This window comes from Ruegeria sp. AD6 (assembly GCF_056542325.1).
In genome coordinates this window covers 54,972-110,535 of the sequence record NZ_JBQFZQ010000003.1, presented here as the reverse complement: position 1 = coordinate 110,535, position 55,564 = coordinate 54,972, and the positions used below count along the sequence as shown (strand labels likewise).

The window sequence follows — 55,564 nt, the reverse complement described above, 5'->3', positions numbered from 1 at the left end:
AATGGGCGGCCGAGAAGTTCTTTGTCACCACCGAAGAAGAGCCCCTGTTCGATGCCGCCGACGTGCTGCGTTTTGGTCGCGATCTGGTGGTCCAGCATGGGTTTACCACCAACCTCAAGGGGATCGAGTGGCTGCGCCGTCACTTCCCCGACCACCGCGTCCACACAGTGAACTTCCCCGGTGACCCCTATCCGATCCATATCGACGCGACGTTTACGCCGCTGCGCCCGGGCCTGATCCTGAACAACCCGCAGCGCCGCCTGCCCGAAGACCAACGCGGCATGTTCGAGAAAAACGGCTGGGAGATCGTGGACGCCGCCCAACCCGCCCACAACACGCCGCCGCCGCTGTGCTATTCCTCGACCTGGCTGTCGATGAACGTGCTGGTACTGGACCCGAAAACCGTCTGTGTCGAAAAGTCCGAGGTCTATCAGGCCGAACAGATGGACAAGCTGGGCATGGAAGTGGTCGAAGTCGAACTCCGCGACGCCTACGCCTTTGGCGGCGGTCTGCATTGCTGCACGGCAGACGTCTACCGCGACGGCGAATGCGAGGATTACTTCCCGAATATGTAAGGTGTTCGGATTGAAGACAGGGTGCCCGGGTTATGCTCGGGCATCTGTGTCCTGCGCCGGAAGACGGTGCTGCTTTGGTGTTGTGGGAATGGAAGCAATGAGCCCAAAGCCCACTATTCAGTGCGCAGCTTAGAGAGCATTGGACACGAGACATTCCCGCTGTCACAGTTGGCTGTAAGCTCGACTAACGCCGCTTCCAAGCGCCTCAGCTCGTCTACCCTTGCACGCACGTTGAAGATATGGAGTTCGGCCAGCTGCTTGACGGATTGACAATCCTCGGCATCGCCTTCGGACAGGTTAAGTAGCGTCTTTGCGTCTGCGAGCGAGAAGCCCAAATCGCGGCATTTCTTTAGGAAACGAAGCCTTCCAATATCATCTGCAGAGTACATCCGCCGGTTATTCGGTGCCCGTGCTGGCTTTGGCACAATCCCTTCGCGCTCGTAGTAGCGGATCGTTTCAATGCCGACGCCGCTTTGACGGGATGCTTCCCCAATCGCAAACACGTGAGATTCCCCAGCTTGATCCTGTAGCGACTACAGAAGTTATACGGAAGAATGTCACTTAGACAACTCCGCGCGAAAAGGGCCGTCAGAAAAAATGCAGAAGTACCTTAGCCTCAGTTACCTGGGATCGCTGTCCGCGCTTGGCGTCGCAACTTGCTGCGTATTGCCCATGACGATGATGCTGCTGGGATTGGGCGGCAGTTGGATGGCAATCTTCGGGAAGATCGCGGCGGCAAGCTACTATGTGCTGGCGATTTCGACCGTACTTGTCGCGGTAACTTGGCGAGTGTCTCATCAGCGCGGATTAATACCAAAGTTGAAGTGGTGGCTTTGGGGAACGACCGCGATAACCGGTCTAGCTTGGGTTGTCGTATTCTACGAGGCCCGGATCAACGATTTCCTGATTATGCAGATGTGAGACAATGACGGACCAAACTCTGGTGCTTGAAAGCACACTGACGTGCCCAAACTGTGGACACAGCGAAACCGAAGAAATGCCGACAGATGCCTGCCAGTGGTTCTATGAGTGCAAGTCGTGCGAAGCAGTTTTGAAACCCATGGAAGGCGATTGTTGTGTATACTGCTCTTACGCCACTGTTCCATGCCCACCAATCCAATTGGGCGGTAGCTGTTGCGGGTAAAGCGAAGGTCGGCTTCGTCCCGCAAATCTGACAAATGACCACAACCTGCCACCAACCCGCAACTACAACCAATCCCGCAGGATCGGAATCAACGGCACATCCGCCGCAGGCACCGGGTAGTTCCGCAGGTCATTCGCCCGCACCCATTTCAGCGCCTGCCCTTCTTTCGACTGCGGGATGCCCTCCCATTTGCGGCAGGCGAACAGCGGCATCAGCAGGTGGAAATCGTCATAGCTGTGGCTGGCGAAGGTCAGCGGCGCGAGGCAGGAGGCCCAGGTGTCGATGCCCAGTTCCTCGTGCAATTCGCGGATCAGTGCGGCCTCGGGGGTTTCGCCGGGTTCGATCTTGCCGCCTGGGAACTCCCACAGACCGGCCATCGATTTGCCCTCGGGGCGTTGGGCCAGCAGAACCCGGCCCTCGATGTCGATCAGGGCGACGGCAGACACTAATACAGTTTTCATGGTCGCAATCCCGGACGCAAAACCGGGCTCCACTTTTGCTGGAATTGCTCCGGTTTCACGAGCGATAATCCGCGTTGATCTCGATATAGCCGTGGGTCAGATCGCAGGTCCAGACGGTGGATTTGCCCGCGCCCAGCCCCAGATCGACGGCAATCACCAGATCCCGACCTTTCATATAGGCGGCGGCGTCATCCTCGCGGTAATCGGGACTGACCCAACCCTTTTCGGCGACCAGAATGTCTCCGAAGGAAATGCTCAGCAGATCACGATCCGCTGCTGCACCGGACTTGCCGATGGCCATGACAATGCGGCCCCAGTTCGGGTCCTCGCCCGCGATGGCGGTTTTCACCAGCGGAGAGTTGGCAATCGCCAGACCGTGTACCTTGGCGTCTGCGTCCGAGGCGGCCCCGGCCACACGAATTTCCACGAATTTCGTGGCCCCCTCACCGTCACGCACCACTTGCTGCGCCAGATCCAGCATCACGCGTTCCAGCGCTTCGGCAAATGCCGCGTTGGTGGTGGCATCGACACCCGACGCCCCGGTAGCACACAGCAGCAGGCTGTCCGAGGTCGACGTATCGCTGTCAACGGTGATGCAGTTGAACGTCCGATCCGTCTGCGCGCCCAGCATCGCCTGCAGGGCCGATTGGTCCACCTGTGCGTCGGTGAAGACGTAGACCAGCATCGTCGCCATATCCGGCGCAATCATGCCGGAACCCTTCGCAATCCCCGCAATAGAGACTGTTTTGCCATCAATCTCGACCTCCGCCGACGCCCCTTTCGGGAAGGTATCCGTGGTCATGATGGCCTTCGCGGCGTCTTCGATGGCGTGCCGGCTGAGGCCCGCCTTCAGCGTCTCAAGCTGGGTCACGATACGCTCATGCGGCAGGGGTTCCCCGATCACGCCGGTGGACGAGGTAAAGACGCGGTTGACCGGGACGCCGGTGGCATCCGCAACGGCCTGCGTCACCTCGGAAACCGAGGTCTGGCCGTAATGCCCGGTGAAGGCGTTGGCGTTGCCCGAGTTCACAAGGATAGCCGCCGGGCCGTCACTTGGCCCGCCGATCTTGTCCTGACAATCCAGCACCGGAGCGGCGCGGGTGGCGGATTTGGTGAATACGCCTGCCACAGATGTTCCGGGGTCCAGCACGGCCAGCATGACATCCGTGCGACCCTGATACCGCACACCTGCCGCGACGGTGGCAAAGCGCACACCGTCAATCGCAGGCAGATCGGGGAAACTGGCCGGGGCCAGCGGCGAAACCTTGGTGATCGTGGCCACGGCAGATTACTCCTGCAGCAGTTCGATCTGGCGCAGCGTTTCGGGGCCTGCCCCTTCCAGCGCCGGACGCTCGATCTGAGCCTGCTGGGTCAGTTCATCGATGCGGGCCTGGATCGCCTCTTGCTGGATGGTCTGAGCCAGTTGATCGCGGATCGTGTCCAGCTCGGGCGCTTCGGATTTGCGGGTATCGTTCAGAATGATGACATGCCAGCCGAACTGGGTTTGAACCGGATCCGACACCTGACCTTTTTCCAAGCCAATCACGGCCTCTTCAAATGCAGGCACCATCTGGCCCTTGCCAAACCAGCCCAGCGCACCGCCATTGGGGCCCGAGGGGCCTGTGGACCGTTCACGCGCAAGCTCGGCAAAATCGGCACCATCGTCCAGTTGCGATTTGATGACCTTGGCCTCTTCCTCGGTATCTACCAGGATATGGCTGGCGTCGAACTCATCCTCGCCCGCAAAATCGGCAAACTGGGCGTCGTAAGCGGCCCGAATGGCCTCATCCGTGACGGCGGCATCGGTCAGGGCCTCGACCGCCTGCACCGCTTTCAACGAGCGACGCTCATTTTCAAGCGCGATTTCGTTCAGTTTGGACAGGTCGCCCTGTTCCTGGCTCAGCAATTGCTGCTGGATCAGCTGTTCCAGGATGAAGTCGAACAGCACGTCATCTTCAGCCTGCTGATACTGCGCCGGAAGGTTCGTGGCCATGGCGATAACGTGACCCAATGTGATCTCATCCCCGTTCACACGGGCGACGACGGTGCCTGCATCAGGCTTGGTTTCGGCGGCCAGCGGCAGGGCCATCACGGCAGCAAGCGCCAGAGATGGCAGAAAAGTGAGGCCTTTGGGCATGGATCAATCCTATTTCTTTGCCGCGACAGGGCGCAGCGTTGACACTTCAGAACCTGCCGCTTACATCGCTTTGAAGCCTTGGACAGGGCCGCCTTTCACCCCCCGTATCTATGGGTTGCGCGCAAGGTGGGCAAGCCTGTCGCAACCAAGACAAGAACAGATCCGCTGGAGTGAACATGCTGGGACTCGGAACGCTCGCCAAAAAGGTGTTCGGAACACCGAACGACCGCAAGATCAAGGCGACCCGCCCCCTGATCGAAAAGATCAACGCGCTGGAGCCCGAGTTCGAGAACCTGTCCGACGAAGGGCTGATCGAAAAGACCGCCGAGCTGCGCAAACGCGCGCTGGATGGCGAAAGCCTGGATGACCTGCTGCCCGAAGCCTTTGCCAATGTGCGCGAAGGGGCCAAGCGCGCGCTGGGTCTGCGCGCCTTTGACGTGCAGCTAATGGGCGGTGCGTTTCTGCATCAGGGCAACATCTCGGAAATGAAAACGGGTGAGGGCAAAACACTGGTCGCCACCTTCCCCGCCTATCTGAACGCGCTGACCGGCAAGGGTGTGCACGTCGTCACCGTCAACGAATACCTCGCCAAGCGGGATGCCGAGTGGATGGGCAAGGTGTTCGCCGCCGTGGGTATGACCACCGGCGTGATCTGGTCCGGCCAACCGGATGCCGAGAAAAAGGCCGCTTATGCCTGTGACGTGACCTATGCCACCAATAATGAGCTGGGTTTCGACTATCTGCGCGACAATATGAAGGCCGATCTGGCCGAGATTTACCAGAAGCACCACAATTTCGCGATTGTGGACGAGGTCGACTCGATCCTGATCGATGAGGCGCGGACACCGCTGATCATCTCGGGCCCGTCGCAGGACCGCTCGGATCTTTACACCGCGATTGATGCGCTGATCCCGTCGCTGAGTGACGATCATTTCTCGCTGGATGAAAAGTCCCGCAACGTGACCTTCACCGATGAGGGCAACGAATTCCTTGAACAGCAATTGCTGGACGCGGGACTGATCCCCGAAGGCCATTCCCTGTATGATCCGGAAAGCACCACGGTGGTGCATCACGTCAACCAGGGTCTGCGCGCGCATAAACTGTTCCAGCGCGACAAGGATTACATTGTCCGTGACGGCAATGTGGTGTTGATCGACGAATTCACCGGCCGAATGATGCCGGGCCGCCGCCTGTCCGAAGGTCTGCATCAGGCGATTGAGGCCAAGGAAAACGTCCAGATCCAGCCCGAAAACGTGACGCTGGCCAGTGTGACCTTCCAGAACTACTTCCGCCTTTATGACAAGCTGGGCGGCATGACCGGCACGGCGCTGACCGAGGCCGAAGAATTTGCTGAAATCTACGGCCTGGGCGTCGTCGAAGTGCCGACCAATAAACCGATTGCCCGTCTGGACGAGGACGATCAGGTCTATCGCACCGCGATGGAGAAATACGGCGCGATCATCCAGGAGGCGAAAGAGGCCAGCGCCAAGGGTCAGCCGGTGCTGATCGGCACCACCTCGATCGAGAAATCCGAAGTGCTCAGCCAGATGCTGACCAAAGAAGGCATCGAGCATAACGTCCTGAACGCCCGCCAGCATGAACAAGAGGCCCAGATCGTTGCCGATGCTGGCCGCTATGGCGCGGTGACCATCGCCACCAACATGGCCGGTCGGGGCACCGATATTCAGCTGGGCGGCAACGTGGAAATGAAGGTTCTGCAGGCACTGGCCGAAAACCCCGAGGCCGATCCCGTCGAACTGCGCGCTGCGGAAGAGGCGCGTCATGCTGAAGAAAAACAGAAGGTGCTGGAGGCCGGTGGCCTTTACGTCATGGCCTCGGAACGGCACGAAAGCCGCCGTATCGACAACCAGCTTCGCGGCCGCTCGGGCCGTCAGGGCGACCCGGGCCGCACTGTGTTCTACCTGAGCCTCGAAGACGACCTGATGCGCATCTTCGGCTCGGAACGGCTGGACAAGGTGCTGACCACGCTGGGCATGAAGGAAGGCGAGGCCATCGTCCACCCCTGGGTGAACAAGTCGCTGGAACGGGCGCAATCCAAGGTCGAAGGCCGTAACTTTGACATGCGCAAGAACGTGTTGAAGTTCGACGATGTGATGAACGATCAGCGGAAAGTGGTCTTTAGCCAACGGCGCGAGATCATGTCCGCAGACGACCTGTCCGAGATCGTGTCGGACATGCGCGAGCAGGTGATCGACGATCTGATCGACGAATACATGCCGCCGAAATCCTATGCCGATCAGTGGGATACCGATGGTCTGCACGAGGCGATCAAGGACAAGCTGACCATTGACGCGCCGGTTCAGGACTGGGCCGCCGAGGAAGGCGTGGATGACGAACAGGTCCGCGAGCGTCTGATCAAGGCCGCCGATGAGATGATGGCGCAGAAGGCCGTGGCCTTTGGCCCCGAGAACATGCGCAACATCGAAAAACAGGTCCTGCTGCAAACCATCGACAGCAAATGGCGCGAGCATCTGCTGACGCTGGAGCATCTGCGTTCAGTCGTGGGTTTCCGCGGGTATGCCCAGCGCGATCCGCTGAACGAATACAAGACCGAAAGCTTCCAACTGTTCGAAGGCATGCTGGACTCCTTACGCGAAACCGTATCGCAGCAACTGTCTCGCGTACGCCCGCTGACCGAGGAAGAGCAAAAGGAAATGCTGGCCCAGATGGCCGCGCAACAGGCGCAGGCGCAGCAGGCGGTCGATCAGGCCGCAGGTCAGGCCGAGGCAAAGGCAGAAGCCGCCGCCTCGGGCGATGCGTTGCCGGGCTTTGACGAAAACGATCCCGCGACCTGGGGCAATCCAAAGCGCAATGATCCCTGCCCGTGCGGGTCTGGCAAGAAATTCAAACATTGCCATGGCAGACTGACCTAACGTCAACGTTAACCAATCACAATGAGTCCGTCTCGCGGCCACAAATTGGCCTCGATTCGGGGCGAATGTCCGACTCGCTCCTTCAACTGGGGAGGGTGTCTTGTTTGTAGTACGGAATTACGTGACCATGTGCGGCACAGTAGCCTGTGCCCTGGCGATTGGTTACCTGATGCAAAATGGAAGTGCTGCGCAGCCGAACGGGGCGCAGGATACTGCCTCTTTGACCAATCAGAATTCGGTTCTGGCAGGGCTGGACAGCATCGTCCTGACATCTGCCTCCCCCAATGACGCCGACAGCGGCCAAAAGACCGTCACAGTTGAACCCACGCGCGCTGAACCGCAGGCCAGAGAACCGCATCAAAACTGCAACCTGACCGCGCGGGCCATTGCCGTACCCGGTGCGCAGGCCCGGCTAAGCATCAAATCCCCCTGCCAAAGCAACGCACGGGTGAATATTCATCACAGCGGCCTGACCGTGACTCAGATCACCGACGAAAACGGTGCGCTGAACGTGACCATCCCGGCGCTTTCGGAATACGCGATCTTCCTGATCTCGTTCCCGGATCAATCCGGTACCGTCGCCACAACCCATGTGCCTGACATCAACCAATTCGACCGCGTCGCGCTGCAATGGCAAGGCGATACGGCCCTGCAGATCCACGCATTGGAATTTGGTGCAAGCTATGGCGGTGACGGCCATGTCTGGGCGGACAGCACAACAGCAGGGGCGGGCAGCGTCGTAAGCCTGGGCCACACCGGTCTTGTCGACGCCAATAATATCGAGATCTACTCTTTCCCGGCGGGCCAATCGCAACAATCCGGAACCATCGATCTGACGGTCGAGGCCGAGGTCACAGAAACCAACTGCGGTCGCGACCTGAACGTGCAATCCATCGAATTGCGGGCAGACAACCGCCTGCGGTCCCGCGACCTGAGCCTCGCCGTGCCGGACTGCACGCAAACCGGTGAGTTTCTGGTGTTGAATAATCTGCTCTCAGACCTGACAATTGCGGCAAAGTAATCCGCAGGCAGGCTCGGCTCTCTTATGACATTTTTCCGTGTGGCGGTGGCCGCGCTGATTTCCGCAATCCTTGGAACCGGTGCGGCAGCACAGGACATCACGCTCACCTCGCATGACGGCAAAGTCGAAATCACTGGCAACCTGCTGGGTTTCGACGGCGAATTCTACCGCGTGGACACTCAGTTCGGCGAGCTGACGGTCGACGGCTCGGGCGTCACCTGCGACGGCCCCGCTTGCCCGAACCTGATCGATTTCGTGGCCGAGGTCCGGTTTTCCGGCTCGTCCGTGATGGCCGAAACAGTTCTGCCCGCGCTGATCATCGGCTTTGCCCGGCAAGAGGGGCTGACTGCCACGCCAAAGCGCGTGGATGAACGCACCTTTGCATACGAACTGTTTCAGGCCGACCGGCAGGCCCCGCTGGCCCGTCTGTTCTTCCGCGTAGGCAATACGGATCAGGGATTTGCCGACCTGACCCAAAACACCGCCGACATCGTCATGGCCCTGCGCGAAATCCGCGAGGGCGAAGTTGATGCGGCCCAACAGGCCGGGCTGGGCGATCTGACCCACGCGCGCCAGTCCCGCGTCATTGCACTGGATGCCATCGTGCCGGTGGTGGCCAAAGACAATATCGCGGCGCAGATTTCTCCGGCTGATCTGGCCCGCGTACTGGCGGGTGAGGTCACCAACTGGTCCGATCTGGGCGGGCCCGACGCGCCGATCGCGTTGCATATGCCCGATGCCGGGTCTGGTCTGGCGCAGGCGGTTGAGGACCAGATTTTGGCACCCGTGGGCACAGACCTGACATCCGGCGTAATACGCCACGCACGCAACAGCGATCTGGTGCAGGCGGTGGCAAAGGACTCATTCGCCATTGGGATCACCAGCCATGCCTCGGCTGATGCCGCCCGTGCCCTGCCCCTGACGGGCGGATGCGGCCACGGGCTGGCCGCAACGCGCCACGCCATCAAGACCGAAGATTACCCGCTGACCCTGCCCATGTTCCTCTATCTGCCGGAACGCCGCCTGCCCCGGATCGCGCGGCAGTTTCTGGCCTATAGCCAAAGCGCTGACGCCCAGATGGCGATCCGGCAAGCCGGGTATGTGGATCAGGCGCCTGAAACCACGCGGATCGGGTTGCAAGGGGATCGCCTGTCCAACGCCATCGTCTCGGGCGGGGCCGAGGTCGGGCTGGAGGAAATCCAGCGCATGATCCAAGCCCTGCGCCCCATGGCCCGCCTGTCCCTGTCGGTTCGGTTCGAGCCCGGATCGTCCCGTCCCGACGCGCAATCGCGGTCGAACATCCTGTATCTGGCACAGGCGCTGGAGACCGGCACCCTGAACGCGCGCAAGCTGGCCTTTGTTGGCTTCAGCGATGGGGACGGGGCCGCCGCCACCAATGCCCGCATTGCCCTGCGCCGCGCTCAAACCGTTCGCAACGCTGTCCTGGCTGCGGTTGAAACCGAAATCCCCGACAGTATCGACATCTCGGTCGAAGGCTTTGGCGAGGCCATGCCCATGGCCTGCGATGACACTGAATGGGGCCGCAAGGTCAACCGGCGTGTCGAAATCTGGATCGAGTAACTCCCGCATCTTCTTCTCGTAAAAAATACGGTGGGGGTGAATTGACCCGCAGGATCAAAAGGGGGCAACGCCCCCTACAAATACCCCTCGGACCGAAAACTCAGCTCGGTCGATTTTCCGATTATCAGATGATCATGCAACGTCAGACCCAGCGCCGTGCAGGCATCGTGAATCCGGTTGGTCATGTCGATATCCGACTGAGACGGAGTCGGGTCGCCGGACGGGTGATTATGCACCAGTATCAGGGCCGAGGCATTCAGCTCCAACGCCCGTTTCGCGACCTCGCGCGGATAGACAGGTACATGATCCACCGTCCCCTTGGCCTGCTCCTCATCCGCGATCAGCACGTTCTTGCGGTCCAGATAGAACACCCGGAACTGTTCGATCTCGCGATGGGCCATGGTGGTGTGGCAGTAGTCCAGCAGGGCATCCCATCCGGAAATCACATGCCGCTGCATCACCCGCGCGCGGGCCATCCGGTGGGCGCAGGCTTCGAGGATTTTCAGGTCGGTGATCACTGTCTCGCCAACACCTTTGATCTGGCGCAGCCGTTCTTCAGGCGCGGTCAGCACGCGATTGAAATCCCCGAACGTATCCATCAGCCGCCGCGCCAGGGGTTTCACGTCCTGCCGGGGGATCGAGCGGAACAGGACCAGTTCCAGCAACTCATAATCCGGCATCGCTGCCGACCCGCCCGACATGAACCGCTCACGCAGTCGTTTGCGGTGGTCCTTGATGTATGACGGCAACCTGCCACTCGGCAGTGGCTGTGCTGGTGCTTCGTCCGTGTCGAACAGCATGGGGGCTTCGGCAAAGGCGTCCTGTGTCATGGGCTAACCTTGACGCAGAATCGGTTTCTGATTGGTTAACGCACCTCACCCGCCAGCCGCGTCGTGGCCCGGCGAACCCCCATGTGCAGCAGGATGGAAAAGACCCCCAAAGTCAGCATCGCCGCAAACATCAGGTCCGTCTTCGCGCGGCCATTGGCCAGCAGCATCAGATAGCCCAACCCTTGCGACGACCCCACCCATTCACCGATCACCGCCCCGATGGGCGCATAGACCGCCGCCAGACGCATCCCCGAGGCCAAGGACGGCAGCGCCGCCGGAATACGGATATACCACAGCACCGCCCGCTTGCTGGCCTGCATGGTCCGCGCAAGGTCCAGATAACCGGGCGGCGTCCGCATCAGACCGTCAAAGAAAGACGAGGTGATCGGGAAATAGATGATCAGCACCGCCATCGCCACCTTGGACCAAAGCCCATAGCCCAGCCACAGGGTCAGCAGCGGGGCCAGCGCAAAGACCGGCAGCGCTTGCGTAAAGACCAGCATCGGCTGCACCAGCACCCGCGCCGCCCGCGAATTGGCCAATTGCAGCGCCGTGACGACGCCCAGCACCGTACCAACACCCAGACCGATCACCACTTCGACCGCAGTGATCCATGTGTGCTCGGCGATCAGCCAGCGATTCTGCCACCATGTCTCGGCCACAAGCGCCGGGCTAGGCAGGATGAATTTCGGCAGGCCGGTGATCCAGACGATCCCCTGCCAAACCGCCACCGAGAACACAGCCGCCGCTAGGGCCGAAAGGTATCTCATGCCGCCTCCCGCATCAGGCGCAACAGGGCCCCTTGGGTTTCCAATGTCTCAAGATCGTCCACATGGCGCGGTGCGCGCGCGCGCGGAGGTTCACACGCAGTCAGCCCCTGCTGCGTCATCACTACGATGGACTGACCCAGCCGCGCGGCCTCGGCCGGATCATGGGTGACCAACAGCACGGTCCGGCCCTGCAACGCCTCTGCCGCCAGATCCTGCATATCCGCGCGCGTGCGGGCATCGAGGGCCGAGAACGGCTCATCCAGCAGCACAATCGGCCGATCCTCCATCAGCGTTCGGGCCAAAGCCACGCGCTGTCGCTGGCCGCCGGACAATTCACAAGGTTTCTTGGCCATGTGGTCCTGCAGGCGCATTCGCTGGATAAGGCGGTCGCGCCGCCCCAGGTCGGGCTTCTCACCCCGCAGCCGTGCACCCAACGAGACATTCTGCGCCACTGTGGCCCAAGGCAGCAGCAAATCGTCCTGCGCCATATAGGCCACGCGGTCCGGGACTGGTTGCGCGTCGCTTGCGGTGATCTCGCCGGTGAACGCCGCTCCGGTTTCCAAACCGGCAATCAGGCGCAGGACCGTGGTTTTGCCAACGCCCGATCCGCCCAGCAGGCAGGTCCACTGCCCCGCCGCAAGGGTCAGGGTCAGCGGCGCGAACAAAGGCGCGTCGCCAATATTCGCCCGCCCATTGACGGTCAGATCGGGTGCGGGGGTCACGGGGTCAGACCCATTTGCCAGAAATTGACCTCCAGCTCGGTGGCCGTTCGGAAGGTCTTGCAAAGGCGATCCCAACGAGGTGAGGCCCTGAAATCCGGTCCAATCCGCCGTGTCAGAGCCGAATCCATCAACTCACCAATCGCCTTGCACCCGGCTTGGTACTCGTCGCTGGCATAGGTGTTGATCCAATCGCGATATGTCTCGGATGTGGCCTCGGACGCCAACCGGGTGCCGATCTCGCCATATCCCATAACGCAGGGCGCCAAAGCGGCAAGCAGATCCAGCAGATCCCCGCTATACCCCGCCTCAAGCACAAAGCGGGTATAGGCAAGGTTCTCGGTCCGTTCGGGCGTCGCGAACAACGCCTTCTGAGTAATCCCGGCCGCCTGACATATCGCGATATGCAACTGCATCTCTTCCCCGACCAGAGCATTCACGGTTTCCGCTGCCGCCAGCATTTCCGCATGCGTTTCCGACTTGACCACCGCCAGCGCCCAGGCGCGACTAAAATGGATCAGGAACACATAATCCTGACGCAGGTAATGCAGGAACGCGTCGCGCGGCAGCGTCCCGTCCTTCATCCCTTCGACAAAGGCGTGGCGGGTATAGTCCCGCCACGGCCCCTGCGCCGCATCGCGCATCAGCGCGAAGGCGTTGCCGTACCCCCTCATTGCGCGGTCACGTCGATGGTGATGTCGCTGACCGGTGTAAGGCTGTCGACCATGCCGCTTTCGTTCAAAAACGCCTCGAACCTTGCATAACGACCGGCGTCAAAGCCCGCAGGACGCAGCGCAAAACGCGGCAGCGTGTCGATCCAGGCACGGGCGTTCAGCTCATCCTGCAACTCGGGCGAGGTAGAGGCAAAGATCTCCCAGCTTTGTTCCGGGTTGTTGACGATGAACTGCGTCGCCTTTTCGGTGGCTGCCAGGAACCGGGCGATCATGTCTTTGTCCATCGTTTCGGGGTTTGCGACATAGATCAGCTCGTCATAGGACGGCACACCCTCTTCCTCGATATAGAAACAGGTGCCCGGACGGCCTTCGATATCCATCTGGTTCAGTTCGAAATTGCGATAGGCGCCGATGACGGCATCCACCTGCCCGGACATCAGCGAGGGCGAGAGCGAGAAGTTGACGTTGATCAGTTCAACGTCGTCCAGCGTGACGTCGTATTTGCCCAGCACGGTGCCCAGAACAGCCTCTTCCACGCCCGCAACCGAGTACCCGATTTTCTTGCCCTTCAGGTCCGCAGGCGATTTGATCGGACCGTCTTTCAGCACCAGAAGGCAACTCAACGGGGTCGCAACCAGCGTCCCAACACGTTTCAGCGGCAGACCCTCGTGGATCTGAAGATGCAGTTGCGGCTGATAAGACACGGCAAGTTCCGCCTGACCGGCGGCCACCAGACGCGGCGGGGCCGAGGGGTCGGCGGGCGGAATGATCTCGACCTGCAATCCTTCGTCGGCGAAATATCCGTTTTCCTGAGCCACGATGATCGGGCCATGGTCGGGGTTGATGAACCAGTCCAGCAGCACGGTCATCTTGTCTTCGGCCCAGGCCGGCGCAGCGGCCAGAAGGGCGATGGCTGTCATCAGCTTTTTCATGTCTCGCGTTTCCTTTTCACTCACGAGGTTGAGGCCGCGACGAGGACAATCTCGCCCGGCCAATCCGGTTCAATCTGTTCTGCAGCGCGCCAGGCCCGCAGGCCGGTGGCGCAGCACAAAGCCAGTCTTTTTTCTTTGTTAGGCTCTGTTTTCAGGTCTTCGACACTCAGGCGTTGCGCCAACGGGTGGATCGGGTCCGGGGCTTCGCCCGTGTCCCGCAATTCGACGATCATGTCATCGGCGTCCAGTTGCGAGGCGGCCAGAAAGGGAAAGGCCCGCTGAGGCTCGGGCGCTGCATCAAAACGGAAGCTGGTGCTGCGCAGGGTGCGGGCATCGAGTTGCACCATCTGACCCAACGGCGAGGGGTCGATCCCCAAAATCAACGCCAGCGCCATCTGCGCCTGCATCGCGCCGATCATTCCCACGACGGGCCCCAGAACACCCGCCGTGGCGCAGCTTGCCCCGCTGTCCGGCGCATCCGGAAACACCGCGCGCAGTGAGGGCGCACCGCCGCAAAACCCGCCGACATAGCCAGACAGGCCCAGAACCGAGCCGCTGATCAGCGGCTTGCTCGCGATCAGACAGGCATCCGACAAGGTATAGCTGGCGGCATAGCTGTCCGCACAATCAAGGATCACGTCAGCCTGCCCGGTGAAATCCATCACATTGACGTTTGTTAGAGCCTGTTTTGCTGCAACAACCACAATCCCGGAATTCAGCGCACGACAGCGCTCTGCCGCAGCTTCGGCTTTGGACCGACCGCATTCCGCCTCGGCAAACAACGTCTGTCGATGCAGGTTCGACAGGGCGACATGATCCGCATCCATGATCGTCAGATGTCCGACACCCGCCCCAGCCAGCAACGGCAGGACCGGCGCCGCCAGCCCGCCCGCGCCCACAACCAGAACCCGCGCGCGCGACAGGCGGGCCTGCCCTTCGGCGCCGACCTCGGGCAGGATCATCTGGCGGGCATAGCGGCTCATCTGGTGACCTCGATCCATTGGCGCACGCGCGCCTCGGGGTCGGGGTTCAGGGTGATGTCTGTCACGACCGAAACGATGTCCGCCCCAGCCTCAAGCACCCCTTCCGCGCGTTCAACGCTCATGCCGCCGATCCCGACCAGAGGGATGTCGCCCACGCGGGCCTTCCACTCGGTGACTTTGGGCAGGCCCTGCTGTTCCCATTTCATCTTTTTCAGAATCGTCGGGTAAACCGGGCCCAGCGCCACATAGTCGGGGTCCATTGTCAGCACACGCTCAAGCTCATCATCATCATGGGTCGAGACGCCCAGCTTCAGCCCAGCCTTGCGGATCGCTTTCAGATCGGCGTCGTCCAGATCCTCTTGCCCCAGATGGATCCAGTCACAGCCTGCATCGATGGCGGCCTGCCAATAGTCATTGACAACCAGCACCGCGCCATACTCGCGGCAGAGATCGCGAGAGGTCACGATCTGCGCCCGAACAACCGCGTCCGATTGATCCTTGATACGAAATTGCACCAGCTTCACACCCAAAGGCAGCATCCGCCGCAACCAGTCCGAGTGATCGAAGATCGGATAGAAACGGTCCAGCGTCATGACAGGAACGCCTTTCCAATGACAGGGGTTGAGGCTTCGGCCATATCCCGCGCCTCGATCGGGTCGGCCTGATGCGCCAGTTGCCCGGCCTCAACCGCGTGCGCCATTGCCTGCGCCATGCGCACCGGATCACCGGCCCGCGCGACAGCGGTGTTCAGAAGAACGGCGTTATAACCCAGTTCCATCGCATGGGCCGCATGGCTAGGCAGACCAATCCCGGCATCGATTACCAGTGGAATTTCGGGAAATTCCGCCCGCATCGCACGCAATGCGTATTCGTTGTTCAAACCGCGCCCCGAACCGATAGGAGCACCCCAGGGCATCAGAACCTCGCACCCGGCCCCTAACAACCGTTCGCCCACGATCAGATCATCGGTGGTATAGGGAAAGACCTGGAACCCGTCCTCGGTCAGAATTCGCGCGGCCTCGACCAGTTGGAACACGTCCGGTTGCAGGCTGTCGGTGTGGCCGATCAGTTCCAGCTTGATCCAAGGGGTCTCGAACACCTCGCGCGCCATATGCGCGGTTGTCACCGCCTCTTTCACCGTGTGGCACCCGGCGGTGTTGGGCAGCACCCGCACCCCCAGATCGCGGATCATCTGCCAGAATGTCTGCCCCGCCCCGGATTCGCGCCGCAGAGACACCGTGGCCACGCCAGCGCCACTTGCGCGGAAGGCCTGTTCCAGAATCGCAGGGCTGGGATATTGCGCGGTGCCCAGCATCAGCCGGTTGGGCAGGTCGACGCCATAGAAACTGCGCATCCTCAGCCCCCCTGCATCGGCGACAGGATTTCGACCCGGTCGCCTTCGTTCAAAGCATGGGCGAAGCGCAAGCCCGAGGGCACAAATTCTTCATTCACCGCCGTCGCAACGCGGCCCGAGAAACCGCACTCCTCCAACAACTCGGCCAAAGTGACGGCCATCACGTTCTTGGGTTCACCGTTAAGCACAATCTTCATCGACCATCTCCGACTGTTTGTTGTCCAACGCCAGATCGGCCACGCCCTGCGCCAGCGCCGGGGCCAGCAAATAGCCGTGACGGTAGAGCCCGTTGGCATAGATCGTCCCGCCCAGACGCCGAATGCGCGGCAGGTTGTCCGGGAAGGCGGGGCGCAGATCGACGCCAATTTCCAGCACCTCGGCCTCGCCAAATGCAGGGTTCAGCGCATAGGCGGCGCTGAGCAGCTCCAGCATCGACCGGGCCGTGATACGGCTGCTGTCTTCGCTTTCGATCATCGTGGCACCCAGCATGTAGATGCCATCGCCACGCGGCACGATATAAAGCGGGATACGCGGATGCAGCAGACGAACCGGACGCGTCAGGGTCACGTCAGGGCAGCGCACGACCAGCATCTCGCCCTTCACGCCGCGCAGGTCCTGCAACACATCCCGCGCCGTCAGCCCGCGGCAGTCGATGAGGTTATCCAACTGCGCAGGCGCGTGATCGTTGCGGAATTCGACACCCTGTTCCTTGAGATTGCGGTACAGGTCATGCAGCGCCTGTCGTGGATCAAGGTGAGCCTCCCCTTCAAAAAACAAGCCCTGTCCGAATCCATACAAATCAGGCTCTAATTCAGACAATTTCGCACGATCTACTTCGGTAAACGCTTCGGTCCGACGCGCGAAGCGGCGCAAGTCCGGCACATCCCTGGCATTCGCCACGACCAGAGTGCCATTGCGATGCACCTGCGTTCGCTCCGCCCACCAGGCAATGGCCATCTGACCCAACCGCAAAACGGGTTCCTCGGCGTTTTCGTATTCGCACCACGGGGCCAGCATGCCGCCCGCCCACCACGAACACCCATGCGGACCGGGCGGGCCAGCGGGGTCAAAGACCTGCACCCGTTCGCCGCGCGAGGCCAGCTCGCTGGCAACGGCCAATCCGGCAACCCCGGCCCCTATGACAGACCAGTGCGTCACGCGGGCCAAACCCGGTGAAAGTGATGCACCGGCCCGTGCCCCGATCCGACATTCAACTCATCCGCCCGCGCAATCGCGCCTTGCAGATAGTCATGCGCTTCGGCCACCGCCTCGGGCAGCGCCAAACCCTTTGCCAAACCGGCCGCAATCGCCGAGGACAGGGTGCAACCCGTTCCATGCGTGTTTCTGGTGTTTTGCCTTGGTGCCTGAAACTCGGCCACAACACCTGTTTCACCGATCAGCACATCGTGGCAGATGTCACCTGTGCCATGGCCACCCTTCATCAGAACCGTGCGCGCTCCCATTGCGCACAGCGCCTTGCCCTGTTCGATCATCTCGCTTCGCGACACCGCAGCTTTCTGATCCAGCAGGCAAGCCGCCTCGGGCAGGTTCGGTGTCAAAACACTCGCGCGGGGCAACAGGACGTCACGGAGGGTCTGCACAGCCGCGTCCGCCAGCAAGGCGTCGCCGGATTTCGCAATCATCACCGGATCCAAAACGATGGGGACGTCAAACCCCGATAGTGCTCCCGCGACGGTTTGGATAATTTCAGGCGTTGCCAGCATGCCGATCTTGATCGCGCCAACGTTCAGATCGGTCAGCACCGCCTCGACCTGCGCGGCGATCACGTCCGGCGGGATACCGTGCACTGCCGTAACCGCCCGCGTGTTCTGCGCCGTGACTGCGGTGATGACGCTGGAGCCGTAAACACCCAAAGCCGACATCGCCTTCAGATCGGCCTGAATCCCCGCGCCGCCGCCGCTGTCGGATCCTGCTATGGTCAGGGCAATTGCTGCCACGTCGTCGCTCCATCTTTTGGGGGCAACGCGGGCATGGAAAACGTCTGTATGCGTTAGACCGTTCCCTACGCCGGTATTGCCCGGATCAGGTTCGATGGGTTAGCGCATACACGCCTCTCAGCCCTTTGATCAGGGCACCCCAACGGTTGACGCGGACAATCTCAGGGCAGGCGCTGGAAATCAAGCGCCAATCCACAGGTCATAAGGCCACTTTGGGCAAGAGGTTAAGACCAAAGCGGCGTTTGAATTGCGGGGGAAAATGCGAGGCTCTGCCTCGCGCTCCGAGGTATTTTGGGCCAGATGAATAAAGGATCCCTTGCTTCATCTGGCTACAAATATCTCGGGGGAGACGCCCGGTACGGGCGGCGGGGGCAGAGCCCCCAATAGCGGACGACCGCCCCAATAGAGGCAGTCCGCCTTAACCCTTCATCCCGTCCCAAAAGGACTTGACGGACGAGAAAAAGCTTTTGGATTCCGGGTGGTTATCTTCCCCCAGATCATCAAACTCACGCAAGAGCTCTTTCTGACGGCTGGTCAGGTTGACCGGAGTTTCCACGGCCAGTTCGATGAACATGTCGCCAACACCGCCACCGCGAAGGGCGGGCATGCCCTTGCCGCGCAGACGCATCTGACGGCCCGACTGGCTGCCTGCCGGGATTTGCACCCGACCGCGACCACCATCGATGGTTGGAACTTCGATCGATCCACCCAGCGCGGCCTTGGCCATGCTGACCGGCACGCGGCAGTAAAGGTTCACGCTGTCGCGTTCGAACAGCTTGTGATCCGAAACCTCTACAAAAATATAGAGATCACCCGGAGGGCCACCGCGCATTCCGGCTTCGCCTTCACCGGCCAAGCGGATACGGGTACCGGTTTCAACACCGGCAGGGATGTTCACCGACAGGGCGCGTTCTTTTTCGACACGGCCCGCGCCATTGCAGGATTTGCATGGGTTCTTGATGATCTGGCCCAATCCCGAACAGGTCGGGCAGGTGCGTTCAACGGTAAAGAACCCCTGCTGCGCGCGAACCTTGCCCATGCCGGAACAGGTCGGACAGGTGGTGGGCTCTGCGCCGCCTTCGGCACCCGTGCCTTCACAGGACGAACACGCCACTGCGGCGGGCACGTTGATGGTTTTCTGCAGCCCCGCGTAAGCCTCTTCCAACGATACGCGCAGATTATAGCGCAGGTCCGAACCACGCGCCGCGCGACGTCCGCCACCGCCCCGCTGCCCACCCATGAAATCGCCGAACAGATCGTCGAAAACGTCCGAGAACGCGCTGGAAAAATCGCCCTGACCAAAGCCGCCGCCGGGACGGCCACCGCCGCCCATACCGTTTTCGAATGCGGCATGACCAAACCGGTCATAGGCCGCTTTCTTGTCGGCGTCGCGCAGCACGTCATAAGCCTCGTTGGCTTCCTTGAACTGCGCCTCGGCATCCGGGTTGTCCTTGTTGCGGTCGGGATGCAACTCTTTGGCTTTCTTGCGAAAACCCTTTTTGATCTCGTCCGCCGATGCGCCCTTGGTCACGCCGAGCACATCGTAGTAGTCGCGTTTTGACATCAGTGTTTCCTTCTGCCTCAACGTAATCGGGCCGGCCCGGCAACCGGACCGGCCCGCATTGGCCCGGTTGCTCGTTAGTTACGCTTGTCGTCGTCCAGATCTTCGAACTCGGCGTCGACAATGTCATCATCGCCCGGCGCGGCATCTGCTGCTGCCGGTTCTTCTTCGCCCTCTTCGGCTTGCGCCTTGTAGATGGCTTCGCCCAGCTTCATGGCGGCTTCGGTCACGTTCTGAATGCCCGACTTGATCTTGTCGGCATTTTCGGTCTCCAGCTCGTCCTTCAGCGCGGCAATTGCCAACTCGATGGCTTCGATGGTGGTCGGGTCAACCTTGTCGGCATGCTCTTCCATCGACTTTTCGGTCGAGTGGATGAGGCTTTCCGCCTGGTTCTTGGCATCGACCAGCTCGCGGCGTTCCTTGTCGGCTTCCGCGTTCTCTTCGGCGTCCTTGACCATCTTTTCGATGTCCTCGTCGGACAGGCCGCCAGATGCCTGGATGGTGATCTTCTGCTCTTTGCCGGTGCCTTTGTCCTTGGCCGAAACCGAGACAATGCCGTTGGCGTCGATGTCAAACGTCACCTCGATCTGCGGCATACCGCGCGGTGCGGGCGGGATGTCTTCAAGGTTGAACTGACCCAGGATCTTGTTGTCCGAGGCCATTTCACGCTCACCCTGGAACACGCGGATGGTCACGGCGTTCTGGTTGTCTTCGGCGGTCGAGAAGACCTGAGACTTTTTCGTCGGGATGGTCGTGTTGCGGTCGATCAGACGGGTGAACACGCCGCCCAGAGTTTCAATCCCCAGCGACAGCGGGGTCACGTCCAGCAGAACAACATCCTTGACGTCGCCCTGCAGAACACCGGCCTGAATGGCGGCGCCCATGGCGACCACTTCGTCCGGGTTCACCCCCTTGTGCGGCTCTTTGCCGAAGAATTTGGTGACCTCTTCGATCACTTTCGGCATCCGGGTCATACCACCGACCAGAACAACCTCATCGACGTCGCCCGCCGACAAGCCGGCGTCTTTCAGCGCGGCGGCGCAGGGCTTCATCGATTTCTTGATCAGATCGCCCACCAGCGATTCCAGCTTGGCACGGGTCAGTTTCATGACCATGTGCAGCGGCTGACCGTTCGAACCCATCGAGATGAACGGCTGGTTGATCTCGGTCTGCGAGGTCGAGGACAGTTCGATCTTGGCCTTTTCAGCGGCTTCTTTCAGACGCTGCAGAGCCATCTTGTCCTGGCTCAGATCGACACCGTGTTCCTTTTTGAACTCATCCGCCAGGTAGTTGACGATGCGCATGTCAAAGTCTTCACCACCCAGGAAGGTGTCACCGTTGGTCGATTTGACCTCGAACAACCCGTCGTCGATTTCCAGAATGGTCACGTCGAAGGTACCACCACCAAGGTCATAAACCGCGATGGTTTGGGTGTCTTCCTTGTCCAGACCATAGGCCAGCGCGGCCGCGGTCGGTTCGTTGATGATCCGCAGCACTTCGAGACCGGCGATTTTGCCGGCGTCTTTGGTGGCCTGACGCTGTGCGTCGTTGAAATAGGCGGGAACGGTGATAACCGCCTGCGTGACGTCCTCACCCAGATAGCTCTCGGCGGTTTCCTTCATCTTGCCCAGAGTGAAGGCCGAAATCTGGCTTGGGGAGTATTTTTCACCGCGGGCTTCGACCCACGCGTCGCCATTGCCGCCATCGACGATGGCGTAGGGCACCATTTTCTTGTCTTTTTCGACTTCTGCATCATCCACACGACGACCGATCAGGCGCTTGACGCCAAAGATCGTGTTGTCGGGGTTGGTGACCGCCTGACGTTTCGCAGGCTGACCGACCAGACGCTCTTCTTCGGTGAAGGCGACGATCGAGGGCGTGGTCCGCGCCCCTTCGGCGTTTTCGATGACCTTCGGCTGCGAGCCGTCCATGATGGCCACGCACGAGTTTGTGGTACCGAGGTCAATCCCGATGACTTTTCCCATTTTTGCAATCCCTTTCTCTTCAAGGCGATGTCCCGAGGGCCGGACCCGTTATGGCATCCTGTCCCCGATCTGATGTGCGCGACAGCACTACACCAACGCGCGTCCCGGCGTATATAAGGGCCGGACCAGAGGCCTGCAAGCACTCTGAATCGCAGCTTTTCGCGAATCTGCGGCCTTTTTGGGCAAGGATTAAGTAAGGAATGGGGAATCTGGGATGGCGCGGCTGCTTTTGCGGGGGTTCGACATCAGGAAAGGGTATCTGGACAGCGCCGAGCAGACCCGGGTGATCGAAGCGCTGCGCCCGATTCTGAAAGCCGCGCCGCTGTTCCGGCCCGTGACGCCGTCGGGGAAAGAGATGTCCGTGCGCATGACCTCGGCCGGGGATCTGGGTTGGGTCACCGACAGATCGGGCTATCGCTATCAGGATCGCCACCCCAAAGGCGCCAAATGGCCTGCCATACCCGAGGCGGTTCTGACCATCTGGCGCGATCTGGTCAGCCCGGATCGCGCGCCCGATTGTTGCCTGATCAATTACTATGACGAGGACGCAAAGATGGGGCTGCATCAGGACAAAGATGAGGCTGATTTTTCCTGGCCCGTTCTGTCCGTGTCACTGGGCGACGACGCGCTGTTCCGGATCGGCAATACGACACGCGGCGGCAAGACGGAATCGATCTGGCTGAGTTCGGGCGACGTCGTCATCATGGGCGGCCCGGCCCGGCTGACCTATCACGGCGTTGATCGCATCCGGCCCGGATCATCGCGGTTGTTGCCCAAAGGCGGACGGATCAACCTGACGATGCGCATGGCAACCTAACGGCGGGCGTTCCAGCTTTGGGACATGTGCTTGCGGGAAAAAAACTCGCCCAGCAAACCGATCATCAGCAGCGCTATTCCAACCCACAACGCGTATTCCCAACTGGTGTTGCGGGGGAAATAGTTGCGAAACACGAAGCCCCGACACTGATCGATCAGGTGAAAAAGAGGGTTCCACGCAAACATCAACAGAACGCTTCCGCCCAATGCGTTGGCAATGAACATCTTACCGGAAAACACCATGTTCAGACGGCGGTAAATGTTGCTGAGCATCCCGGCGGCCGTCGGAAACCATGGGGTTAAGGCCATAAACACCAAACCAACCGAACAGCCGGTGAACCAGGACAGAATGAACATCCCAAACGCGCCGCCGGGATCCTGAACCTCAAGCGGCGCGACCGCCAGGCTGTAGACGAACAGGATCACCAGAACTGACATCAATTGCTTGTAAAGCGTGCCGAACGCGGCGGCCAGGATCATGACCATCGGGTTCATGGGCGAGTGCAGCATCATCGGACTGTTCTTGCCGCCAAGTTTCGAAATGCTGCCAACCGATTGAATATGCGTCATGAACAGGAAAACACCTGACAAAACATACAGGACAAATTCGCCCCGGATTTTGGCGACGCGTGTACCCATGAAGGACATGATCAGGTAAAACACCGAAGCCATCAGAACGACCTGCAAAATGTTGATCAGGATCGCAATAACCGCGTTGGAATGCCGCGCGCGCACGCTGCGCACCACGGCGTGGAACACCAGTTCGGCTGTGGTGAACGCACCGCTCAGCAGCGTTTGGTTACGCCTAAAATAAAACACTCGAAGGGTCTTTCCCGTTTTGCTGCCGTCAATCTGGCACGAATACCTTGCCGTTCGGTAACCGGCACATCATAAGTCCGTCAGAGATTTGGATCAACAAACCACGTAAACGGAGCTTTTTTGTGACCTACGACGCGCTTATCCCCGTCATCCGACGTCTGGCCCTGGAAGCAGGCGACAAGATCATGGAGATCTACAACTCGGATGATTTCGACGTAAAGGTCAAATCTGACGCCAGCCCCGTGACCGAAGCGGATGAGGCCGCAGATGCCCTGATCTCGGCCGGGCTGCGCGCAGCGTTTCCCGATATTCTGCTGGTGACCGAGGAGCAAGCCGCCTCGCATTCCGAGAAAGGTGACACTTTCCTGATCGTCGATCCGCTGGATGGCACCAAGGAATTCATCAACCGGCGTGGGGATTTCACGGTCAATATTGCCCTGGTCGAAAACGGGCTTCCGACGCGGGGCGTTGTTTACGCGCCAGCCAAGGGGCGCATGTTCTACACGCAAGCCGATGGCCAATCGGTCGAGGAAACCGGTGCGCTGGATAAGGACCAGCCCGGCGATCTGACCGCAATATCAGTCTCTGAGCCGGACAATTCGGCGCTTTTGATCGTCGCCTCCAAATCGCACCGGGATCAGGCGACCGAGGATTACATCAACAAATATCAGGTGCAGGACAGCAAAAGCGCGGGCTCGTCGCTGAAATTCTGTCTGGTGGCAACGGGTGAGGCTGATCTTTACCCCCGTGTCGGGCGCACGATGGAGTGGGACACCGCCGCCGGTCACGCGGTGCTGACGGGCGCGGGCGGTCAGGTGGTTCGCTTTGACGACCATTCCCCGCTGACCTATGGCAAGGACGGCTATGCAAATCCGTTCTTTATCGCCTACGCTCCGGGTGTTGAGTTGAAGGAAGCCTGATGTCTGTTCTGATCGCCATTCCCGCCCGCTATGCCTCGACCCGGTATCCCGGCAAGCCTCTGGTTCCGTTGACCGGTGCGACCGGTAAGGCGATGACACTGATCGAACGGTCCTGGCGCGCGGCCTGTTCCGTCTCGGGCGTCGACAAGGTGGTTGTTGCCACCGATGACGACCGTATCCGCGAGGCCGCCGAGGCCTTCGGGGCCGAAGTCGTCATGACTTCCGAGGCATGCCAGAACGGCACCGAACGCTGCGCCGAAGCACATGCCGCACTGGGCGGTGGCTATGAGATCGTCGTGAACCTGCAAGGCGATGCACCTTTGACGCCGCATTGGTTTGTCGAGGATCTGATCTCGGGCCTGCGCGCGGCGCCTGATGCGGGTGTGGCCACCCCGGTTCTGCGCTGTGATGGCGATGCGCTGAACAGTTTGCTGAACGACCGCAAACATGGGCGCGTCGGCGGCACTACAGCCGTTTTCGCGCGCGACAACAGCGCGCTGTATTTCTCGAAAGAAGTCGTGCCGTTCACAGCCGAAACCTATGAAGGCGGCGCACCCACCCCGGTCTTTCATCACGTCGGCGTCTATGCCTATCGCCCCGATGCGCTGGCTGCTTATCCCGGCTGGCCAACCGGACCGCTGGAACAGCTGGAAGGTCTGGAACAGCTGCGCTTCATGGAAAACGGGCGCAAGGTTCTGTGCGTCGAGGTCGAAGCCAAAGGCCGCCAGTTCTGGGAGCTGAACAACCCGCAGGACGTACCAAAGATCGAAGAGATGATGGCCGCTATGGGTCTGGAGTGACCTCTTTTCCCCATGACCTTTGCACCTGCCATGGCGTAGGAACCTCCAACTCTGACCTTACGGATCGCATATGAAAACTGTTCTTGTCACCGGTGGCGCTGGCTATATCGGATCCCATGCCTGCAAGGCGTTGTCACAGGCCGGGTATGTGCCCGTCACCTATGACAATCTGATCACCGGCTGGCAGGATGCGGTCAAATTCGGTCCGTTCGAACAGGGCGACCTGCTGGACCGTGCCCGGCTGGACGAAGTGTTCGCCAAACACCAGCCCGTGGCGGTGATGCATTTCGCCGCGCTCAGCCAGGTGGGTGAGGCGATGAAAGAGCCGGGAAAATACTGGTCCAACAACGTCACCGGTTCCCTGACGCTGATCGAGGCCGCGGTTGCGGCAGGGTGTCTGGACTTTGTGTTCTCATCAACCTGCGCCACTTATGGTGAGCATGACAATGTGGTGCTGGACGAGACAACCTCGCAGCACCCGCTGAACGCCTATGGCGCGTCCAAGCGCGCGATCGAGGATATTCTGCACGATTTCGAGGCCGCGCATGGGCTGCGCCACGTAATCTTCCGGTATTTCAACGTCGCGGGCGCGGACCCGGATGGCGAAGTGGGTGAGTTTCACCGCCCTGAAACCCATCTGGTGCCGCTGATGCTGGACGCAATTGACGGCAAACGGGACGGACTGACCGTTTTCGGTACCGATTACGACACGCCGGACGGCACCTGTATCCGCGACTATGTCCATGTCTGCGATCTGGTTGACGCGCATGTGCTGGGTTTGAACTGGCTGGAAGAGGGCAAGGGCAGCCGGGTCTTCAACCTTGGCACCGGCTCGGGCTTTTCGGTTTTGGAAGTGATCGAGCATTCCAAGGCCGTCACCAACCGCGCCGTGCCCTATACGGTCGGGGCGCGCCGCGAAGGCGATTGCACCAAACTGGTTTCCGGCTCTGTCCGGGCAGAGGCCGAGTTGGGGTGGAAGCCCAAAAGGTCAACGTTAGAGACGATGATCGCCGACGCATGGCGCTGGCATCAGAACGGCCATTACGAGCAATGAGGCCCGGTTGACCAGCGCATCGGTACAGACCCTGCCCCAAATCGGATGGGCCCAGATGTACCGTCTGCGCTGGAAACGCCGCCGTCTGCTAATGCGCGCTTGGCGCAGCCGACATCAACTGAGCAGCGCGAACGATCAGACCGACAAGATCACGCGCGGCAGCATTCTGGCCTTCACCACGCTGCGCAACGAAATCACGCGCCTGCCCTGGTTTCTGCACCATTATCGCAGCCTCGGGATCGATCACTTTCTGATCGTGGACAATGGCAGCGATGATGGCTCGGCTGAATTGCTGCTGGACCAGCCCGATGTCTCGCTATGGCAAACCCATGCAAGCTATCGGGCTTCGCGCTATGGGCTGGACTGGCTGACATGGCTCCAAATGCGCCATGGCCATCGCCATTGGTGCCTGATGGTGGATGCGGATGAGTTGTTGATCTATGCCCATCACGACACACGCTCGCTGCACGATCTGACAAAATGGCTGGACCAGACGGGGCGCGGGGCATTTGGCGCTTTGATGCTGGACCTGTATCCCGAAGGTCCGTTGGGGGATCAAAGCCATGACCCCGAAAGTGATCCGACGGCAGTACTGAGTTGGTTCGATGCCGGGCCTTATCGGGCCCAGCGTCAAAGCCCGGCGGGCAATCTTTGGGTGCAGGGCGGTGCGCGTGAACGCATGTTCTTTGCCACGACGCGACAGCGATCTCCGACCCTGAACAAGATCCCGCTGATACGCTGGTGCCGCCGCTACGCCTATGTGAATTCCTGCCACTCGGCCCTGCCCCGGCACTTGAACGCAGCCTATGACGGACCCGGAGGCTCGGCCCCTTCCGGTATCTTGCTCCACACAAAATTCCTGCCCGAGATCGTCGAGAAGTCGCGGATTGAGAAGCAGCGCCGCCAGCATTTTCATGACCCTGACCAATTCGGGCCATATTATGATGGGATTATCAATCGCCCGACCCTTTGGACCGCTCAATCGACGCGCTATGCAGGGTGGGAACAATTGCAGCAACTTGGGTTAATGAATGCCGGAGGATGGACGTAATGGGCGAAAACATGTGCATAAAAACCATGTTCACCGCTAACCGGTTCTAAATCCATTGCCCTGCAAGATGCATAGGTGGCATAAATCGGCATTAACCCGACCCTTTTTGCACGTTGAGGGGGGCGGAGGACGCTCGCGGCAAAACAAAGGTTGGATAATCACGTGAGCCTGTGGGACTCGTATCGGATGAGGTTGCGGCGCAAACGCCGTATCCTGCGCGGCGTCAGACGACGGCGCGAGCTTGGGCCCGTCAGCAACAACACCGCCGCCATTCGCCGCGAAGATATTCTGCTGATGAGCGTGGTGCGCAACGAAAAGATACGCCTGCCCTTTTTTCTGGACTACTACCGCAAACTGGGTATCGACCATTTTTTGTTTGTGGACAATGACAGCGATGACGGCACTTGCGAGTTCCTGAAATCACAACCCGATGTCTCGGTCTGGCGAACAAAGACCAGCTATAAACGCGCGGGGTTCGGGCTGGACTGGTCGAATTACTTGCTGCGCAAATACGCCCATAAACACTGGGTACTGACCGTCGATCCCGATGAGTTCTTCATCTATCCCTTCTGCGACACACGGCCCATCCGGGCGCTGACCGATTGGCTGGATGGATGCGCGGTGCGCAGTTTCGGGACCATGCTGATCGATATGTATCCGCAGGGGCCGGTGGACGCAGAGCCTTATCACGAAGGGCAGGACCCGTTCGAAATCGCGCGCTGGTTTGATGCCGGCAATTACATGATCACCAAGAACCCCGAGTATAAGAACCTGTGGATTCAAGGCGGCCCCCGCGCGCGCGTGTTCTTTCGCGACAACCCGTCAAAGGCGCCTGCGCTGAACAAGATCCCTCTGGTGAAATGGGACCGGCGCTATGTCTATGTCAGCTCGACCCATTCGCTGCTGCCGCGCGGCTTGAACCAGGTCTATGACGAATGGGGCGGTGAAAAAGCCAGTGGCGCGTTGCTACATGCCAAACTGATCGACACGCTGGGCGACAAGGCGCGTGAGGAGTTGCAGCGCGGTCAGCATTATCGCGGGTCGGGCGAATACAAAGCCTATGTCGATGGTCTGGACGAAAAGCCCGTCTTCTGGTGCGACTGGTCCGAAACCTATATCAACTGGCGACAGCTTGAGATTCTGGGCCTCATGTCAAAAGGAAACTGGGCATGAGTTCTTTGGGCATCGTCATGCTGGTGCATACCGCATTGGACCGCGCCGAACAGGTCGCCCGGCATTGGACGGCAGCGGGATGCCCGGTGGTGATCCATGTGGATCGTAAGGTGCCGGGCGATGTGTTCTCGAAATTCGTCGCCTCTTGCGCGGATGATCCGCTGATCGTGTTTTCCGAGCGTCACAAATGCGACTGGGGCGGTTGGGGCATCGTTGCCGGATCGCAGGCCGCATCCGAACTGATGTTGGAGCGGTTTCCGGACGTGCGGCATGTGTTCCTGTCCTCAGGGGCCTGCCTGCCGCTGCGCCCGGTGCAGGAGCTGGTTGACTACCTGTCCGACCGGCCCCGCGTCGATTTCATCGAAAGCGCCACCACCGCCGATGTCAGTTGGACCATTGGCGGGCTGGATCACGAACGCTTCACGCTGCGCTTTCCGTTTTCATGGCGTAAGCAGCGCAAATTGTTTGATGCCTATGTCAAGCTGCAACGCCGCCTGGGCCTGCGCCGCAGTATCCCCGAGGGACTGGTTCCCCATATGGGCAGCCAATGGTGGTGTCTGACCCGCCAAACCCTGTCCGCGATCCTGCAAGACCCGAAACGCAAGACCTATGACCGCTATTTCCGGCAGGTCTGGATACCGGATGAAAGCTATTTCCAGACGCTGGCACGGCTGTATTCGACACATATCGAAAGCCGCTCGCTAACCCTGTCCAAGTTCGACTATCAAGGCCGGCCGCATATCTTCTACGACGATCACCTGCAATTGCTGCGCCGGTCGGATTGTTTTGTTGCACGCAAAATCTGGTGGCGGGCGGATCGGTTGTATCAGGCCTTTCTGACCGATCAGACCGGCGCGATGAAACCGGCCGAGCCGAACCCCGGCAAGATCGACCGGGTGTTTTCCAAAGCGGTCGAGCGGCGCACCCATGGCCGCGACGGTCTTTATATGCAGGGCCGCTTCCCCCGGCATGGCAGTGAAAACGGCCTGACCTCATCGCCTTATTCCATGTTTCAGGGCTTTGGCGAATTGTTCGAGGATTTTGAAACCTGGCTGACCTCGGTCACCGGGGCACGGGTGCACGGGCGCTTGTTCGGACCCGATCGGGCCGAGTTCGCCCAAGGCCAGACAATCACCAACGGCGCGCTGAGCGATTGCGCCACCCTTCGGGACTACAACCCGACCGCTTTCCTGTCGAACCTGATCTGGAACACACGGGGTGAGCGTCAGTGTTTTCAGTTCGGCCCAAATGACACGCAGGCCATCAACTGGTTCATGGCCCGCGACAAGAACGCCCAGGTCTCGGTCATTACCGGGGCATGGGCCATTCCGCTATTCCGCTCGAACATGAATTTCGCGGATATCCGGTGCGAGGCAGCGCGCCTGCAACGGATCGAAAGCAAACAGCTTGAGGTTCTGACCTCGGTCTGGACCAAGGCAAATGTGCGCAGCTGGACCCTGGCCGATTTCATCGAGGCCCCGATGGAGCCTTTGCAGACAATCATCGATGAGATCGGCACCCAAGGTGCCAGTCACCTGACGGAAGCGCCGACCATGGTCGATCTGTCCGGCTTTGGTCAATTCCTGCAAAACCTGAAGAACCAGGGCATGCACCCGCAATTGATGGGGGATTTCCCTGCCGACGACGTTTTCGGCACACAAACCAAGCCATATCGCAAACCCTATCTGGTGCAGTGATCGCCGATGATGCGTAAGTTTGACTATTTCATCGTATTGGCTGCGATGCGAACCGGTTCGAACCTGCTGGAGTCGAACCTGAACGCGCTGGACGGTGTCACCTGCCATGGCGAGGCATTCAATCCTCATTTCATTGGCCGCGTCAAAGCGCAGGACGTGCTGGGCATCTCGCTGGAAGAGCGCGACGAAAATCCGGCGCGGCTGATCGAGGCGATGCGCGCAGACACAGGCGATCTGAACGGTTTTCGCTATTTTCAGGAACACGACCCAAGGGTGCTTGACCCTGTCCTGAACGACCCGCGCTGCGCCAAGATCATTCTGACGCGTAACCCTCTGGACAGCTACCTGTCGCTGAAGATCGTGCGCAAAACCAAGCAGTGGCAGTTGAAGAACATCAAACGCCGGATTGAAGCACAGGTCGAGTTTGATGGGCCAGAGTTCTCGGACTATCTGGATCAGCGCCAAGGCTTCCTGCATCAGGTCCACACCCACCTGCAACGCACCGGCCAAAGCGCATTTTACATCGATTATGACGATCTGACCCGGTTGGACGTTCTGAACGGGCTGGCCGACTGGCTGGGCATTCCGGCGCGCCTAAGCCAGTTGGACGACCTGCTGAAACCGCAAAACCCGATCCCGGCGCTGTCCAAGGTCACAAATCCGGACCAGATGCAGAGCGACCTGTCCGGGCTTGACCTGCTGTCCATGCACCGCAGCCCGTATTTCGAACCAAAACGCGGACCGGCGGTTGAAGGGTATGTGATCGCGCCAAAATCTCGGCTGCTTTATATGCCGGTGCACGGCGGAATCGATCCGGTCATTCATCAGTGGATGGCCACGCTGGACAATGTTGGCACAGATGGCCTGATAACAAGCCCCTCGCGGCAGGAGGTGCAAGACTGGATGCGCGCCACGCCCGGACACCGTAAATTCACCGTGCTGCGCCACCCGCTGGCGCGCGCGCATACGGCCTTTTGTCGACATATCCTGAACACCGGACCAGAGTGTTACGAGGACATCCGCAAACAATTGCGCAACCGCTTCAAACTGCCGATCCCCGGTCAGATACGTGCGCATAACTATTCAATGGATCAGCATTATGAGGCGTTTTCCGCCTTCCTGACCTTCCTGCGCCATAACCTTGCCGGGCAGACGCCGATCCGGGTGGATGCAACTTGGTGCACCCAATCAGAAGCGCTGGCAGGGGTTTCGAAATTCGCCCTGCCCGACCTGATCCTGCGCGAGGGTGAGCTGTCCGTTGCCCTGCCTGATCTGGCCCGCAGGATGGGCCACGCAAACCCGCCAATGCCCAACAATGGCACTTCGGAAGAACCCTATCGCCTGGACGAAATCTGCGATGCCAAATTGCAGGTGCTGGCAGCAGAAACGTACCAGCGCGACTTCGTGCAATTCGGATTCGGCGATTGGCGACCGATCAGGGGCGCAGAGTGATCAGCGTACCCCGGCCAACCATCGCGTAGATCTCTTCCATCTCGTCATTCTTGACCGCGATACAACCCGCTGTCCAATCCGGCGTCTTTTTCGCGCGCCGCAGTTCTGACCGCAGGTTGGGCTGGCCGTGAATGAAAATGTCACCGCCCGGATCAACACCTGCCGCCTTGGCCTGCGCGATGTCTTCCGAGTTGGGATAGGAAATCCCCAAAGACAGATGATACCGGCTGCGCGGGTTGCGGCGGTCGATCAGATAGGTGCCTTCGGGTGTGCGACCATCTCCACGCTTGGTCTTGGTGCCCCGGGGCGCAAAACCCAGATCAACGTCATAGTCACGCAAGACCTGCTCGTTATGCAGAAGATAAAGCTTGCGCGCGCCCTTGTTCACCACAAGAGACGTCACCTCGGGTCCGTTATAGGTCAGAAATCTGGGGCTGGCTGAGGCACAAGCCGAAAGGCTCAGCGTTGCCATCGCCCCCAATCCAAATGCTCGACGATCCATGTTTCACTGCCTGCTGCTCTTTTTTTTGCGTATTATGCCAAAAAATCAAAAAACTGAAATCACTTTTTGATGTTTGATTGCTGAATAAGCCGTTGTTCAATGGCTTCCAGCCGTTCCAGCACCTCATCCCGGTAGGCGTCGGTTTTCACCTCATCCTCGGCATGGTGCGCATCCTGCATCGAATTCACGATCAGACCGACCAGCAGGTTCACCACAGCAAAAGTGGTGACCATGATGAAGGGCACAAAGAACAGCCAGGCGTAGGGATAAACCTCCATCACCGGGCGCACGATGCCCATGGACCAGCTTTCCAGTGTCATGATTTGGAACAGCGTATAGGCCGACAGACCCAGATCGCCGAACCAGTCCGGGAAGGAATACGAGAACAGCTTGGTCGAGATCACCGCGCCGATATAGAACAGGATCGCCATCAGCAGGAATACGCTGGCCATGCCCGGCAGGGCCGAGATGAACCCTTCGACCACCCGGCGCAGTCGCGGCGCGACCGAGATCACGCGCAGAACCCGCAGGATTCGCAGCGCCCGCAACACGGACAGGCCACCCGCACTGGGGACAAGGGCAACGCCCACGATCAGAAAATCAAACAGGTTCCAGCCGCTTTTGAAGAAGTTACGCCCGGTAGCGATCAGCTTCATCGCAATTTCGGCGACAAAGATCGCTAGGCACAACTTGTCGAGCGTCACGATCAGCGGGCCTGCAGCTTCCATCAGCACGGGCGAGGTTTCCATCCCCAACAGAATCGCATTGAAGATGATGACGCCGGTGATGAACCGACCAAAAGCCGGTGCCTCGATAATGTTCAGCAAACGCTGTTTGGACCCCATGCCTTGCCTGTCTCCTTAGGATGCGGGGTTCAGCACGAACCGCGCGGCCAGTTCCGTATGTGACGACCACCGAAATTGGTCAACGACCTGCACCCATTCAAGGGTATAGCCCGCATCGACAAGCGCTTTGGCATCGCGCGCAAAGGTGACCGGATTGCATGAGACATAGGCAATGACCGCTGGGCGTGCCTGCGCCAGTTCTGCCACCTGTGCCTCGGCCCCGGCGCGGGGTGGGTCAAGAACAACGGCGTCGAACGGCTTTAATTCATCCGGCATCAAGGGGCGGCGAAACAGGTCGCGCGCCTCGACCGTGATGCGTTTCAGACCGGTCGTGCTGCGCCAGCCCTGATCCAAGGCTTGCGTCATCTCGGCCTCGCCCTCGACCGCATGAACCTCGGCCATCTGCGCCAGTGGCAGTGAGAATGTGCCGCTGCCTGCAAACAGGTCGACGACCCGCTTTGCCCCTTGAGTTGCCTCCAAAACAGCCTGTGTTAGAGCCTGCTCTCCGTCCTTTGTCGCCTGCAAAAACGCCCCGGGCGGGGGCGTGACTGCGGCCGGTCCGAACCGCTGCGACGGGGCCTGCCGCATCGCGATCACCTCGCCATCCCAGCTGAGCCTTGCCAGCCCGTGTTTCTCGGTTTCTTGCGCCAGAACCAGCTCCAGCGGGCCGTCCAGCGGTTTACCGCCTTTGACCGCCGCATCCAGCCCGCCCTCGGACAGGGTCAGCGTCACAGCCAGCACACCCTTGCGGCTGCCACCCAACAGGGCCAAAGCCTCGGCCACCGGAATGGCGGCGATCAATGCGGGGTCCAGCAGGTGACAATCCGGGATATCGGTGATCGTGTCCGACGCCCGTCCGTGAAATCCGGCCAGCGCGCCCTTTTTCGTCCGCCGTACGGCAATCGTCGCCCGACGACGGGACCGATCGGGCGACGTGTGAATGGGCCGCATCGGGGCATCGAGCCCCTGCGCGGCCAGCGCGTTGCGCACCACCGCAACCTTCCAGTCGGCCACGAACGCGTCTGAGGCATGCTGCAATTGGCACCCACCGCAGGCCTTGTAATGCCGACATGGGGCCTTCACGCGCTGATCGGATGGGCTGTCCACCCGGATATCGGTCAGAACCTGACCGTGCAGAGTACCGCTCACCACCTCACCGGGTAAGGTTCGCGGCGCATAGACGGGGCCATCGGCGATACCGTCGCCCTGATGCCCCAGGCGGATTATGGTGAAGGTCTGCGTCATGACGTGGCTGATAACGGCGGTTTGCCCGCAACAAAACCCCCTAGGGCACTTTGCGTTTACTTTGGATCGCAATACGCTGCCTCTCCCTTCGGTCGAACGCGCATTTCGATGCTGTTTGGTTCAAGAACCGCAAAGGCCCCTATTCCGCAGCTTCAGCCTGAATGAACCCGCCCGACTGGCGATGCCAGAACCGCGCATACAGCCCGCCCTGATCCAAAAGCGCCTCATGCGTGCCGGTTTCAACGATCCGCCCGTGATCCAGAACAACGATCCGGTCCATCTCGCTGAGAGTTGACAGGCGGTGCGCGATCGCCAGAACGGTTTTGCCCTGCATGACCCGATGCAACGCGGTTTGGATCGAAGCCTCAACTTCGGAATCCAGTGCCGATGTCGCCTCGTCCAGCACCAGAATTGGCGCGTCTTTCAGGATGGCGCGGGCTAAGGCGATCCGCTGCCGCTGACCACCGGATAGCTTCACACCACGCTCGCCCAGATGCGCATCGTATCCTTTGCGACCCTGCGCATCTTCAAGGCTCAGAATGAACTCATGCGCCTCGGCCTTTTCGGCGGCTTCGATCATGTCCGCCTCGGACGCATCCGGGCGACCATAGAGGATATTCTCACGGGCCGAACGGTTGAACATCGCGGTTTCCTGCGTGACCATGCCGATCTGACGGCGCAGACTGTCCTGCGTCACCTGCGACACGTCCTGCCCGTCGATGCGAATAGCGCCGTTTTCCCCGTCATAGAGCCTGAGCAGAAGCGACACGAGCGTCGATTTCCCTGCCCCGGACGCGCCGACGATGCCCAGTTTCTCACCCGGTTTGACGGTCAGATTCAGGTCGGCCACACCGCCGATATCGCGGCCATAGGCAAAGCTGACCGCGTCAAAGGCGATGCCACCTTCGGTCACCACCAAGTCCGTGGCCTGCGCGGCATCCTCGACCCGGTCGCGCTTGGCCAGTGTCTTCATCCCGTTCTCGATCTCACCGACATTTGCGTAAAGGCCCATCAGCGTAAAACTGACCCAACCGGTCATCTGCGCGATCCGGATCGAAACAGCACCTGCGGCCACGATATCGCCAGCGGTTGCCATGCCGAACTGCCACAGCCACAGGGTCGCGCCCAGCAGTAGCACGGGCAAAACGCCAGCCAATGTCATCAGGATGAAACGGAAACTGGCAGAGAGTTTGCCGAAATCCAGCGACCGCTCGCGCAGTTCCACCATCGAATCACGCGCGGCCTGATCCTCGAACGCGGAATGGGCGAACAGCTTGACCGTTTTGATGTTGGTGATCGTGTCAACGACCTGTCCCGACACCATCGCCCGTGCCCCGGCCCGAGCCCCCGACAGCTTGCGAATGCGCGGCAAGTACCAGCGAACCAGCAGAAAATAGACCGCCAACCAGCCGGCGAAGGGCAGCATCACCAGCGGATGAATAGACCCTAACAAAAGCAAAGAACCGACCAATGAAGCCAACGCAAACACAATCGCGCTGATCGTTTCCGAGACGACCGAGGCCATGGCGTTGGACGTTTGCATCTGCTTCTGGGCGATCCGCCCGGCGAAATCATCGTCGAAATAGGTCACCGACTGGCCCAGCGTCCAGCGGTTCAGCTTGGCCAGAACCAAAGGTGGGATATTGGGCATGACGATATAGTTGTTCGACACCGACGAGAGGCCAAACAGGATCGGACGCAGCAGCATGAAAAAGACCACCGCTGCGAAGATCATCCACATGTTCTCGGCGGTCAGAAAGTTTTCGGGGCCGCTGGAGGTTGCGACATCGATCACCTCGCCCAGAATCCAGGCCGTGACCGCCTCCATCGCGCCAGCGGTGGCCGAGAAGAAGGCCGCGACAAACAGCATGGGCCAGGCGCCGGACAGGCTCCAGCGAATGAACGCCCCCAACGTCTGCGGTGGGGGCGTTTCGATGTTTTTGAACGGGTTTATGAGGTCAGCAACCCTCATTCCGCGGCCTCCGGGTTCATGAAGCCGCCAGATTGCCGCGCCCAGAACTGCGCGTAAAGGCCACCCTGCGCCAAAAGGTCGGAATGCGCGCCCTCTTCGACGATGCGACCGGCATCCATCACCAGAATGCGGTCCATCTGTGCGATGGTGCTGAGCCTGTGAGCAATGGCGATCACGGTTTTACCTTGCATCATGCCGTAGAGGGTTTCCTGAATCGACGCTTCGACCTCGGAATCTAGGGCGGATGTCGCTTCGTCCAACAACAGGATTGGCGCGTCCTTCAGAATCACCCGTGCCAGAGTTACCCGTTGCCGTTGACCGCCGGACAGCTTAACGCCCCGCTCGCCCACATGGGCGTCATAGCCGGTGCGGCCCTGCGGGTCTTGCAGGTCCAGAATGAACTCATGCGCTTCGGCCTGTTTTGCTGCGGCAACCATCTGTTCTTCGGTCGCGTCGGGACGACCATAGAGGATGTTGTCGCGCACCGATCGATGCAGCAATGCGCTGTCCTGCTGGACCATCCCGATATGACTGCGCAAGCTGTCCTGTGTGACACCCGCGATGTTCTGGCCGTCGATCAAAATCGCACCGCGTTCAACGTCGTAAAACCGCAAAAGCAGCTTAACTAGGGTCGATTTCCCCGCACCGGACCGCCCGATCAGGCCGATCTTTTCACCCGGATGGATGGTCAGGTTGATGTGATCCAGACCACCGGTTTCACGGCCATAATGGTGCGACAGGTCGCGAATTTCGATCTCACCTTTGCCCAGCTGTAATGGCTTTGCATCAGGTGCATCCAGCAATTGGATCGGTTGCGCAATTGTCTCCAAACCCTCGGCCACAACGCCAAGCTGGCGGAACAGGCTGGTCAGCGCCCACATGATCCATCCGGTCATGGCATTCAAGCGCAGAGTCAGGGCGGTCGCCGCCGCCACTACACCAACTGAGGCTTGGCCTTGCATCCACAGAACGATGGCCCAGCCGACTACACCCACGATCAGGAACCCATTCAGCACGACCAGAATGGCGTCCATGATGGTGAAAATCCGCATCTCGACCTGAACGGTGCGACGCGTTTCGGAAATCGCTTCCTTCGCGTAGTCCATCTCTTGATCGGCATGCGCGAACATCTTGACCGAGTGGATGTTGGTATAGCTGTCCACCACGCGGCCCGTCACAGTTGAGCGCGCATCTGACGCGGCCTGTGACGCCGGACCGACGCGCCGAACCGCCCAGTTGACCAGCACGACATAAAGCGCAAACCAGATCAGCAGCGGCAACAACAGCCGCGTGTCTGCGGCCATAAGCAGGATTGCAGCCCCGACCAGATAGGCCAGCGAGAAAGAAATCGCGTCGAAAACCTGAAACACCACCTCGCCAGCGGCGGGCGGGGTCTGCATGACCCGGTTGGCGATGCGCCCGGCAAAGTCGTTTTCAAACCAGCTAACCGACTGGCGCAGAACGTGCTTGTGGGCCCGCCAGCGAAACAGAGTGCCATACTGAGGCAGGATCGCGTTGTTGATCACAAGCACGTCCAGAATGTGCAAAATTGGCCGCAACAAAAGGATAAACGCAGCCATCAACAGCAATTCTGTCCCGTGTTCCTTCCATACATTGGCCGGAGACCCGCCAAGCAGGTCCACAACGCGTCCCATGTAGTAGATCAGGCCGACCTCGACCCCAGCGACAACAATGGACAGCAGCGTTGCCCATACGAACACGCGGAAGAATGGCCGCGAGTATTCCAGCATGAAGGGCCACAGCCGCGTCGGCGGCGTGTCGGTCTCATGATAGGCGACAAAAGGGTCAACAAGGTTTTCGAAATAGCGAAACATGGAAGCGTGCTCCGATTGAGCAAAACAAAAGACGTGCGAAGAAGAATGGCGCCTGAACACCACCCTTTACGGGGCAAGTGTCCCGGCTTTAGCCGAACCAGATCCCGTAATACATTCGCATTCCTCCATCCATGTGACAGGCGCACGTAACCACAAACCCGTTGGTTTGTCATCCCCTTTTGAGACTTCCCGTCAGCCGGTCAGCAAATCCTCGCGGGTCAGGGTGAAGCCGGAGGCAATCCAGCGCGCCTCAAGCTCGGCCAGTTTTTGGCCCAGCGCGGGGCCGGTGAAATCGGGGATCAGATCGGCCGCCTTGATCGGAAAGCGCGCGGCTGCGCCGCTGTGCAACTGGGTCCTCAGGTCGTCGGACCATGGTTGTTCCAGAAACGCGCAGCGCAACAGGGTTTCGTGCAGGCCGCCCTCATCCCCGTATCGATAGCCCAGTTCAGCCACGCTGGTCGGTGCCTGTGCTTCGTCCCGCATTCGGGTCAGCCGTTGCAATTGAGACCGGCTGAGGCGCAGGGTGGCGGCGTCTTCGGGTGTGGCGATGGCGGCAAGGCGGCGCACTGGCTCGGGTTCGGCCCCTGCGGCCTGTTCAATCGCCACCAAGGGCGCAAGCGCGCGGTCATTCGCGCCGGGCAACAGACGCGCCAGAACGCCGGCGCTGCGCATCGCAGCAACTGACGGGGCCGGATCGGGCGCAGCCAGCAATTTCAGCAACTCGGCCCCGACGCGTTCGCGGGACAGGGTGGACAGGCCGTCCAGATTGTCCGCAATCGCCGCCAAAGCATCCGCATCGAACCCGGCCTCGGCATCGCCATACCAGGCATGAAACCGGAAATACCGCAGCGAGCGCAAGTAATCCTCGCGGATACGGTTTTGGGCGGTTCCGATGAAGCGCACGCGGCGTGCCTCAAGATCGGGCAGGCCCGAAAGCGGGTCTAACACGGCGCCATCGGGCCGCGCATAAATCGCATTCATGGTGAAATCGCGCCGCGCTGCGTCTTCCTCGACCTTGTCGGAAAAGGCGACAACAGCCCGGCGGCCGTCGGTTTCCACGTCGCGGCGAAAGGTGGTGATCTCATGCGGGATGTGATCGCAGACCACGGTGACTGTACCATGGTCAATCCCGGTCGGAATCGCCTTGAGGCCTGCGGCCTGTGCCAGCTCAACCACCCGGTTCGGCAGCGCATCGGTCGCAATGTCGATATCCGAGACCGGCGCGCCCAGCAGGGCATTGCGCACGCAGCCCCCGACAAACAGGGCCTGCGCCCCGCCTTTGGTCAGGGCCGCGCAAACCCTCTGAGTTGCTGGATCTGAAACCCAGGCCGCGCTGATCTGCTTCATTCACTCACCCGTGCTGCCAACCCGCGCAATATGCGGGCGGTCGCGCCCCAGATGTAATAGGGGCCATAGGGCACGGCGTAATACCTGCGCCGCTGACCCCGCCATCTGCGCGACTCGATCACATAATTCGCAGGGTCCAGCACATGTGCAAGCGGAACCGAGAAAACCTCATCGACTTCGCCGGGTTCGGGCACGGGGTCAAACCCCTGCCGGACGACGGCAACCACCGGGGTCATCGAAAACGAGGTCACGGTTTCATGTTCCGGCAAAAACCCGATCACTTCGGGCAGATCGGGCGGCAGGCCGATTTCCTCGCGCGCCTCACGCAAGGCTGCGGCGGTGATGTCCACATCCCCTTCATCCTGCTTGCCACCCGGAAAGGCGATCTGACCGGGATGGTGTTTCAGGGCGGATGATCGTTTGGTCAGAATCAGATGCGGTTCATCGCCGGTCAGCAGGATCGGCACCAACACCCCCGCCGGACGCAATTTGCGCCCGGGCGGAAGCACGGTTTCCGGGTTCAGGTCAAAATCGCTGGACCCGTCACCCGGACGACGCAAGGCCGCAGCAATGCGGGCGGTAAGGTCATGCACCGCTGGCGTCTTCTGCATCAAATCCAACCGTTGCGGGATCGAGCACATAGTGGGCCCCGCAGAACTGACAATCGGCTGTCACCTGCCCTTCGGGCGTGGTCATCTTTTCGATGTCCTTGGCCGAATAGATCGACAGGCTTTGGCGCACACGTTCCTCGGAGCAGGTACAGCCAAACTGCACCGCCTGCGCGTCATAGACGCGCGGCCCTTCCTCGTGGAACAGGCGAACCAAAAGGTCGGTGGGCGCGACCGAAGGGCCGATCATCTCAAGATCTTCGACCGTATCCAGCAGGATGTTGACACGGCCCCAGTTCTCGCCCTCTTCGCCATCAACCAGATCATTTGCGGTCAGGATCTCGCCGGTACCCTCGCCCGAGGCCGCAAAGGGCGAGGCTTTGGGCATGTGCTGCAACATGATACCGCCCGCGCGCCAATGTTCGCCCACACCCGGCTCGGTCGATTTGCCGAAGCTCAGCGAGAATCGCGTCGGCAATTGTTCCGACTGGGCAAAATACGCCTCGGCGCAGGCACTTATCGAGCCTCCGGCCAGCGGGGTGATGCCCTGATAGGGCTGGGTGCCTTCGCCCTGATCGATCATGATCGCAAAATACCCCTCGCCCACCTGATCGAAGGGGGCGGAATCTGTCAGGCGATCCCGGTCGAAACTGGCATAGGCCCGGATGCGGGCCGGTTCGCCCTCGACCTTCGGCGCGTAGTAGTCCGTGGCGATCATCCGCACCGCGCCCTTGGATTGCACCTGCAAGGACAGTTTCCAGCGCAACGAAACGGTCTGGCCGATCAACGCGGTCAGCAGGGCCATCTCGGCCACCAAAGCCTCAACCTGTTCGGGGTAGTCATGCTGCTTCAGGATGCCGTCCAGCACGCCATCCAGACGGGCCACGCGCCCGCGCATATCCGATACATCGAGTTGAAAGGGCAGGACGGTATCGTCCCACGCGATTTTTGTTCCAAGAGACATGGGGTTTCCTTACACGCCAAGGGTTGGCATACCGGCACCATATAGGTCGCAGAGATTGGGTTGTAAGGGGCCATACATGATCAGACGGTTTGGCGAAACCCCCGAACCCGGGCGCAGATACACCCAAAGGGTTGGTGTTTACGCTTTGCTGCCGCGCGGCAGAAGCCTGCTGCTGACCTGCCAGACCGAACCGGGCCCGGATCTGCAACTGCCCGGCGGCGGGATCGACCCAGGCGAATCGCCTGTCACCGCGCTGCACCGCGAGGTTTATGAGGAAACAGGTTGGCGCATCGCCAAACCGGAACGCGTGGGGGCGTTTCGCCGGTTCACCTATATGCCGGAATATGACCTGTGGGCCGAGAAGGTCTGCCTGATCTATCGTGCCCGCCCGGTCCGCCGCATGGGTCCGCCGACCGAAGATATTCACGAGGCGCTTTGGATGGACACCGCGGATGCGGTGGAACTGCTGGGCAATGACGGTGATCGCCACTTTGCCAACCTGCATCTTGGCCGCCTTTAGGGGCCGTTATATTCGAAATACACCGCCGACACGTCATCACCCATACCGTCCTCGGGCGACATGAGCTGTGTCAGGCGCCAGAACATATCGTCCAGAAATTCGGACCCACCGCGCCCGGTGGCGCAGTCGAGGGCCATGTCGCGCAAACCCTCCTCTTCCAGCAATCCGCCCTCTGCCAGATGGCATTCGGTGAACCCATCGGAATACAGCAATAGCCGATCCCCCGGATGCAGTTGGGTTTCGATCTGTTGAAACGACACGTCCGAGATCAACCCGATTGGCAGCCCCCCTTCGCCCAGAAACTCGGTGCTGCCATCCTTGCGCAAAACCAACGGGTGAGGGTGCCCGGCCTGTACCAGCTTCATATGCCCGTTGCGCAGATCGACGATGGCGTAAACCATCGTGAAGTACTCCTCGATACCGGCATCCGCCATCAACCGCATATTCAGCATCCCGGCCACCTCATCCGGCGGCAACAGGGCGTAGAATTTATCGAAACGACGCTCCATCGCCACGTTCTGATCGAAATGCTTGCTGGACAGATAGCCACCCAGCCGCGCCGTCATCATGGCCGAGGTGATGCCATGGCCCGACACGTCAATGCTGTAGAAACCCAGCCGGTTTGGACCGGGTGAGAACATGCCCACCAGATCACCACCAATATGACCGCAGGGTTTCAACAACAGACTGACGCGGGATTTGCCGAATGTCTGCGTCAGTTCAGGCACCAGCGATTCCTGAATCTTGCGGGCCTGCATCAGGTCCTTGTCGATAGCGTCATGTGCCAGCTTCAACTCGTCCAAGGCGGATTCGATCAGCCGGTTCTTTTCGGACAATTCGCGCTGCATATCCAGAATTCGCGCCCCTGCCGATATACGGGCGCGCAGTTCATCGGCCTCAAGCGGTTTGATCAGGAAATCATCGGCCCCGGCATCAAGGCCGCGCGCGACCTCCTGCTTTTCGCTTTTTGAGGTCAACAGGATGAAATAGCTGTAATGCTCGGCCTCAAGCGCGCGGAAGGCGCGGCAGAACTCCAGCCCGCTCATCCCCGGCATGACCCAATCGCTGAGCACAAGATCGGGCACGGACCGGGCGCATAACTCGATAGCGGCTTCGCCAGTGTCGGCCTCAAGCACCTCGAAGCCCCATTTCTTGAGCGAGGCAACCAGAATCCGACGTTGCAGGCGGCTGTCATCCACAACCAGCACCTTTCGGATCGCGCCGAAATCCAGATCCGATCTGGTTTCCTCAAGATTTGCCGCTGGCACTCTGCAACCCCATGCTGTTCCTCTGACCGGGACAGGGTGACCGTATCGCCCGGGGGTTTAACATCAGGTGAAGGCCCTCGGGCCCCTCGGAGTTTAACCCGACATTTACCCGTACCGAGTTACCAAGGGTCAGCCCAATCCGATGCAGGAGGATGACAATGATCCACTGGCCCCGAGTCAGACAGTTGCGGGACGAGGTCGGCGCGGATGAGTTTGACGAGGTTATCCAGATCTTTCTGGATGAGGTGCAAGAGGTCATCGCCCGCCTGCACGCCGATACCCAGCGGCTTGAGCTGGAACAGAACCTGCATTTCCTGAAAGGCAGCGCGCTGAGCCTTGGGTTCGACCAGTTCTCAAGACTCTGTCAGGATGGTGAGCGGCGCGCCGCAGCCGGTCATGCGGCCGAGGTGGATCTGTCCGAAATCCTGTCCGTCTATGACGCATCCAAATCGGTGTTTCAGGCGGATCTGGCCCGGAACCTGACCTAGATCACAAACTGCGCCAGGGTCTCATCCTCGGTGATGTCGGTATAGGTGAACCCGGCCTCATCAAGATGCGCAAACAGGCGCATGAAATTCTCGGGCTTGCGGGTTTCGATGCCGATCAGGACCGAGCCGAAGTTGCGGGCCGATTTCTTCATGTATTCGAATCGGGCGATGTCATCCTCGGGGCCGAGGATGTTCAGGAACTCTTTCAACGCGCCGGGGCGCTGCGGCAGGCGCAGGATGAAGTATTTTTTGACCCCGGAATAGCGCTGAGCCCGCTCCTTGACCTCGGGCAGGCGTTCAAAGTCGAAATTACCACCTGAGGTAACGCAGACCACCGTCTTGCCCCGGACAAAGCTTTGCACATCGCCCACCGCCTCGACCGCCAGCGCCCCGGCGGGTTCCAAAACGATGCCTTCGACATTCAGCATTTCGATCATGGTGGCGCAGATGCGATCCTCGGACATCACCAGAACATCTGACAAATGGCGAGAGCGCAGCAGGTCAAAGGGTTTCGCGCCGATCCGGCCAACGGCGGCCCCGTCCACAAACGTATCCACCTGATCCAGTGACACCGGATGCCCCGCCGCCAAAGCCGCGCGCAGGCACGCCCCGCCCGCAGGTTCGACAAACAGGCAATGCGTGCGATCGCCGAACCACGTTGCTACGCCCGCCGACATACCGCCGCCGCCCACCGGCAACAGCAGATGATCGGGTACACCGCCAAGCTGTTCCTCGATCTCGACCGCCAATGAGGCCTGTCCTTCGATCACATCTTCATCGTCAAAGGGCGACAGGAAATGCCCGCCCTTTTGCGCGCACCAGGCCTGCGCGGCGGCCAGAGTGTCATCGAAATAGTCGCCGGTCAGGTGAATCTCGATATTGTCGCCGCCAAAGATGCGGGTCTTCTGGATCTTCTGCTGCGGGGTTGTCACCGGCATGAAGATCACGCCTTTGACGTCCAGATGCTTGCACATGAAGGCCACGCCCTGCGCGTGATTGCCGGCGCTGGCGCAGACGAACAGGTCCTGCCCCTGCTGCTTGCGCATGGCATTGAACGCACCGCGAATCTTGTAGGACCGCACCGGGCTGAGATCTTCGCGCTTGAGCCAGATATCGGCGCCATAACGGTCGGACAGATGCGCATTCCGCTGCAGCGGCGTTGCAGGGAAAACAGTGCGCATCGCCTGTTCGGCGGCACGGGCGCGGGTCATGAAATCACTCATGACCGTTTCACTGACCCATCCCGGCTAAAAGGGCAAGGAATACATATGTGTACGGGCGGTCAGGAGAGTTCGCGTTTTTCGACGAAAACACCGTACATCGTGGTCAGGATGCTGACATTGATAAGGTAGAGGATCAACGTGACTGCAAAAACAACCAGCGCTCCGACAATCGAAACACCCATCAATGGCGCTGTGATAAGGTTCACCGCACCCTGAATAAGCCCGGACACGATCAGCAAAACAAAGATCGCGCCCTCGGCACCTCGGGTCGCGTCCCATGCCTGTTTGAACGTCAGGGGCTGACCAATCGCGGCAGCTGGCAGCAACACGACCAGCCGGTACAGGCAGACGATTACGCCCAGCGCCCCAAGACCCAGCACAACAATGCCCGACGACTGAGACATTGATGAGGCAATGCCAGAGGCAATCGCGACTGGTATCAACAGGATAACGGCGGCAAGACCCAACAAAAACCCGTGGCCGACATAGGACAACACGCGATCAACCCGGAACTGCGGAATCCATCCCGTCGGGTATTCGGCCAGCAATACAAATCGGTGCCATTCGACAACGATCCAACATGCCGTGATCAGCATGCCAATCCAGATCACGATCAGGACTAGGAAGATCGTTGCATTCCCTGATGAAAACAGGTCATTTTCCGGCCCCCCGGGGGACATCATCCTCAGCAAAATACTCGCAGCGACAAACACGACAATTGCACCGCCGAACCAGAGAGCGACCGGGACGAGACCGATCTGCAAGGCCTGCTTGAAATTGCCCAAAACCATCCGCACCGAATGCACAAAGATCTTCCAGCCCAACATCCGAAAACCGCGCCTCTCAACCAATTCTTGTTCTCTATCGTCTCGTTTCACCCTAATTCCCGGACGTGGTCAACGCACATAACTTGCCCCCGCGTTCAAAACCCGTTAGGGGCCAATCGTCTTACGAATAAGGGGAAGTCAGATGTCCGCGCCCAAGAAAGTTGTTCTGGCCTATTCCGGTGGCCTTGATACCTCGATCATCCTGAAATGGCTGCAGACCGAGTATGGTTGTGAGGTCGTCACCTTCACCGCCGATCTGGGTCAGGGCGAGGAACTGGAACCCGCCCGTCAAAAGGCCGAGCTGCTGGGGATCAAGCCCGAAAACATCTATATCGAGGATATCCGCGAGGAATTCGTCCGCGATTTCGTCTTCCCGATGTTCCGCGCCAATGCGCAGTACGAAGGGCTGTACCTGCTGGGCACTTCGATCGCGCGCCCGCTGATTTCGAAACGTCTGGTCGAGATTGCGCAAGCGACCGGGGCCGATGCCGTGGCCCATGGCGCGACCGGCAAAGGCAACGATCAGGTGCGCTTTGAACTGGCCGCCTACGCGCTGAACCCCGACATCAAGGTCATTGCACCGTGGCGCGAATGGGACCTGACCAGCCGTACCAAGCTGCTGGAATTTGCGGAACAGAACCAGATCCCGATTGCCAAGGACAAACGCGGTGAAGCTCCGTTCTCGGTCGATGCTAACCTGCTGCACACCTCGTCCGAGGGTAAAGTTCTGGAAGACCCCGCCGATATGGCGCCCGATTACGTCTATCAGCGCACCGTCCATCCCGAGGACGCGCCCGATCAGCCCGAGTTCATCGAGATCGGCTTTGAAAAAGGCGACGCGGTCAGCATCAATGGCGAGGCGATGAGCCCCGCGACCATCCTGACCAAGCTGAACGAATATGGCGGTAAGCACGGTATTGGTCGTCTCGACCTGGTCGAAGGCCGGTTCGTGGGCATGAAATCGCGCGGTATCTACGAAACCCCCGGCGGCACCATCCTGCTGGAGGCGCATCGCGGCATCGAATCCATCACCATGGACCGCGGCGCGATGCATCTGAAAGACCAGCTGATGCCGCAATATGCGGAACTGATCTATAACGGTTTCTGGTACAGCCCCGAGCGCGAGATGCTGCAGGCCGCCATCGACAAATCGCAAGAACATGTCACCGGAACCGTGCGGGTGAAACTGTACAAAGGTCTGGCCTCGACCGTGGGCCGCTGGTCGGATCATTCGCTCTATTCCGAGGCACATGTGACCTTTGAGGAAGACGCCGGTGCCTATGACCAGACCGATGCGGCGGGCTTTATCCAGTTGAACGCGCTGCGCCTGAAACTGCTGGCGGCGCGGGATCGTAGAACAAGCTAAAGAAATGGGCAGCGCTTGCTGCCCACCCCTATTTCTTACGCCGCCTGTTGTTCGTGAACAGGAGCATTGTATGCTGATTTCGTAAGATTAATGCCGTGCTCAGCATCCGCTTTGCGCACATAACTCTCAGACGAAACAGCAATGGGTTCGTGGTTGGAAGCTTTCAGCGTCCATCGCCAGTACCCGGCAGAGTCTTTATAAAGAACGTAATACATTCTCGTGTCTCCACTATGTTGCCGCGGCCCCGACGGAAGTGCCGGAACCTGCTAGGACGCCGCAACATGCTTGACGGGACTCGCGATATCGTTGAGAATCGCAGTGTCTATACCAGACAGAATGCCCGTTTGCGGCAGTCTTGGGGCACCTATTCCACTAGGTGCCCCTTTATGATTGCGAGTCCGAGCCCGCGAGTCGAGTCTTTTTCTATGTGGTATTACAACATGTTGGGCTAGAAGCTTCGCCGCATACCGGATATTCGACAACGTACGCTCTCGATTCAGCGACTCAAAATACAAGAAGCTCTTACGCTTCCAGCTTGGTCAACCTTGCCAAATTCATCTCTTTATTATTACGCAAGCGTCAATCAAGAGAAGGACAGATCATGCTGCAGGACATCGCCGACGGAATTCAAAAAGGCCTGAACGGCAAAAGCTTTGATGGCTCGCTCAAATTCGATTGCGGTGACGATGGCGTGATTGTTCTGGCCGACAATACCGCCAGCACCGAGGATCGCGACACCGATTGCACGATCCGGATTTCCAAAGACAATCTGGGCAAGCTGCTGACCGGCAAGCTGAACCCGATGACCGGCGTCGCGCTGGGGAAACTCAAGATCTCGGGTAACATGGGCGTTGCGATGAAGTTGGGGCAGTTGCTGGGCTGAGGTCAGCCCACCCCCAGCTAGTCGTCGCCTTTGTAATACCCGATCACATCGTTCTCGGTCGTGGCCCCCAGCCCGTTCAGCAACCGGTTGGAATAGTTGAAATACGCGCAGACCTGATTGACCTCGAGGATTTCGCCATCCTCGCACCCGGCAATTTTCAGCGCCTCGAAATCCGATTTCACCATCTTTCCCACATCCGTGGTCAGCTTGGCCGCATAGCGCAGCAAGGCCAGTTCCTTGCCGCCGAACTCATCCTCGGGTCGATGCGCCTTGAGCGCGACAAAGATCCGGTCGCTTCGCGGCTGATCCTTCAGCAGATTGCGCACATTCATGAAGTGATGCGTCAGCGAATAGGTACAGTCGTTCATGATCGAGGTATAGCTGGCCACCACCTCAAGAAACCAGAACGGCAGCTTGTTGTCCTGTGAATGCAGGACCGACCGATACAGCGTGACATGCCCGTTCATCGTCTCGGGCCGCAGCGAATGCACCCGCATCACGGTGTCAACGGTGCCGTGCGGGGTCCGCGCTTTGTCCAACAGCTCTTTCAGGCGACCTTCGGCTTGTTCATCGGGGATCATGTCGATCCAGGCGCTCATCTTGGTGTCTCCTGCGGTTAATTGCCGGTGTTTTTGGGAGTGTCAGTAAAAGTTTTTACTGGCAAGAGATTTTTGATTATAACAAAATCGTGAACAGACCAGCGAGTCTTGGGATCATTCTTGGTAAGGGGCAGACGGAATGCACCGGTCTGATTTGTATTCAGGCGCTGAAAACCTGTTGCTGCGATGCGGTGGCCTGTCCCGGGGCGATCGCCTGCTTGTTCTGTGCGAAGACCCCGGAAACGCCTATTACGATGAAGAGATCGGGCAGGCCATTCTGGACTGCGCCCGCACCCTGAAGATCGACACATCCGTGCAAACAGTGCCTTTTGACCCGATTGAGGTCAAACTGTCCGATCAGTTGATTGCCGATATGAAGGCTGCGGACCGAACGCTGTTCCTGTCCCGCACCGGCGACCAGATCAGGTTTGACACGGGCTTGTCGGGCATTCAGCCCATCATGTCTTATGCGTTGGACGCGCAGATGCTGGCCTCGGGCTTTGGCCGGGCGAACTATACCGGGTTTGTTGCGCTGAAGAACGCGGTGAACGCCGTTATGGCCGAGGCCGAGCGCATCCGCGTCACCTGCCCCTTGGGCACGGATTTCAGCGGGCCGGGGGCCGCGTATCCTAAGCAAGGCGCCGCGGATGTCAGCGTGGCGCGCTTTCCGATGTCCGTTTTTGCGCCCGTCCCGGCCCAGGGCTTTTCCGGCATTGTGATGCAGGATGGATTTCTTGTGGGAACCGGGTCGAAATTCTATCAGCCTTATGGCTGCGACCTGAGGGAGCCATTGGCGGTTCACTTTGACGGCGGGCGTTTGACCGGGTTTTCCGGTCACGACATGGACGTGCACTGCGCACAGATGCATTATCAGAAGGTCGGGCAGATGTTTGATCTGGACCCGATGACCATGCACTCGTGGCATGCAGGCATTCATCCGGGATGCGCCTATACCGCGCCTGCTTTTGAGAATTTCGAACGGTGGAGCGGATCGGCCTTTGGCAACCCCCGCCTGTTGCATTTTCACACCTGCGGGCATTACGCACCGGGTGAGATTTCGCTGAACGTGCTGGACCCGACGATTGCCGTGGATGGCATGGCGATTTGGGACAATGGTATTTTCAGGCCCGAGCTGATCCCCGGCGGGCAGGCAGTTCTGGACGAATACCCCTGTATCAGAGCCGTTTTTGACGCGCCCGAACAGCGGGTCGGTCAGGGCGCAAATGGCCGGTTGTCAGCCCACTGATTCGGACGCGATCATCTTCGCCACCCGCGACCGGAACCGCATCGCGCCCGCATCCAGCCCAAGGTTGATATAGCCGGATTTGCGCTGCGCCATACCGGTCTGGACGTATTCCAGCACCTCTTTGTCCTCGTTGAACGCCATAACCGCGCCGTCGAACATCCGCTGGGACATAGCCGCGTCATCGGCATGCATGTTGCGATGCTGGAACCAGAAATAGCGTGCGCTTTCGTGATCCACCGGCGTGATGAAGTTGTAAGAGATATTGATGAACGCATTGTCCGAGATGGGACGATCCGCCCCGCCCTCACCCACCGGCGTATAGACGGACATGTTGATCGCGGTCGATGGCAGGCGGCATTCGTAATGCTGCTTGCGGTCGCAGGTTGGGCCAAAGGGCAGGATCGGCGCATAGTATGGCGGTGCAGGTTCGTCCGCGATCCAGCGTGAGACGATGACGCCGCTTTCGGTCTCTTCCAGATCAAGGGGCCGGTTGTCGGTTCCGGCCCCGGCAAATGAAGTCAGATGCACCCAGGCCACATGGCTGGGGTCCAGCAGATTGTCGATGATGTACAGGTAGTGGCACGCCATCTCCATCGCGCCGGTCTGGGTCTTGCCCCAGCTTGGGTTGTCGAAATTCGGGATGTCGATGATGTCATCCGGATTGGCCTGCGCCGGGTCACCCATCCATAGCCACAGGAAGCCCCAGCGGTCCTCGGCCGGGTATGACTGCACAGCGGCGCGGCGCGGGGGGTTGTCCAACTGCGTTGGCGCGATCACACACTCGCCGCTGCAATCGAAGGTCAGCCCGTGATAGCCGCAGACCACGTGATCGCCCTCGACAGTTCCGCGCGACAGGGGCAGTTTGCGGTGGGGACAGGCATCTTCCAGCGCAATGGCCACGCCTTTGGTGTCGCGATAGATCACTATCTCTTCGTTCAGCATCCGCACAGGGCTGAGGTCGCGGCCGAAATCCTCACTGCGGCCCGCGACGTACCAGCAGTTTCGGATAAAGCCCTCGGCTCCGGCCAGATCAGGACGCATGGGGGTTACTCCGAAAACACATCAAAGGCTTTCAGGGCCTTTGCACTGTATCCGAAGGATGGGCCTCCACCCATATAGGTTGCCATGGCGAGCGCCTCGCACAGCTCCTCGCGCGTGGCACCAAGGCGGACAAGTGACTTCACGTGAAACCCGATGCAGCTGTCGCATTTTGTGGCAACGGCAATGCCCAGCGCGACAAATTCCTTGGTCTTTTCGCTCAGCGCACCGTCGGCCTTGGCGGCCTTTCCCATGATGCCAAAACCGCGCACGGTTTCGGGCACTTCTTTCGAAAAGGTGCCGATATTGGCCTCGGTCTCGGCCATGAAGTCTTTCCAGTCCATTTATTATCTCCGTCTTAACCGCGTTCATCCGCGCCCATGCGGCGTTCCAGCCATCGCACACCGGCGCTGATGATCAGAACCAGGATCAGGTATTCGAAAATCAGCAATGTGTAGATTTCCAGCGGGCGGTATTCCGTCACCACCAGCTCGTTCGCGCGGCGGGTCAGTTCCTGCATGCCGATGACGCTGGCAAAGGCGCTCATCTTGACGATGTAGATGAACTGGTTTGCCAAGGGGGGCAGAATGCGTCGGATCGCCTGCGGCAGGATCACATAGCGCATGGTTTGCACATAGTTCAGCCCGATGGTCTGCGCCGCTTCGCGTTGCCCGCGTGCAATAGATTGAATGCCCGCGCGGTAAATCTCAGCCGTAAAGGCGCTGTCGGAAATCGCCAGCGTGATGATCGCACCCCAGAACGGGTCGATGGGAATGTTCATGCCCATCGACTGGAACACAATCGGCAAGCCGTAGAACACCCAGAACAGCATCGGCAGCAGGGGAATGGCGCGAACAAACTCGACATAGACCCTGTTCAACAACCGCCAGCCACGCTTTTCGGACAATCCGGGCAAGGCGACCAGCAAACCGATGACAATCGACAGAACGGCGGCGATCAGAGAGATCTGGATCGTCGCCCCCATGCCCGAGATCAGGAATTTCACATTGGTCCAGCCCGTATCCGTCGTAGGATCGATCACATACCAGCCCCAGGTCTGGGACGAGGAACAACCGGTCAGCAACAAGAGCGGGATCAGAAGAAGAAGCGTTTTTTTCATCATGCCCACTCAGTGCTGCAAAATCTGGCTCAGGAACTTCCGGCACCGATCCGAGGTGGGATTGGTGAAGAAATGTTCCGGCTTGCCCTGTTCCACGATCTCGCCCGCATCCATGAAAATCATGTTGTCGGCGACCTTGCGGGCAAAGCCCATCTCATGGGTGACAACAACCATGGTCATGCCTTCATTCGCCAGTTCGACCATCACATCGAGCACCTCGGCAATCATTTCCGGATCGAGGGCCGAGGTCGGCTCGTCAAACAGCAGAACCCTGGGCTCCATGCACAGGGATCGGGCAATCGCCACGCGCTGTTGCTGGCCGCCAGACAGTTGGATCGGGCGTTTATCGGCCTGATCTGGGATATGCACCCGCTCAAGGTAATGGCGCGCGCGGTCTTCGGCGTCTTTCCGGCTGAGGCCGCGCGCCTTGATCGGGCCCAGCGTCAGGTTTTCCAGAACGGTCAGATGCGGGAACAGGTTGAACTGCTGAAACACCATGCCGACCTCGGACCGGATCGTGGCCACGGATTTGGCATCGTCCTTCAGTTCGACCCCATCGATGCGGATGGTGCCTTTCTGGTGCTTCTCCAACTGATTGATACAGCGCACAACAGTGGATTTGCCCGACCCCGAAGGTCCGCAGATCACCACCTTTTCGCCGCTGTTGACCGTCAGATTGATGTCCTTGAGAACGTGAAACGTATCGAACCACTTGTTCACATCAACAAGCTCGATGGCGGCGTCTGGCATTGGCTGACCTGCCCTTATTTTATTCACAGTGGAATATTTTCTTGAGGTTATCTTCCCCTTCGCGCTTAAATCAAGGAACAATATGGCAGCAAGACCCAACCGCCACCAACGGGAGAAATAAATGAACACGATTTGGAAAGCTGCGGCAGCCGCAGCGCTTGGACTGGTATTGTCGGGCGCGGCACATGCACAATCGGCCCTGAACGAAGTGCTGGATTCGGGCGTTCTGAAAGTCGGCACAACCGGCGACTGGAACCCGATGTCCCTGCGCGATCCGGCGACGAACAGCTACAAGGGCTATGACATCGACATCATGAACGAACTGGCCACCGATCTGGGGGTCGAGGTCGAATATGTGCCGACCGACTGGAAAACCCTGGTCAATGGCGTGGTTGCGGGCAAGTACCACCTGACCGGCTCGGCTTCGATCTCGCCGCCGCGCATGAAGGTTGCCGGGTTTTCGGACAGCTATATCGCGGTCGAGTTGTTTCCCTACACCACCAAGGACAAGGCCGACAAATTCGACGGCTACGACTCGATCAACCAACCCGACGTGACGGTTGCCACCACTTTGGGCACCACCTTTGAAAAGCGCGTGCGTGAATGGTTCCCGAATGCGGAAATCAAGGTTGTCGAAGCGCCGGCCCGTGGCTTTCAGGAGGTTATCGCCGGACGTGCGGACGTGTTCATCACATCGAACATCGAAGGCTCGACCCTTGAAGACAAATTCCCGGTTGTCCGCGTGAAGAATGCGGGCCCCCGTTCGCCTTCGCCCATCGCCATGATCCTGCCGCAGGACGATCAGGTCTGGATCAACTACGTCAACAACTGGATCGAGGTGAAGAAGGCGCAGGGTTTCTTCGAAGCGAATCGAGAGAAATGGGGTCTCTGACCTGACCAGCGCCCGGCCTTACCGCCGGGCGTTTTCAATTTCCGCTGGGTACGGCCTTGGCCACAACGGTTATGAAACTGACCTTGTCCGTCTTCAGCTCAACCGGCCCATGCGCAGCGTTTGAATCAAAGCTTAAGGAGTCGCCGGGGCGCATATGATAGGCCTCATCCCCGCAGCCATAGACCATCTCACCATCGGTGACGTGGATGAACTCGATCCCCTGATGTTGATATGATGGTCGTGGCCCCAGAGGCGATTCCAGCGTTACGCTGAAGCTTTCGAAACTGACATGCTTGGCCTCGGCGCGGCCGATCAGCTTGTAGCTATGACCGTAACCGCTGCCCAGCCGCTGCACCGTCACACCCTCGCCCGCCGCAACAAAAGACACGTCGGACCGTTCGACCGTTGCGGCAAAGAAATTGATCAGGGGGACACCGATCCCGTTTGCCAGCGCATCCAGCGTTCCAAGCGAGGCCGAGACCTGTCCGCGCTCGATCTTCGAGATCATCGCGGTCGAGACCCCGGACTGACCCGACAACTCGGCCAGCGTCAGACCTGCGAGCATGCGATGGGTTTTGACGGCCAGCCCGATCACATGATCAAGCGGCGGCTTCTGGGTTTCAATGGTACGTGGCTGTTCCATGCGCTCAGCGTATCGGCGTGTTGCCAAAAGGAAAAGCGATAGTCAGGCTGTAATCATGAAACTGGATCATATGACATGGTATGAGGTCGAGGCCCGGATCAAGTCCGGGGCCGCAATCCTGCTGCCCGTGGGATCGACCGAGCAGCATGGGCCGATGGGCCGGATCGGAACCGACACGATCTGCGCCGAAGCGATAGCGCTGGCCGCAGCCAAGCGGTGCGACGCCATCGTGGCTCCGGCGCTGGCCTACACCCCGGCCCCGTTCAACACGGCCTTTCCCGGTACGGTCTCCCTGTCGGAGCCGATTTTTCAAACCATGGCGAGCGAGGTCATCTCGGGCCTGCTGGCGCAAGGGTTTACCGGTGTTTTTGTTGTGAATGGTCACGGCGCCAATCTGGCACCGTTGAACCGCATCGCTGACGCCCTGCCCGCAGGTCGGATTCAAATTGTCAGCTGGTGGGAGCCGCCCAGCGTCAACGCCCTGCGCCAGAACCTTTATGGCGCGTGGGAGGGGATGCACGCCACCCCGTCCGAGATCGCGATCACGCAAAGCCTGTTGGGGGCTTTGCCAACGGGATTGGCCGCCGATCCCCCCAAGAAACTCAGCTCTGATTATATCCGCGCCCATAGCGGCGACCGTCACGGCCCACCCGAAGAACACCGGGCCGCGTTCCCGGATGGCCGCGTCGGATCCCATTCCGCGCTGGCCACGCCCGAGGACGGCGCGCGGCTGCTGGACACCGCCGCACAGGCGATCGCAGAACAGTTTGCAGCGTTTCAGGATCTGGCGCGACAGGTTCGTTAGGCTGCGGATAAACTCGTCTCACCAGCGCGTGACAATCGATGTCAGGCGATTGCAACGGGTCGGTTCTCGGGCCACTTTCAGTCTCGGAAGGAGACCTGCCATGACCCGAACTGCCTACCTCGATTTTGCGAAGCCCGCCCTGTTGCTGACGTTCATAACTTTGGCCGCGATGCTGCGGGTCCTGCCCGCTCAGGCGGCAGGCACCGAGACACTGACCGTTGCGGGCGGGTGTTTCTGGTGCGTCGAATCCGATTTCGAATCCGTCCCCGGTGTCGTGGGCGCGGTGTCGGGATATACCGGTGGCAAATCGGCCAACCCAACCTATGATCAGGTCTCAAAAGGCGGTACAGGCCATTACGAAGCGGTTCAGATCACCTTCGATCCGGCCCGGGTTTCCCGTGAAACGCTATTGAACATGTTCTTCCGCTCGGTCGATCCCACCGATGCGGGCGGTCAGTTCTGCGACCGGGGTGACAGCTATCGCACAGCGATTTTCGTCTCTAACTCGGGCGAAAAGGCGCAAGCGGAAAAGGCCAAGGCACAGGCGCAGGCCGCATTGGGTCAGACGGTGGTGACGCCAATCTTGCAAGAATCTACCTTTTACCCGGCCGAGGCCTACCATCAGGATTATTACAAGGGCGAAAAACTGGTCTTCACCCGCTTTGGTCCGAAACGTCAGAAGAACGCCTATAAGGCCTATCGCAATGCCTGCGGTCGGGATGCGCGTGTGAAACAGCTTTGGGGCACAGACGCACCCTTTGCCGGGTCTTAATCGAAAGACGCGTCGCGCACTTCGCGCAGATCAGGAATGACATCCGCCGTACCGTGCCGCGTGACCATCAGGGCCGCGGCACGATTTGCTTGCAGGATCGCCTGTTCCATCGGCATCCCCCGGTCCATCCCGGCCAGAACATAACCCGTGAACGTATCCCCCGCACCGGTCGTATCGACCGCCTGAACCTTGTGGGCCGCGAAATCGACCGGATCACAGCCCTGTTGCAGATACCGCGCGCCTTTTGCGCCAAGGGTGACGATGACATGGCGCACCGGCAGTTGCGCGGCGTCCAGCCCGGTTTCCTGCCGCAATTGCTCGGCCTCAACCTCATTCAGGATCAGAAAATCCAGATAAGGCAGAACGTCCTGTACGGCCTGGGCCTGAAACGGGGCTGCCGCGTAGCAGACGGTCAGGCCCAGTTCGTGCCCCATCCGGGCGGCCT

59 protein-coding genes and 1 riboswitch (2 of these 60 only partly in view) are annotated in these 55,564 nt (G+C 59.8%); of the genes, 22 read left to right on the top strand and 37 right to left on the bottom strand.

Features of this window, described 5'->3' with window-relative positions:
- On the top strand, positions 1-575 hold the 3' portion of the coding sequence (locus tag ACR0KJ_RS09200) for an amidinotransferase domain-containing protein (protein ID WP_170623438.1). It extends 547 nt beyond the left edge of the window; the window shows 575 of its 1,122 coding nt (coding positions 548-1,122); the start codon falls outside the window, past its left edge; it ends in the stop codon at positions 573-575.
- 113 nt (positions 576-688) lie between these two features.
- Here the strand turns inward: ACR0KJ_RS09200 and ACR0KJ_RS09195 are convergent, their stop codons facing one another.
- Positions 689-1,078: a MerR family transcriptional regulator gene (locus ACR0KJ_RS09195; protein ID WP_170623440.1), complete on the bottom strand. Its 390-nt coding sequence runs from the start codon at positions 1,076-1,078 to the stop codon at positions 689-691.
- A gap of 94 nt (positions 1,079-1,172) precedes the next feature.
- On the opposite strand from ACR0KJ_RS09195, the gene ACR0KJ_RS09190 reads away from it, so the two are divergent.
- Complete coding sequence (locus ACR0KJ_RS09190; RefSeq protein WP_170520999.1) at positions 1,173-1,496, top strand: hypothetical protein; 324 nt, start codon at positions 1,173-1,175, stop codon at positions 1,494-1,496.
- Positions 1,497-1,500: 4 nt separating this feature from the next.
- Complete coding sequence (locus tag ACR0KJ_RS09185) at positions 1,501-1,719, top strand: GDCCVxC domain-containing (seleno)protein (protein ID WP_480626501.1); 219 nt, start codon at positions 1,501-1,503, stop codon at positions 1,717-1,719.
- A gap of 62 nt (positions 1,720-1,781) precedes the next feature.
- Here ACR0KJ_RS09185 and mutT read toward each other — a convergent pair whose 3' ends face one another.
- The 3 genes from mutT to ACR0KJ_RS09170 are packed head-to-tail and all read right to left on the bottom strand — an operon-like array spanning position 1,782 to position 4,317.
- The gene (gene mutT / locus ACR0KJ_RS09180) at positions 1,782-2,180 is read right to left on the bottom strand and encodes an 8-oxo-dGTP diphosphatase MutT (RefSeq protein ID WP_480626500.1); all 399 of its coding nucleotides are present in this window, start codon (positions 2,178-2,180) and stop codon (positions 1,782-1,784) included.
- A gap of 55 nt (positions 2,181-2,235) precedes the next feature.
- Positions 2,236-3,462, bottom strand: coding sequence for a bifunctional glutamate N-acetyltransferase/amino-acid acetyltransferase ArgJ (gene argJ, locus ACR0KJ_RS09175; protein ID WP_480626499.1), 1,227 nt, complete (start codon positions 3,460-3,462; stop codon positions 2,236-2,238).
- A 6-nt stretch (positions 3,463-3,468) separates the two neighbouring features.
- Positions 3,469-4,317 (bottom strand): peptidylprolyl isomerase, encoded by an 849-nt coding sequence (locus ACR0KJ_RS09170; RefSeq protein ID WP_170453412.1) that lies wholly within the window; start codon positions 4,315-4,317, stop codon positions 3,469-3,471.
- 176 nt (positions 4,318-4,493) lie between these two features.
- On the opposite strand from ACR0KJ_RS09170, the gene secA reads away from it, so the two are divergent.
- From secA to ACR0KJ_RS09155, 3 genes are all read left to right on the top strand, one after another.
- Positions 4,494-7,211, top strand: coding sequence for a preprotein translocase subunit SecA (secA, locus tag ACR0KJ_RS09165; protein WP_170453411.1), 2,718 nt, complete (start codon positions 4,494-4,496; stop codon positions 7,209-7,211).
- A 100-nt stretch (positions 7,212-7,311) separates the two neighbouring features.
- Positions 7,312-8,232 carry a hypothetical protein gene (locus tag ACR0KJ_RS09160; protein WP_480626498.1) on the top strand — a complete coding sequence of 307 codons (921 nt, stop codon included), beginning with the start codon at positions 7,312-7,314 and terminating at the stop codon, positions 8,230-8,232.
- Positions 8,233-8,256: 24 nt separating this feature from the next.
- Entirely contained in the window at positions 8,257-9,813 is a 1,557-nt protein-coding gene (locus ACR0KJ_RS09155) for a phosphate ABC transporter substrate-binding/OmpA family protein (RefSeq protein WP_480626497.1), read from the top strand.
- Positions 9,814-9,887: 74 nt separating this feature from the next.
- On the opposite strand, the gene radC is transcribed toward ACR0KJ_RS09155, so the two are convergent.
- The 13 genes from radC to dnaK all read right to left on the bottom strand — a co-directional run bounded on the left by radC (position 9,888) and on the right by dnaK (position 21,579).
- Positions 9,888-10,643: a RadC family protein gene (gene radC / locus ACR0KJ_RS09150; RefSeq protein WP_170453408.1), complete on the bottom strand. Its 756-nt coding sequence runs from the start codon at positions 10,641-10,643 to the stop codon at positions 9,888-9,890.
- A gap of 35 nt (positions 10,644-10,678) precedes the next feature.
- Positions 10,679-11,413, bottom strand: coding sequence for an ABC transporter permease (locus ACR0KJ_RS09145; protein ID WP_170453407.1), 735 nt, complete (start codon positions 11,411-11,413; stop codon positions 10,679-10,681).
- A complete protein-coding gene (locus tag ACR0KJ_RS09140) occupies positions 11,410-12,135 on the bottom strand; it encodes an ABC transporter ATP-binding protein (protein ID WP_480626496.1) in 726 nt (241 codons plus the stop codon). Before ACR0KJ_RS09140 ends, ACR0KJ_RS09145 begins: the two co-directional genes overlap by 4 nt.
- Complete coding sequence (gene tenA / locus ACR0KJ_RS09135) at positions 12,132-12,806, bottom strand: thiaminase II (RefSeq protein ID WP_480626495.1); 675 nt, start codon at positions 12,804-12,806, stop codon at positions 12,132-12,134. The genes ACR0KJ_RS09140 and tenA overlap by 4 nt, the downstream gene beginning before the upstream one ends.
- Positions 12,803-13,738 carry an ABC transporter substrate-binding protein gene (locus tag ACR0KJ_RS09130; protein WP_170453404.1) on the bottom strand — a complete coding sequence of 312 codons (936 nt, stop codon included), beginning with the start codon at positions 13,736-13,738 and terminating at the stop codon, positions 12,803-12,805. The genes tenA and ACR0KJ_RS09130 overlap by 4 nt, the downstream gene beginning before the upstream one ends.
- Before the next feature lie 20 nt (positions 13,739-13,758).
- On the bottom strand, positions 13,759-14,721 hold the full coding sequence (locus ACR0KJ_RS09125; protein ID WP_170453403.1) for a HesA/MoeB/ThiF family protein: 963 nt from the start codon (positions 14,719-14,721) through the stop codon (positions 13,759-13,761).
- Entirely contained in the window at positions 14,718-15,314 is a 597-nt protein-coding gene (locus ACR0KJ_RS09120) for a thiamine phosphate synthase (protein ID WP_170453402.1), read from the bottom strand. The genes ACR0KJ_RS09125 and ACR0KJ_RS09120 overlap by 4 nt, the downstream gene beginning before the upstream one ends.
- On the bottom strand, positions 15,311-16,075 hold the full coding sequence (locus tag ACR0KJ_RS09115) for a thiazole synthase (RefSeq protein WP_170453401.1): 765 nt from the start codon (positions 16,073-16,075) through the stop codon (positions 15,311-15,313). Before ACR0KJ_RS09115 ends, ACR0KJ_RS09120 begins: the two co-directional genes overlap by 4 nt.
- 2 nt (positions 16,076-16,077) lie before the next feature.
- The gene (gene thiS / locus ACR0KJ_RS09110; RefSeq protein ID WP_170453400.1) at positions 16,078-16,272 is read right to left on the bottom strand and encodes a sulfur carrier protein ThiS; all 195 of its coding nucleotides are present in this window, start codon (positions 16,270-16,272) and stop codon (positions 16,078-16,080) included.
- Positions 16,256-17,233: a glycine oxidase ThiO gene (gene thiO, locus ACR0KJ_RS09105; protein ID WP_480626494.1), complete on the bottom strand. Its 978-nt coding sequence runs from the start codon at positions 17,231-17,233 to the stop codon at positions 16,256-16,258. The genes thiS and thiO overlap by 17 nt, the downstream gene beginning before the upstream one ends.
- Positions 17,230-18,033 carry a bifunctional hydroxymethylpyrimidine kinase/phosphomethylpyrimidine kinase gene (gene thiD, locus ACR0KJ_RS09100; protein WP_480626493.1) on the bottom strand — a complete coding sequence of 268 codons (804 nt, stop codon included), beginning with the start codon at positions 18,031-18,033 and terminating at the stop codon, positions 17,230-17,232. Before thiD ends, thiO begins: the two co-directional genes overlap by 4 nt.
- A 45-nt stretch (positions 18,034-18,078) precedes the next feature.
- Positions 18,079-18,185: riboswitch (TPP riboswitch) on the bottom strand.
- Between the two features lie 266 nt (positions 18,186-18,451).
- Entirely contained in the window at positions 18,452-19,597 is a 1,146-nt protein-coding gene (gene dnaJ / locus ACR0KJ_RS09095; protein WP_480583346.1) for a molecular chaperone DnaJ, read from the bottom strand.
- Between the two features lie 74 nt (positions 19,598-19,671).
- A complete protein-coding gene (gene dnaK / locus ACR0KJ_RS09090) occupies positions 19,672-21,579 on the bottom strand; it encodes a molecular chaperone DnaK (RefSeq protein WP_170453396.1) in 1,908 nt (635 codons plus the stop codon).
- Positions 21,580-21,793: 214 nt separating this feature from the next.
- Between dnaK and ACR0KJ_RS09085 the strand changes: the two genes are divergently transcribed.
- Positions 21,794-22,396, top strand: a complete 603-nt coding sequence (locus ACR0KJ_RS09085) for an alpha-ketoglutarate-dependent dioxygenase AlkB family protein (RefSeq protein ID WP_480626492.1) — start codon at positions 21,794-21,796, stop codon at positions 22,394-22,396.
- On the opposite strand, the gene ACR0KJ_RS09080 is transcribed toward ACR0KJ_RS09085, so the two are convergent.
- The gene (locus ACR0KJ_RS09080) at positions 22,393-23,214 is read right to left on the bottom strand and encodes an ABC-2 transporter permease (RefSeq protein ID WP_170453394.1); all 822 of its coding nucleotides are present in this window, start codon (positions 23,212-23,214) and stop codon (positions 22,393-22,395) included. The two genes, ACR0KJ_RS09085 and ACR0KJ_RS09080, sit on opposite strands and share 4 nt — an antisense overlap.
- Positions 23,215-23,336: 122 nt before the next feature.
- Here ACR0KJ_RS09080 and cysQ point away from each other — a divergent pair, with 122 nt between their 5' ends.
- From cysQ to ACR0KJ_RS09045, 7 genes are all read left to right on the top strand, one after another.
- Complete coding sequence (gene cysQ, locus ACR0KJ_RS09075) at positions 23,337-24,134, top strand: 3'(2'),5'-bisphosphate nucleotidase CysQ (protein ID WP_170453393.1); 798 nt, start codon at positions 23,337-23,339, stop codon at positions 24,132-24,134.
- Positions 24,134-24,934 (top strand): 3-deoxy-manno-octulosonate cytidylyltransferase family protein, encoded by an 801-nt coding sequence (locus ACR0KJ_RS09070; protein ID WP_170453392.1) that lies wholly within the window; start codon positions 24,134-24,136, stop codon positions 24,932-24,934. The genes cysQ and ACR0KJ_RS09070 overlap by 1 nt, the downstream gene beginning before the upstream one ends.
- Before the next feature lie 70 nt (positions 24,935-25,004).
- Positions 25,005-25,988: a UDP-glucose 4-epimerase GalE gene (galE, locus tag ACR0KJ_RS09065; protein WP_170453391.1), complete on the top strand. Its 984-nt coding sequence runs from the start codon at positions 25,005-25,007 to the stop codon at positions 25,986-25,988.
- Between the two features lie 55 nt (positions 25,989-26,043).
- Entirely contained in the window at positions 26,044-27,039 is a 996-nt protein-coding gene (locus ACR0KJ_RS09060) for a glycosyltransferase family 2 protein (RefSeq protein WP_170453691.1), read from the top strand.
- 186 nt (positions 27,040-27,225) lie between these two features.
- Positions 27,226-28,212, top strand: a complete 987-nt coding sequence (locus ACR0KJ_RS09055) for a glycosyltransferase family 2 protein (protein WP_170453690.1) — start codon at positions 27,226-27,228, stop codon at positions 28,210-28,212.
- Positions 28,209-29,909 carry a DUF5927 domain-containing protein gene (locus ACR0KJ_RS09050; protein ID WP_170453390.1) on the top strand — a complete coding sequence of 567 codons (1,701 nt, stop codon included), beginning with the start codon at positions 28,209-28,211 and terminating at the stop codon, positions 29,907-29,909. The genes ACR0KJ_RS09055 and ACR0KJ_RS09050 overlap by 4 nt, the downstream gene beginning before the upstream one ends.
- A gap of 6 nt (positions 29,910-29,915) precedes the next feature.
- Positions 29,916-31,361 carry a nodulation protein NodH gene (locus ACR0KJ_RS09045; RefSeq protein ID WP_480626491.1) on the top strand — a complete coding sequence of 482 codons (1,446 nt, stop codon included), beginning with the start codon at positions 29,916-29,918 and terminating at the stop codon, positions 31,359-31,361.
- Here the strand turns inward: ACR0KJ_RS09045 and ACR0KJ_RS09040 are convergent.
- From ACR0KJ_RS09040 to hslO, 8 genes are all read right to left on the bottom strand, one after another.
- Complete coding sequence (locus ACR0KJ_RS09040; RefSeq protein WP_170453388.1) at positions 31,345-31,863, bottom strand: L,D-transpeptidase family protein; 519 nt, start codon at positions 31,861-31,863, stop codon at positions 31,345-31,347. The genes ACR0KJ_RS09045 and ACR0KJ_RS09040 overlap by 17 nt on opposite strands.
- 59 nt (positions 31,864-31,922) lie before the next feature.
- Positions 31,923-32,708, bottom strand: coding sequence for an ion transporter (locus ACR0KJ_RS09035; RefSeq protein ID WP_170453387.1), 786 nt, complete (start codon positions 32,706-32,708; stop codon positions 31,923-31,925).
- Positions 32,709-32,723: 15 nt separating this feature from the next.
- Positions 32,724-33,953, bottom strand: a complete 1,230-nt coding sequence (locus ACR0KJ_RS09030) for a class I SAM-dependent RNA methyltransferase (protein ID WP_480626490.1) — start codon at positions 33,951-33,953, stop codon at positions 32,724-32,726.
- Between the two features lie 139 nt (positions 33,954-34,092).
- Complete coding sequence (locus ACR0KJ_RS09025; protein ID WP_170520946.1) at positions 34,093-35,925, bottom strand: ABC transporter ATP-binding protein; 1,833 nt, start codon at positions 35,923-35,925, stop codon at positions 34,093-34,095.
- The gene (locus ACR0KJ_RS09020; protein ID WP_480626489.1) at positions 35,922-37,760 is read right to left on the bottom strand and encodes an ABC transporter ATP-binding protein; all 1,839 of its coding nucleotides are present in this window, start codon (positions 37,758-37,760) and stop codon (positions 35,922-35,924) included. The genes ACR0KJ_RS09025 and ACR0KJ_RS09020 overlap by 4 nt, the downstream gene beginning before the upstream one ends.
- Positions 37,761-37,952: 192 nt before the next feature.
- Positions 37,953-39,107, bottom strand: coding sequence for a CCA tRNA nucleotidyltransferase (locus tag ACR0KJ_RS09015; RefSeq protein ID WP_480626488.1), 1,155 nt, complete (start codon positions 39,105-39,107; stop codon positions 37,953-37,955).
- Positions 39,104-39,718 (bottom strand): CoA pyrophosphatase, encoded by a 615-nt coding sequence (locus tag ACR0KJ_RS09010; protein WP_480626487.1) that lies wholly within the window; start codon positions 39,716-39,718, stop codon positions 39,104-39,106. The genes ACR0KJ_RS09015 and ACR0KJ_RS09010 overlap by 4 nt, the downstream gene beginning before the upstream one ends.
- On the bottom strand, positions 39,693-40,679 hold the full coding sequence (hslO, locus tag ACR0KJ_RS09005; protein WP_170520939.1) for an Hsp33 family molecular chaperone HslO: 987 nt from the start codon (positions 40,677-40,679) through the stop codon (positions 39,693-39,695). The genes ACR0KJ_RS09010 and hslO overlap by 26 nt, the downstream gene beginning before the upstream one ends.
- A 76-nt stretch (positions 40,680-40,755) precedes the next feature.
- On the opposite strand from hslO, the gene ACR0KJ_RS09000 reads away from it, so the two are divergent.
- Entirely contained in the window at positions 40,756-41,199 is a 444-nt protein-coding gene (locus ACR0KJ_RS09000; protein ID WP_170453380.1) for an NUDIX hydrolase, read from the top strand.
- On the opposite strand, the gene ACR0KJ_RS08995 is transcribed toward ACR0KJ_RS09000, so the two are convergent.
- On the bottom strand, positions 41,196-42,467 hold the full coding sequence (locus tag ACR0KJ_RS08995; protein ID WP_170453379.1) for a SpoIIE family protein phosphatase: 1,272 nt from the start codon (positions 42,465-42,467) through the stop codon (positions 41,196-41,198). The two genes, ACR0KJ_RS09000 and ACR0KJ_RS08995, sit on opposite strands and share 4 nt — an antisense overlap.
- Positions 42,468-42,625: 158 nt before the next feature.
- Here ACR0KJ_RS08995 and ACR0KJ_RS08990 point away from each other — a divergent pair, with 158 nt between their 5' ends.
- Positions 42,626-42,955 carry an Hpt domain-containing protein gene (locus tag ACR0KJ_RS08990; RefSeq protein ID WP_170453378.1) on the top strand — a complete coding sequence of 110 codons (330 nt, stop codon included), beginning with the start codon at positions 42,626-42,628 and terminating at the stop codon, positions 42,953-42,955.
- On the opposite strand, the gene ilvA is transcribed toward ACR0KJ_RS08990, so the two are convergent.
- Positions 42,952-44,178, bottom strand: a complete 1,227-nt coding sequence (gene ilvA / locus ACR0KJ_RS08985) for a threonine ammonia-lyase IlvA (RefSeq protein WP_170520933.1) — start codon at positions 44,176-44,178, stop codon at positions 42,952-42,954. The two genes, ACR0KJ_RS08990 and ilvA, sit on opposite strands and share 4 nt — an antisense overlap.
- Before the next feature lie 59 nt (positions 44,179-44,237).
- Complete coding sequence (locus ACR0KJ_RS08980; RefSeq protein ID WP_480626486.1) at positions 44,238-45,005, bottom strand: hypothetical protein; 768 nt, start codon at positions 45,003-45,005, stop codon at positions 44,238-44,240.
- Positions 45,006-45,147: 142 nt separating this feature from the next.
- On the opposite strand from ACR0KJ_RS08980, the gene ACR0KJ_RS08975 reads away from it, so the two are divergent.
- On the top strand, positions 45,148-46,371 hold the full coding sequence (locus tag ACR0KJ_RS08975; protein ID WP_480626485.1) for an argininosuccinate synthase: 1,224 nt from the start codon (positions 45,148-45,150) through the stop codon (positions 46,369-46,371).
- 35 nt (positions 46,372-46,406) lie between these two features.
- Here the strand turns inward: ACR0KJ_RS08975 and ACR0KJ_RS08970 are convergent, their stop codons facing one another.
- On the bottom strand, positions 46,407-46,586 hold the full coding sequence (locus ACR0KJ_RS08970; protein ID WP_480626484.1) for a YegP family protein: 180 nt from the start codon (positions 46,584-46,586) through the stop codon (positions 46,407-46,409).
- Between the two features lie 386 nt (positions 46,587-46,972).
- Between ACR0KJ_RS08970 and ACR0KJ_RS08965 the strand changes: the two genes are divergently transcribed.
- Entirely contained in the window at positions 46,973-47,254 is a 282-nt protein-coding gene (locus tag ACR0KJ_RS08965) for an SCP2 sterol-binding domain-containing protein (protein ID WP_170623499.1), read from the top strand.
- 17 nt (positions 47,255-47,271) lie between these two features.
- Here ACR0KJ_RS08965 and ACR0KJ_RS08960 read toward each other — a convergent pair whose 3' ends face one another.
- A complete protein-coding gene (locus tag ACR0KJ_RS08960; RefSeq protein WP_480626483.1) occupies positions 47,272-47,853 on the bottom strand; it encodes a carboxymuconolactone decarboxylase family protein in 582 nt (193 codons plus the stop codon).
- A gap of 139 nt (positions 47,854-47,992) precedes the next feature.
- Here ACR0KJ_RS08960 and ACR0KJ_RS08955 point away from each other — a divergent pair, with 139 nt between their 5' ends.
- Positions 47,993-49,099, top strand: coding sequence for a hypothetical protein (locus tag ACR0KJ_RS08955; RefSeq protein WP_480626482.1), 1,107 nt, complete (start codon positions 47,993-47,995; stop codon positions 49,097-49,099).
- Here the strand turns inward: ACR0KJ_RS08955 and ACR0KJ_RS08950 are convergent.
- The 4 genes from ACR0KJ_RS08950 to ACR0KJ_RS08935 are packed head-to-tail and all read right to left on the bottom strand — an operon-like array spanning position 49,088 to position 52,007.
- Complete coding sequence (locus tag ACR0KJ_RS08950) at positions 49,088-50,140, bottom strand: aromatic ring-hydroxylating oxygenase subunit alpha (RefSeq protein ID WP_170453371.1); 1,053 nt, start codon at positions 50,138-50,140, stop codon at positions 49,088-49,090. The two genes, ACR0KJ_RS08955 and ACR0KJ_RS08950, sit on opposite strands and share 12 nt — an antisense overlap.
- Before the next feature lie 5 nt (positions 50,141-50,145).
- On the bottom strand, positions 50,146-50,481 hold the full coding sequence (locus ACR0KJ_RS08945) for a carboxymuconolactone decarboxylase family protein (RefSeq protein WP_170453370.1): 336 nt from the start codon (positions 50,479-50,481) through the stop codon (positions 50,146-50,148).
- A gap of 14 nt (positions 50,482-50,495) precedes the next feature.
- On the bottom strand, positions 50,496-51,257 hold the full coding sequence (locus ACR0KJ_RS08940) for an amino acid ABC transporter permease (RefSeq protein ID WP_480626481.1): 762 nt from the start codon (positions 51,255-51,257) through the stop codon (positions 50,496-50,498).
- 9 nt (positions 51,258-51,266) lie between these two features.
- Positions 51,267-52,007 (bottom strand): amino acid ABC transporter ATP-binding protein, encoded by a 741-nt coding sequence (locus ACR0KJ_RS08935; RefSeq protein ID WP_170453368.1) that lies wholly within the window; start codon positions 52,005-52,007, stop codon positions 51,267-51,269.
- A 121-nt stretch (positions 52,008-52,128) separates the two neighbouring features.
- Here ACR0KJ_RS08935 and ACR0KJ_RS08930 point away from each other — a divergent pair, with 121 nt between their 5' ends.
- Positions 52,129-52,899 (top strand): transporter substrate-binding domain-containing protein, encoded by a 771-nt coding sequence (locus tag ACR0KJ_RS08930; RefSeq protein ID WP_170453367.1) that lies wholly within the window; start codon positions 52,129-52,131, stop codon positions 52,897-52,899.
- Positions 52,900-52,933: 34 nt separating this feature from the next.
- On the opposite strand, the gene ACR0KJ_RS08925 is transcribed toward ACR0KJ_RS08930, so the two are convergent.
- Positions 52,934-53,542, bottom strand: coding sequence for an XRE family transcriptional regulator (locus ACR0KJ_RS08925; RefSeq protein ID WP_170453366.1), 609 nt, complete (start codon positions 53,540-53,542; stop codon positions 52,934-52,936).
- Positions 53,543-53,597: 55 nt separating this feature from the next.
- On the opposite strand from ACR0KJ_RS08925, the gene ACR0KJ_RS08920 reads away from it, so the two are divergent.
- Together ACR0KJ_RS08920 and msrA are read left to right on the top strand one after the other, a co-directional pair.
- Entirely contained in the window at positions 53,598-54,347 is a 750-nt protein-coding gene (locus ACR0KJ_RS08920) for a creatininase family protein (RefSeq protein WP_480626480.1), read from the top strand.
- A 100-nt stretch (positions 54,348-54,447) separates the two neighbouring features.
- On the top strand, positions 54,448-55,119 hold the full coding sequence (gene msrA, locus ACR0KJ_RS08915; RefSeq protein WP_480626479.1) for a peptide-methionine (S)-S-oxide reductase MsrA: 672 nt from the start codon (positions 54,448-54,450) through the stop codon (positions 55,117-55,119).
- On the opposite strand, the gene ACR0KJ_RS08910 is transcribed toward msrA, so the two are convergent.
- A protein-coding gene (locus ACR0KJ_RS08910; RefSeq protein ID WP_170520909.1) for a ribokinase crosses the window boundary here: on the bottom strand, positions 55,116-55,564 show its 3' portion. 424 nt of this gene lie beyond the right edge of the window; only the last 449 of its 873 coding nucleotides appear in the window; its start codon lies beyond the right edge, outside the window; the stop codon is at positions 55,116-55,118. The genes msrA and ACR0KJ_RS08910 overlap by 4 nt on opposite strands.

Coding starts and splice junctions, on each gene's coding strand:
- ACR0KJ_RS09190 (WP_170520999.1), top strand. CDS start 1,173: ATGCAGAAGTACCTTAGCCTCAGTTACCTGGGATCGCTGTCCGCGCTT.
- ACR0KJ_RS09185 (WP_480626501.1), top strand. CDS start 1,501: ATGACGGACCAAACTCTGGTGCTTGAAAGCACACTGACGTGCCCAAAC.
- mutT (WP_480626500.1), bottom strand. CDS start 2,180: ATGAAAACTGTATTAGTGTCTGCCGTCGCCCTGATCGACATCGAGGGC.
- ACR0KJ_RS09170 (WP_170453412.1), bottom strand. CDS start 4,317: ATGCCCAAAGGCCTCACTTTTCTGCCATCTCTGGCGCTTGCTGCCGTG.
- secA (WP_170453411.1), top strand. CDS start 4,494: ATGCTGGGACTCGGAACGCTCGCCAAAAAGGTGTTCGGAACACCGAAC.
- ACR0KJ_RS09155 (WP_480626497.1), top strand. CDS start 8,257: ATGACATTTTTCCGTGTGGCGGTGGCCGCGCTGATTTCCGCAATCCTT.
- radC (WP_170453408.1), bottom strand. CDS start 10,643: ATGACACAGGACGCCTTTGCCGAAGCCCCCATGCTGTTCGACACGGAC.
- ACR0KJ_RS09145 (WP_170453407.1), bottom strand. CDS start 11,413: ATGAGATACCTTTCGGCCCTAGCGGCGGCTGTGTTCTCGGTGGCGGTT.
- tenA (WP_480626495.1), bottom strand. CDS start 12,806: ATGAGGGGGTACGGCAACGCCTTCGCGCTGATGCGCGATGCGGCGCAG.
- ACR0KJ_RS09130 (WP_170453404.1), bottom strand. CDS start 13,738: ATGAAAAAGCTGATGACAGCCATCGCCCTTCTGGCCGCTGCGCCGGCC.
- ACR0KJ_RS09125 (WP_170453403.1), bottom strand. CDS start 14,721: ATGAGCCGCTATGCCCGCCAGATGATCCTGCCCGAGGTCGGCGCCGAA.
- ACR0KJ_RS09120 (WP_170453402.1), bottom strand. CDS start 15,314: ATGACGCTGGACCGTTTCTATCCGATCTTCGATCACTCGGACTGGTTG.
- ACR0KJ_RS09115 (WP_170453401.1), bottom strand. CDS start 16,075: ATGCGCAGTTTCTATGGCGTCGACCTGCCCAACCGGCTGATGCTGGGC.
- thiS (WP_170453400.1), bottom strand. CDS start 16,272: ATGAAGATTGTGCTTAACGGTGAACCCAAGAACGTGATGGCCGTCACT.
- dnaJ (WP_480583346.1), bottom strand. CDS start 19,597: ATGTCAAAACGCGACTACTACGATGTGCTCGGCGTGACCAAGGGCGCA.
- dnaK (WP_170453396.1), bottom strand. CDS start 21,579: ATGGGAAAAGTCATCGGGATTGACCTCGGTACCACAAACTCGTGCGTG.
- ACR0KJ_RS09085 (WP_480626492.1), top strand. CDS start 21,794: ATGGCGCGGCTGCTTTTGCGGGGGTTCGACATCAGGAAAGGGTATCTG.
- ACR0KJ_RS09070 (WP_170453392.1), top strand. CDS start 24,134: ATGTCTGTTCTGATCGCCATTCCCGCCCGCTATGCCTCGACCCGGTAT.
- galE (WP_170453391.1), top strand. CDS start 25,005: ATGAAAACTGTTCTTGTCACCGGTGGCGCTGGCTATATCGGATCCCAT.
- ACR0KJ_RS09060 (WP_170453691.1), top strand. CDS start 26,044: ATGTACCGTCTGCGCTGGAAACGCCGCCGTCTGCTAATGCGCGCTTGG.
- ACR0KJ_RS09055 (WP_170453690.1), top strand. CDS start 27,226: ATGAGGTTGCGGCGCAAACGCCGTATCCTGCGCGGCGTCAGACGACGG.
- ACR0KJ_RS09050 (WP_170453390.1), top strand. CDS start 28,209: ATGAGTTCTTTGGGCATCGTCATGCTGGTGCATACCGCATTGGACCGC.
- ACR0KJ_RS09045 (WP_480626491.1), top strand. CDS start 29,916: ATGATGCGTAAGTTTGACTATTTCATCGTATTGGCTGCGATGCGAACC.
- ACR0KJ_RS09040 (WP_170453388.1), bottom strand. CDS start 31,863: ATGGATCGTCGAGCATTTGGATTGGGGGCGATGGCAACGCTGAGCCTT.
- ACR0KJ_RS09035 (WP_170453387.1), bottom strand. CDS start 32,708: ATGGGGTCCAAACAGCGTTTGCTGAACATTATCGAGGCACCGGCTTTT.
- ACR0KJ_RS09030 (WP_480626490.1), bottom strand. CDS start 33,953: ATGACGCAGACCTTCACCATAATCCGCCTGGGGCATCAGGGCGACGGT.
- ACR0KJ_RS09025 (WP_170520946.1), bottom strand. CDS start 35,925: ATGAGGGTTGCTGACCTCATAAACCCGTTCAAAAACATCGAAACGCCC.
- ACR0KJ_RS09020 (WP_480626489.1), bottom strand. CDS start 37,760: ATGTTTCGCTATTTCGAAAACCTTGTTGACCCTTTTGTCGCCTATCAT.
- ACR0KJ_RS09015 (WP_480626488.1), bottom strand. CDS start 39,107: ATGAAGCAGATCAGCGCGGCCTGGGTTTCAGATCCAGCAACTCAGAGG.
- ACR0KJ_RS09010 (WP_480626487.1), bottom strand. CDS start 39,718: ATGCAGAAGACGCCAGCGGTGCATGACCTTACCGCCCGCATTGCTGCG.
- hslO (WP_170520939.1), bottom strand. CDS start 40,679: ATGTCTCTTGGAACAAAAATCGCGTGGGACGATACCGTCCTGCCCTTT.
- ACR0KJ_RS09000 (WP_170453380.1), top strand. CDS start 40,756: ATGATCAGACGGTTTGGCGAAACCCCCGAACCCGGGCGCAGATACACC.
- ACR0KJ_RS08990 (WP_170453378.1), top strand. CDS start 42,626: ATGATCCACTGGCCCCGAGTCAGACAGTTGCGGGACGAGGTCGGCGCG.
- ilvA (WP_170520933.1), bottom strand. CDS start 44,178: ATGAGTGATTTCATGACCCGCGCCCGTGCCGCCGAACAGGCGATGCGC.
- ACR0KJ_RS08980 (WP_480626486.1), bottom strand. CDS start 45,005: ATGTTGGGCTGGAAGATCTTTGTGCATTCGGTGCGGATGGTTTTGGGC.
- ACR0KJ_RS08975 (WP_480626485.1), top strand. CDS start 45,148: ATGTCCGCGCCCAAGAAAGTTGTTCTGGCCTATTCCGGTGGCCTTGAT.
- ACR0KJ_RS08970 (WP_480626484.1), bottom strand. CDS start 46,586: ATGTATTACGTTCTTTATAAAGACTCTGCCGGGTACTGGCGATGGACG.
- ACR0KJ_RS08965 (WP_170623499.1), top strand. CDS start 46,973: ATGCTGCAGGACATCGCCGACGGAATTCAAAAAGGCCTGAACGGCAAA.
- ACR0KJ_RS08960 (WP_480626483.1), bottom strand. CDS start 47,853: ATGAGCGCCTGGATCGACATGATCCCCGATGAACAAGCCGAAGGTCGC.
- ACR0KJ_RS08955 (WP_480626482.1), top strand. CDS start 47,993: ATGCACCGGTCTGATTTGTATTCAGGCGCTGAAAACCTGTTGCTGCGA.
- ACR0KJ_RS08950 (WP_170453371.1), bottom strand. CDS start 50,140: ATGCGTCCTGATCTGGCCGGAGCCGAGGGCTTTATCCGAAACTGCTGG.
- ACR0KJ_RS08945 (WP_170453370.1), bottom strand. CDS start 50,481: ATGGACTGGAAAGACTTCATGGCCGAGACCGAGGCCAATATCGGCACC.
- ACR0KJ_RS08940 (WP_480626481.1), bottom strand. CDS start 51,257: ATGAAAAAAACGCTTCTTCTTCTGATCCCGCTCTTGTTGCTGACCGGT.
- ACR0KJ_RS08935 (WP_170453368.1), bottom strand. CDS start 52,007: ATGCCAGACGCCGCCATCGAGCTTGTTGATGTGAACAAGTGGTTCGAT.
- ACR0KJ_RS08930 (WP_170453367.1), top strand. CDS start 52,129: ATGAACACGATTTGGAAAGCTGCGGCAGCCGCAGCGCTTGGACTGGTA.
- ACR0KJ_RS08925 (WP_170453366.1), bottom strand. CDS start 53,542: ATGGAACAGCCACGTACCATTGAAACCCAGAAGCCGCCGCTTGATCAT.
- ACR0KJ_RS08920 (WP_480626480.1), top strand. CDS start 53,598: ATGAAACTGGATCATATGACATGGTATGAGGTCGAGGCCCGGATCAAG.
- msrA (WP_480626479.1), top strand. CDS start 54,448: ATGACCCGAACTGCCTACCTCGATTTTGCGAAGCCCGCCCTGTTGCTG.